Origin of the sequence: Desulfobulbus sp., from assembly GCF_030824455.1 — a bacterium.
Lineage (GTDB): Bacteria > Desulfobacterota > Desulfobulbia > Desulfobulbales > Desulfobulbaceae > Desulfobulbus.
The window spans coordinates 1-57,671 of the sequence record NZ_JAVBXR010000118.1 but is presented as its reverse complement, the minus strand read 5'-3'; the positions used below and the strand labels follow the sequence as shown (position 1 = coordinate 57,671).

Here is a 57,671-nt window from a genome sequence, read left to right as displayed (position 1 = left end):
GATTTCATTTCGGTGCACATGCCGCTGAACAAGAACACCAGGGGCTACGTGACCGAGAAGGATTTCCTTGAGTTTGTCAAGGACGGCGCCGTGTTAATCAATTACGCCCGCGGTCCGATCATCGACGAGGATGCGGTGTTGGCCGCCCTGGTCAGCGGTAAGCTCAAAGGGCACATTTCGGATTTTCCTTCGGTGAAATTTCTCGGCCACGAAAAAATTCTGGTGACGCCGCATCTTGGCGCTTCAACCGCCGAATCCGAAGAGAACTGCGCCACCATGGCGGTGCGCGAGCTGAAAAATTATCTTGAATTCGGCAACATCGTTCACAGCGTCAATTTTCCCAACATTGAGACCATCCCCACCGTTGACGTTCACACCCGCCTGACCGTGATCAACAAGGATCAGCCCGGCATGATCGGCATGATCAGCAACATGCTGGGCGGCGAGAAGATCAACATCATCAACTACACCAACAAGAGCAACGGCGCCTTGGGATACAACATCATCGACTGCGCCGGCCCGGTGTCGGAAGAGGTGCAGAGCAAGATCGCGCAACAGGAAGGCGTCCTCCGTGTGCGGGTGATTCCCCTGGAGATTCGCGGCCGGTAATCCCGGCTTGTATAAGAATTACCCAGTTGAGGGCTCTGGGCGCCATGAAGCGTATAAAAATATATATGCGCCAACGTGCTGTTTTTAAATGTTGTTTTTCTGTAGTGTTTTTGTGGCGGTAGTTAAGGGTAAAAAATATTTTACTGTTGTCGTGGCGGCGAATCGGCCTTGGCGTCAGCTGTCAGGCCGCTATTGCTTGAAATAAGGTTGAAAAACATCTCCTGGCGCCCGTCCGCAGGAGATGGCACGGATGATGCTATACTCAAAACATCTTCATCTCTTCTCTCCTTTTCCGGCTTGGTTCCCTGTGAACCAAGCCGGTTTTTTTTGAACCATGCAACTGACCTGCACCAGCGTCGCCTTGACGGCGCAACCAACCTATGACCAGCCGTCTTTGGATGTCGCCGTTGATCGATTGCTCGGCCCCATGCTGGCCGGGAGCAATTTGCGGACCGCGCGGGTGCTGCTCAAACCCAATCTCATCACCGCCACAAACGGCCGCCTCGCCTGCACCGACAGCCGATGCATTGTTGCTGCGGCGCGATGGTTGATCGATCAAGGGGCTCGGCCGGCGGTCGGCGATTCGCCCTCCTTTGGCTCGGCGCGGTCTGTGCTTGCAGCGATTGGCGCCTTGCCCGCGCTGGAGCGGCTTGGGGTGCTGGTGGTTGAATTTGGGCGCACAACCGAGACGCTGCTGCCGTGCGGCGTCAAGGCCGCTTTGGCTGCAGAGGTCATGGAATGCGATGTGTTGCTCAATCTCCCCAGGGCCAAGGCCCACTCGCAGATGCGCCTGACCTTGGCGGTGAAGAATTATTTCGGCTGCCTTTCCGGATTTCACAAACCGTGGTGGCATATGGCCCACGGCGGCGCCAATGGCCGGTTTGCCGCGTTGCTGGTGGATCTGCTCGCAGTCCTGCCGCCTGGCGGTTCCCTGGTGGACGGGGTGGTTGCCATGCATGTTGACGGGCCGATCCATGGCGAACCTTATCCTCTGGGGCTTCTCGCCGCCGGCGTCAACCCGGTGGCCGTTGACGCTGCCCTCCTGCGCATATTGTGCGTTGATCCGCAGCTATGTCCGCTGTGGCGCGCGGCCCACGGGGCAGGCTTAGCCGGTGTGGATGCTGAAGCCTTGCAGTTTCCCCTGGCGACGCCCGCAGAGCTTGCGGTCGCTGATTTTCTCGTTCCGGAACAACTTGGGCCGGTGCGGTTCAACCCCTTTCGTTTTGTCAAAAACTCCATAAAACGGACCTGGCTCCGCGTTGTTGGAGCGTGAGCAGGGAGGCTTGGCGGCATCTCCTCCTGGACATTGTGCAACGGCTGCTTATTTTATGGAGCGGCAAAAACTCAAAGGAGCATACATGATTGATTTGCAAGGAAAGGTGGCCCTGGTCACCGGCGGTTCGCGCGGCATCGGCAAGGCCGTGTCCCAGCGACTGGCGGCGCAGGGCGCTGAGGTGATTATCAACTACGTCCGCCATCGAACCAACGCCAGCGAGGTGGTGACGGAAATTGAGACCAGGGGCGGGCGATGCGTGGCAATTCGCGCCAATCTGGCCGACGAGGCAAGCCTTGACGCCATGTTTGCCGAGATCCGCAGCCGCTATTCCCGACTGGATGTGATTGTGTCCAACGCCGCTTCCGGCGTGCTCAAGCCGGTGACCGAACTGAAGAGCCGCCATTGGGATTGGGCGGTTAACATCAACGCCCGGGCCTTGATGCTCATTACCCAGCAGGCCCTGCCCCTGATGTCCAGCGGCGGCCGCATCGTCGCCGTTTCATCGATTGGCGCGGTTCGGGCAGTGTCGAATTATACCGTGGTGGGCGCGTCCAAAGGGGCGCTGGAGTCGCTGGTCCGGCATCTGGCGGTGGAACTCGGCCCTTTGGGCATCACTGTCAATACGGTCAGCGCCGGGGTGGTGGACACCGACGCCCTGAAAAAATTTCCCAATCGTGAGGAAATCATCGCTACAGCCATGGCCCGCACCCCCCTGGGACGCCTGACCACGCCCGACGATGTGGCTGATCTCATTTTGTTTTTGTGCAGCGACCTGGCTGCCATGGTCCATGGTCAGACGCTGGTGGTCGACGGCGGCTACGCTGTCCACGGCTGAGCGTGCTTTGTCGTCTGTTGTCTCGCTGGTTCACAAACGACGTTGCGGCTTGGCGGGCAGGCAATTTACATTGAAGCGTTGCGTGAAGTTTAGTATTTATAATTTTTTTGTGCCTCCTTCGGAGCGTTTGTTCGCGCATTGCGTCAACTGCTTGAAAACAGGCGGCAACCTTCGCATGTTCCTAACCGCCCCGTTGTCGTGAGGGCGGCTTTTTTTTTTTTTGCTGTTTTGTCTATTTTAACTCCATAGGGAGACGCTTATGTCAACGCATCTTTTCACCTCTGAATCGGTGTCCGAGGGACACCCGGACAAGGTCGCCGATCAGATCTCCGACGCCATTCTGGACGCCATCCTCACCCAGGACAAACATGCGCGGGTGGCCTGCGAGAGTCTGGTCACCACCGGCATGGCCATGATCGCCGGCGAAATCACCACCACGGCCTGGGTCGATATGCCCAACATCGTCCGCGAAACCATCCGGGAGATCGGCTACAATTCTTCTGACATGGGGTTTGACTGGCAATCCTGCGCAGTCATCACCTCAATCGACAAGCAGTCGCCGGACATCGCCCAGGGCGTCAACGAAGGCAGCGGACTTGATCTTGATCAGGGCGCCGGCGACCAGGGGCTGATGTTTGGCTACGCCTGCGACGAGACCGACGTGCTCATGCCCATGCCCATCACCTACGCCCATTACCTGACCAAGCGTCAGGCCGAGGTGCGCAAGGCCGGTATTTTGCCCTGGCTGCGTCCCGACGCCAAGAGTCAGGTGACCATCGAGTATGTCGACAACGTGGCCAAACGAATCGAGGCTGTGGTGCTTTCCACCCAGCACAGCCCGGACGTCAGCTACGAGGATCTCAAGGAAGCGGTGATGGAGGAGATCATCAAACCGGTGCTGCCGGCCCACATGATCGACGCCAACACCAAATTCTTCATCAATCCCACCGGTAGGTTCGTGATAGGCGGCCCGGTGGGCGACTGCGGCGTCACCGGCCGCAAGATCATTGTCGATTCCTACGGCGGCCGCGGTTCGCACGGCGGCGGCGCCTTTTCCGGCAAGGATCCGTCCAAGGTGGATCGATCCTCTTCGTACATGGGCCGCTATGTGGCCAAGAACATTGTCGCCGCCAAACTGGCCACCGAAGTCGAGGTCCAGGTGGCCTACGCCATCGGCATCTCTAAGCCGGTGTCGATCAACGTCAAAACCTTTGGCACCGGCACGGTTTCTGAGGAACGGCTGGTTGAGATTGTCGGCCAGGTCTTTGATCTTCGGCCCAAGGCGATCATTCAGCAACTGGACCTGCTGCGGCCGATCTACCACAAGACCGCAGCCTACGGCCATTTTGGGCGCGAACTGCCGGAGTTCACCTGGGAGCGGATCGACAAGGTCGAGGCCCTGCGCGCCGCCGCCGGCCTGTAATTTTTTTCAGCATCAGCAGCTTCCTCACGCAGGAAGCAGGAGCATTACATGAGTGATTATAAAGTAGCGGATATGAGCCTGGCCGATTGGGGCCGCAAAGAGATCGCCATTGCCGAAACCGAAATGCCCGGCCTGATGGCTCTGCGCGAGGAGTTCGGCGCGAGCAAACCCCTTGCCGGGGCGCGGATTGGCGGGTGTCTGCACATGACCATCCAGACGGCGGTGCTGATGGAGACCCTGGTACATTTGGGCGCCGAGTTGCGTTGGTCTTCCTGCAACATCTTTTCCACCCAGGATCACGCCGCCGCCGCAGTCGCCGCCGCCGGCATCCCCACCTTTGCCTGGAAGGGCGAGACCGAGGAAGAATTCTGGTGGTGCATTGAGCAGACCATCTTTGGACCGAACGATTGGCGGCCCAACATGATCCTGGACGACGGCGGCGACCTGACCCTGGTGATGCACGAGAAGTACCCGGAGTTGATGCGGTCGATCCGCGGCATCTCCGAGGAAACCACCACCGGCGTGCATCGGCTTTATGAGATGACCAAGCAGGGCAAACTGATGTGCCCGGCTTTCAACGTCAACGATTCGGTGACCAAGTCAAAATTCGACAACCTCTACGGTTGCCGCGAGTCCTTGATCGACGGCATCAAACGCGCCACCGACGTGATGATCGCCGGCAAGATCGCGGTGGTGGTTGGCTACGGCGACGTCGGCAAGGGTTGCGCCCAAGCCTTGCGCGGCATGGGGGCCACGGTCCTGGTGACCGAGATCGACCCGATCTGCGCCCTGCAGGCGGCCATGGAAGGCTACCGGGTGGTGACCATGGACGAGGCTGCGGCCAAGGGCAACATCTTCGTCACCTGCACCGGCAATTTGCGGGTGATCACCCGGGCGCACATGGAAGCGATGCCGGATCAGGCTATTGTTTGCAATATCGGTCACTTCGACTCTGAGATCGACATCGCCGGCATCCGCAGCCTGCCCTGGGAGAACATCAAACCCCAGGTTGATCACGTCATCTTCCCCGACGGCAAGCGCTTGATCGTGCTGGCAGAGGGACGGTTGGTGAACCTCGGTTGCGCCACCGGCCATCCGAGCTTTGTGATGAGCAACTCCTTCACCAACCAGGTGTTGGCCCAGATCGAGTTGTGGAAAAATTCCGAAGCCTATGAGAACAAGGTCTATTTCTTGCCGAAGAAGCTCGACGAGAAGGTGGCCCGGCTGCATCTGGCCAAGATCGGCGTACACTTGACGGCGCTCACCCAGGAGCAGGCCGACTATATCGGCGTAGACGTCGCGGGTCCGTTCAAACCTGAGCATTACCGGTATTGATCGGGTTGTTCGGTAGTTTTTAATTTTCAGCTTTCAGGGCAGGGTGCTTGTTCACTCTGCCTTTTTTTTGCGCGGGGAAAACAATGGCAACAACAGGACAGGCAACCGTGATTGGCGGCGGTTTGGCAGGCTGCGAAGCGGCTTGGCAGGCTGCGCAACAGGGCGTGCGGGTAACCTTGTACGAGATGAAGCCCCAGCGTTTCAGCCCGGCCCATGAATCGGCGCAGTTGGGAGAACTGGTCTGTTCCAACTCGCTCCGTTCGAATGCCGTGGATTCGGCGGCGGGATTGCTCAAGGAGGAGATGCGCCAGTTGGGCTCGCTGCTGATGCGGATCGCCGACCAAACCGCTGTGCCGGCCGGCACGGCGCTGGCCGTTGATCGGGCGCAGTTTGCCGCCGCGCTCACCGAGGCGATTGAAGCACACCCCCTGATCACGGTGCGCCGCGAGGAGGTCCTCCAGATTCCCGAGACCACGGACGGCCCGGTGGTGCTTGCCGCCGGCCCGCTGCTTTCCGGCCCCCTGGCCGAACACCTCCAGGCCCTGGCTGGCGGCGAACATCTGGCCTTTTACGACGCCATCGCCCCGATTGTCGACGTCGACAGCCTGGACATGAACATCATTTATCGAAAATCGCGCTGGGACGACGACGGCCCGGGCGATTACCTCAACTGCCCCATGGACCGCGAACAGTACGAGCAATTCATGACTGTGCTTGGTTCAGCCCAGACCGTGCCCCTGCACGCCTTTGAGGAGGCAAAATATTTTGAAGGCTGTCTGCCCATTGAAGTGATGTGCGAACGGGGCGCGGACACCCTGCGTTTTGGTCCGATGAAGCCCATTGGCCTGGCGCATCCGGTCACCGGTCAGGTCTACCATGCGGTGGTGCAGCTGCGGGCGGAAAATCGCGAGGGCACGGCCTACAACCTGGTGGGATTCCAAACGAAACTCACCTATGGAGAGCAGCAGCGGGTGTTTCGCACCATCCCCGGGCTGGAGCGGGCGGTATTTCTGCGGCTGGGTTCCATCCACCGCAACACCTTTGTCTGCGCCCCCCGGGTGATTGAGTCGACTCTGCAGATGCGCCAGCGACCGGGCCTTTTCCTCGCCGGACAGCTTTCTGGGGTCGAGGGCTACATCGAGTCCACGGCCATGGGGTTGCTGGCCGGAATCAACGCGGCTCGGATGGTCCAGGGCAAGGAGTTGCTGACGCAGCCGCCGGCCACCGCCCACGGCGCCTTGATCCAGCACCTGATCGCCTCTGATCCGGCCCATTTCCAGCCGTCCAACGTCAATTTCGGCCTGTTTCCGCCCCTGGTTGGCCGGAAAATCCCCAAAAAAGAACGGGGCCGCCTCCGCTCCGTCCAGGCCCTCGCCCTGATCGACGAATGGCGCCGGCTGATTTCGGCCTGAGTGCGGCTTGAATTTGCCTACTCTTCTCTAAAGCCCCAGTAGGGGAAATCCAGCCGGTACGAGGCCACCAGCCCCGGACTCTGCTCCCGACTGGCGACCAGCCACAGTTCGTTGGCGCGCTGTTCCGGCGGGCTGTTGTCAAATGGGTCCCACTTGGGCAGGAGCACCATGGCGTTGTCGGCGGAATAGCCGATGTCGCCGGAGCCCTTGAACGAACCGAGATGGGGCTGGCGGTCGAACTGGCCGTCATCGCTTCGTTCCAACTCCGAGATCACCAAAAAACTGACCGCCATCTCGTCGCGGATGGCCTCCAACTGACGCAACCAGCCGTCAATGCCGCTGCGTTGCTGGCTGATGTCCTTGAACGGCAGCTTGTGCAGGCTGTCGACCACCACGACTGTATAGTCCGAGTTGGTCTCGTGGCGGATGAAATCGATGTGGCGGCGCATGGTCTCGGGCGAGAGTTTGCGGTCGTTGACCACCCGCAGCCAGGAGAGTGCCTGGTGCAACCGTTGTTGCGCCTGTTGCAGCCGTCGCCGTTTTTCCGGAGACAGGCTTGCAGCCTTGATTTGGTCAATGGTCAGGCGGCAGAGGCGGCAGAGGATGCGCAAATAAATTTTTTGCCGGCCGTTTTCAAAGTCATAGTACAGCGTCGGGATTTTGCGCATCGCCATCTCCGAGGCGATCTGAATAAAAAAAGCCGATTTGCCCGCCTTGGGCGCGCCGCCCATGATGTTGATGCCGTGGATGCCCCCCAGCGCCCGATCCAGGAGAGGGAAACCGCTGGTCAGGCTGGCGTAGGATTCGCCCGATTCCTGGAACAACCGCTCGCTGAAGGTCTGAAACTCGCTTGCAGGGGTAGGGAAGGGCGAAAAGGCGCGCGCTTCCCGGATCATCGCAAACACGGTTTTCTGCAACGGGGTTGTGGTCTCGGCGGCAAGCTGAAACAGCGAGGCGTTGCGGGCGGCGTCCTCGGGCCAGCGAACGATCCGCACCTTGAAGCCGACCCGGGTGGCAAAGGCCTTGGCCATGGCTTCGGATTCGGCGGTGTGGTTGACCCAGAGAAAGATGGTCCGGATCCAGGCCAACTGCAGCGGATCGACATGGGCGAGGTCTGCGGCGGTGGGCACGGCAATGCCCGGCAATCCCAGTTGCTTCAGGGGCAGCAGGTTTTTTTCGCCTTCGACCAGAAAGAGCGCGCCGTTCTCGCAACGCTCGATTTCCTGGGCGTTGAAGATGTGGAACTGATCGCCAAAAAAGCGTTCGTCGCCGTACCAGAAAAAATCCTCCGGCCGCTCCGGATGCACGCAACGGGCGGCGTAGCAGTTGCCGTCGGCCTGGATGTAGGGAAACACCAGGTATCTGCCGTTGTAGCCGATGCGCAGTTCCGCCAGGGTCTCGGGGGCAATCCCGCCCGCCGCCAGGGTGGCCTGCTGGTCGCCGGTGAGTTTGTCGGCAAAACCGATGAGTTCGTTGTGGAGATTCTTGACCGGATACTCGACCTCGCGGCCGAAATACTCGCGATCCGGGTCAAAACCTGGCGCAAGCGACGGGCTGACGCCGCGCAGCCGGGCGAAATGGAGGGGAAAACCACCACTGACGCAATGGTTCACACAGCGAAAGTAGCCGTGGAAAAAACTCTCCTGATTGAGAAAAACCGTCAACAGGGGGCTCTTTCCCGCCTCTTTGCCGGCGCAAAAGGGGCACGGCGCCTGGAGCTGGGCGTTGGACAGCTTGGCCTCGGGCAGTTGTTGCAGGTAAAATCGGGTGACAACGTCGGGCATGGCGCTCCCTGAGGACGTTAGAAGAAATGGGGAGGAGCGGTCTTTTTAGCCAAGAATGGATTGAAGCTCGTGCTTGTCGAGCGGTTGATCGAATTTAAAATGGGCCGAGTAGTCGTTTTCCAGCAGGTGAAACGGCTGAATGCCGATCACCAGTCCCTTGAGGGTGAGGTGGCCACTTTTGCCGCCCACCGGCAGCACCACCTGCACCCGTCTGCCCAGTAGGAGACGGGCGTTTTCCTGGCGGGCAATGCGGATAAGGAAGGCGAGCCCGCCCTGGGAGATGTCGGCGGTTTCAGAACGAAAGCCGCGACCGATGGGCTGGTCGAGGCTGCTGATCGGTTGCACCTGAATTTTGCGCGACAGGCTGAATCGCTGATCCTTGCGACGTTCCAATCCTTTTTTCTCAATCATGGACCGGATGTTGTTGCAGGCGGCGAAATATTCGTGCAGCTTGGCGCGCAACCCTGGAAACTGATCCTGCCACACATTCAGCGCCGTTTGCGGCAGGATGTAGAGGCGCGAGGGGGTGAGCGAGGTCAGGGTGACCGTCCAGAACGAGGGGGTGAAAAAATTTTCGCCGGCTATCTGGCCCCGGTTAAGGCTGGTGATGAACAACTCCCGCGATCCGACCAGATGCGACACCTTGACGCTGCCCTGGTTGATGAAGAACAGGGCGTCGTTTTTGTCGCCCTGGGCAACAATGGTTTCTTCCGGCTTGTAGCGTCGTTCAATAAATTCATGGTAGATAGACTCAAATTCATTGGAGCTGAGGCGATCAGTCAGATCGGACCAGATCTCTAAATCCTCGCCTTTGACCGCGCCTCGTTTTTCCTCGTCAATGATCTCGCCGGAGCGGATAATCTCACCCAAGGGCATGGCGTCTATTTCGTAGATGCGCTCTCGCAACCGTTCCGCCGTCGGAAAATCACCGGAACGGGCGGTGGCGGCAATCAGGTCGAGCAGTTGTTTCTTGGCGTGCTCCGACTGGCCCTGTTCAACTAAGGCAAAGATTTCCGCTTCCGCCGCTTGGACGCCCGGCGCCGGCATCAAAGCAGGCGTTGGCGACGGTTGCTCTTCCTGCCGCCCGCTGGTCTCCTCGCCCCGCTCTTTGCTGAGGGGGGCCGCCTGTCGTATCTGCTCCAAGGCTTGGCCTGCGGCTTGGCGGACTTCGTCGCTGTAGCCGGCAAGCCCCAACACGTTTTTACTTTGCACCACCCGGTTCAGCGGCGCCGTGGCCCGTTTGGAGCCGATGGCCCCCAATGTTTTGCAAATGCTGATCTGCAGGTCGTTTTTATTCTTGCCGAGAAAGGGTTTGGCGCTCTCCAGAAGATCGGTCAGCGGCCGCACAAACCGTTCGTCGTGGGCCTGGGCGACATGCGCAATAACCTTGATTTTGAGGGAATCGTCGACGTTTTGCAGGGCGTGGAGCAAGAAATCCTTGAGGTTGTTGCCGCCAATTTTAACCGCCGTGCTGATGACCTCCTGCTGGACGCGAAGATCGCTGTGATTGATGAACGGCCGGACCGTGGCAAAAAGGGCGGGGTTGCCGATCTCGCCGAGGAGACGGATGACGTTGCGCACCACAAACCAAGGCGAATCCTTGTGCAATTGTTCCAACAGGATAGAGATCGCCGGGTTGCCGGTCTGCTTGATCAGCGCCAGGAGGCGATTTCGTTCATAGCGACTTTCGTTGGTAATCAATTGCTGCAGTTGGAATCGCGCCGAATCCATACCCAGCTCGACCAACAGTTTGCCGGCAATCTCCTGGTGGGGCTCTGCATGGAGGTAACGGTCGAGCAACTGTTCCAGCACGGGCGGCGAACACAGGCTCTTGAGGGTTTCCAAGGCCTGCTCGCGGATCGGAGCGCTGCCGGACGCTCCGGTCGTCGACGACGTTGTTTGCAGAAAATGGGCGGTTTCGTAGGCGAGGGCGTAGTTTTCCTCGGTCAGACGGTGGCCGGTAATACGGCCAATGGCGGCCAGCGCCTGCTTGCTGCTCTCGGCCGTGATTTCCGGTAGCTGCAGCCCCTGTTGCAAGGCCGGCAAAAGCTTGGCGAGGCGCTCCCACTCACCAAGCTGCGCCAATTGGCCGGCGATCTCGGCCAAGGCCTGGAAGGCGTTGGCGCAAATTTCGGGTTGGGTGTGCTGTAGGGCCGCCGCCAGCTGCATCAGCAGATTGTCGGCCTTGGCGCCGTCGTTTTCGAGCAGCAGATTTTTGACGGTGTCCGGCAGGGCCTGGCAGATCTCAGGGCTCGCCAGGTCTTTAAGGTCGCCGCTGAGCAGTTTGTCCAGCCCGCCCCGGATGGAGAGACTCCGTTCCTGCTCCTGTAATTTTTTCTGTTCGCGGTGCATTTGGATGATGGCCCGCATTTTTTCGCCGCGAACCGTCTGCAGCAAGCGATTGTAGGCCGCTTCGATCTCTTTGTTGGCCAGGGCAAAATCAGGTTCGGCGCGGCCTTCGGCAAGGGCCTGGAGCTGAGCGGTCAGTCGTTCCAGTTTGTCTTCGGACAGTTGGGCGATGACCTGCTGATAGAGTTGTTCTCCAAACAGGTTCTTGTATTTTTGCACCAGGATAAGGCCCAGTTCCTTTTCGTCGAACGCGGCGATCCGTGCGCCGGCCTGGGTGGCGACCTGGAGTTGCTTTTCCTTGTTGAGCAGGGTGTCGTACCGTTCAAGCATCTGTTCAAACGACGAAAAATCCGCCGTGCCGGTGGTATCATCAACAGCTTCAAGGGATTGTTGGGCGGCGGCGACCAGCACCGGGGCCGACCATGCCGGCTGTTGCAGGCGCATGGCCAAGCGGTCGGGGAGGGCGGAGGTCGGGTCTGGAGATGAACGCAGGACCTGGGCGTCGATGTTCAGGGCAATGGCCTTGGTGATCTCCGGGCCTTTGTGCGTCTGGGCCAAACGCTTGAGGATGGAATCGTCGTCGGGCTTGAAGTCGAGGTCCTTGTTCTTGTCGACCTGCAGGGGGAGGTCGCTGGTCAGGGCGACGATCATCCGGTTGAGTTGCTTGGGCGTGAGGTGGTCGACGGTCTTGTCGAGCAACTCGTCGGAGATCTGGTTGACGACCTGGGTATAGAGTTGTTGCCCAAAGATGCCCTTGAATTTTTGCGCCAGGATGTTGCCCAGGGCCACGCCTTCCATGGAGGCCAGTTGCGCCCCGGCCTGACGGGCGACCTGCCCCTGTTGTTCTCGGCTGAGGAGTTGCTCGTAGCGACCCAGCAAGGTGTTGAACGTAGCAAAATCCACTTGGCCGTCGCCCTGAACCTGGATGTCCGGGTCGACCACCTGCTGGGCGGCAGTGGCCAGCACCGGGGCTGACCATTCCGGCTGCTTAATCCGCTGCAGCAGATGTTCAGGCAACTCGGCCGCCGTTGTGCCAGGGTTGATCAACAGTTGGCGGGCGTCTATGTTCTGGGCGATAGTCCGAGTGATCTCCGGACCCTTTTTTGTCTGGATCAGCCGTTTGAGCACGGAGTCGTCGGCGGGCTTGAAATCTGGATCCATGTCCTTGCCGATCTGCAATGGGATGTCGCTGGTGAGGGTGGCAACCATCCGATTGAGTTGCTTGGGCGACAGATGCTCAACGGTTTCGTCCAAGAGTTGGTCGGAAACCTGGGTGACGACTTGGCTGTAGAGCTGTTTGCCAAAGAGGCCCTTGAATTTTTGGGACAGGATGTGGCCCAAAGCCAGGCCTTCCATGGAAGCGAGCTGTGCTCCGGCCTGGCGGGCGACCTGGCCCTGTTGTTCGCGGCTGAGCAGCTGCTCGTAGCGGGCAAGCAGGTTGTTAAAGGCCGCAAAATTGACCTGGCCGTTCTGCGCTTCGACCACTTGTTGGGCGGCAGTGGCGAGCACTGGAGCCGACCACTCAGGTTGCTGGAGCCGTTGTCGCAGATGTTCTGGCAACTCGGCCACAGTGGTGTTTGGGCTGACCAGCAATTGGCGGGCGTCGAGATTCTGGGCCACGGCCTTAGTGATCTCGGGGCCTTTTCGGGTCTGGGCCAGTCGTTTGAGCACGGAGTCGTCGGCGGGCTTGAAGTCGGGATCCCTCTCCTTGCCAATCTGCAAGGGGATGTCGCTGGTGAGGGTGGCGACCATCCGATTGAGTTGCTTGGGCGTCAGATGCTCAACGGTTTCGTCTAGGAGTTGGTCGGAAACCTGGTTGATGACTTGGCTGTAGAGCTGCTCGCCAAAGAGGCCCTTGAATTTTTGGGCCAGGATGTTGCCCAATGCCAGCCCTTCCATCGAGGCCAGTTGCGCCCCAGCCTGACGGGCGACCTGGCCTTGCTGCTCGCGGCTGAGCAATTGTTCGTACTGGCCGAGCATGCGGTTAAAGGCGTTGAAGTCGATTTGAGCGCCGCTCTGCCCCTGCGCATCGGCGACCTGCTGGGCGGCGGTGGCCAGCACCGGGGCTGACCATTCGGGCTGTTGGAGTCGCTGCAGCAGGTGCTCGGGCAAATCGGCCGCCGAAGTGGCTGGATTGGCGAGCATTTGCCGGGCGTCGAGGTGGCGGGCGATCGCCTGGTTGATTGCAGGATTCGGTTCGTTTTCCAGATGGGCCAGTCGCGTCAGGGCGGACAGGTCGTGCGACGGCGATCCATTGGGCGCCGCCGCACTGGACGGCTCGGGCTGTTGCGCGGCAAGGTTGGCAATCAGGCTGTTGAGCCGTTGCGGCGTGAGCTGGTGCAGGGCGGAACCGAGCATGGCGTCGGCCGCAGGGGAGGCCGGCAAGCTGGCCACCAGCTTGGCGAGCATGGTGGGGTCAAGACCGGAAAGGGCGGCGGCGGAGTGCTCCAGTTGCAGGGCGCGTTTCTGCAGGTCGGTTTCCTGGCTCAGATCGCGGAGGAAATCGACCACGGCCTTGGTCACCTCCTCGGGACGCTGGCTGCGGCCGTCTGCAGCGGGCAGGCGGTTGATCAGTTCCTGCACCAACTCCGGAGAGACGCCGCGCAATGGGTCCACTCCTGTTTTTCCTAGCACAAAATTGGCCAGTTCTTCATCGCTGATATTGAGACCGGAGCCAATCAGTTCGTCGCGGACCACTTGCTCGCCGTCGTGGATGGCGACGTAGCGTTTGGCGTCAACCAAAACCGAGGCGATCCCGGCTTTGTCGAGGAGCGCGGCAACAGGCTCGGTCAGTTCCTTCTCGCCCAGCAAGGCCGAGAGCGTTTGGGTGAAATTGAGACATTCCTCAAAGGAGAAGGAGGGCTGAAAGGTAAACGAGTGAATCTTTAAACGGTTGAGCAGAGTGAGCAGGCCTTGGATTTGTGGCCGCGCGTGATCCTTGTCCGCCAGGCGTTCGCCGCACACCAGGATTTTTCCTTCTGAAATGGCAAGGTTGACTGCATGGTCGCCGCTGCTTTCCAACAAAGCCGCAAAGGCCTTCAAGACAAAATCGTTGCTGCGCTGGACTTGCGGATTGGAGGCCGGGTAGATGCGTATTGTGCGCAGCGCTGTATAGAGGCGAACCGGAAAATCAAGCAGCAGGCTGTTTCTGTCCGGCGATGAGGTGCGCGGGGGAGTACCCATGTTTTTTCCGTCGTAAACGTGAAGGTGCTGGAAAAGCAGCGATAACCGAGGGGCGGAAGACGCTGGGAACAACAGAAGAGCGTTGGCGGCGCCGCGTATTTGCCCTTGTGTAGCATTCCACATCCAGGGCGTTTGATCAATGCGAACTTTGTGTTTTTTCTCCGCAAGGAAGCGGTAACCGCTTGGTTTTTGTCTGAATAACTGTGGAACCTGGCACCCTATGGCCTATGACGCTGGGGTGGTCAGGCCGGCGCCGCCAGCCCGCAGCGAAGCAGCGTCTGGACAACGGCGTTGAGCGGCAAGCCTACCACATTGCTGTAGGAACCGGTGATGGAGCGGACGAGAAAGGCCCCACGGTCCTGGATGCCATACGCGCCGGCCTTGTCCATGGGTTCGCCGGAATCGACGTAGGCGCGGAGGACCACGTCGTCGAAGCGGTCAAACGCCACCTGGGTGGTCTGCGCATCAATTACTTCAATGGCCTGCTGTCTGGAGACCACGGCAAAGCCGGTCATGACCTGATGGGTCCGGCCTTGGAGCCGTTTGAGGATCGTGAACGCTTCCTCGCGGTCCTGCGGCTTGCCGAAGATGGTTCCGGCAAGAACGACCACGGTGTCGGCGCCAAGGACAACGGCCTCGGGATGCTGGCGAGCAATGTGTTGGGCCTTGGTCAGGGCCATGCGGCGGACAAAGGTCTCGGGCGCTTCGCCCGTCTCTGGGGTTTCGTCAATATGGGCCGGCGCAACCTGGAAATCCAGGCCGAGCCGCTGCAGGAACTCTTGCCGGCGCGGCGAGGCTGAGGCGAGGATGAGAGGGCGGCAGGCGGTGAACATGGGCGGCAAAAGCTAGGATTGGAAGAGGGGGGCGGGGTAATAAATTTTTTCGAGAAACAGTCCGCAAGCCGGCGCGGTGGGCCCGGCTTGGGACCGGTCCCTGGCACGCAGGATCTCTGCCAACTGACCCGCCGGCCGCTTGCCCTGGCCTATTTCGATCAGGGTTCCGGCCAGGATGCGCACCATCTGGCGGAGGAAGCCGTCGCCGGTCAGCCGCAGCGACCAGCCGTCGGCGCAGCCCAACTGGGGCGTGCAACTGACCGTGAACAGGGTGCGAACCGCGCCGCGTCCGTTGACGGCGTTCCGGTCGCGGGAGCCGACCCGCTCAAAACTGGAAAAATCATGGCCGCCGATGAGCACGTCCAGGCAGTCGCGCAGCCGGTTGAGATCAAATCGGCCGGGGATATGGGCCCGGTGGAGGCGGTCGCAGGGCAGTTGCAGCGGCCCGGTAAAAAAGTCATAGCGGTAGGTCTTGCCCAGGGCGTGGTAGCGGCTGTGGAAATCGGCCGGGGCCTCTTCGGCGGCGAGAATGCGGACGTCCTTGGGCAGCATCGAATTCAGGCCTTTGAAAAAAGCAACCGCCGGGATGGCCGCCGAGGTGCGGAAATGGGCCACCATGCCGAGGGCGTGGACCCCGGAATCGGTGCGCCCGGCTCCGTGGAGGATGATCGGTTCACCACATAAAAGGGCGAGTTGCTGTTCCAACTCGCCCTGAACGGTGCGTTCGCCCTGCCGCTGCCGTTGCCATCCACAGTAGCCGCCGCCGTCGTAGGCGAGCAGCAGCCGGATTGTGCGGGACATCAGGGGAAAAACGGCGCTCCCATCAACCCGGTGGATTCAGGGAAGCCGTTCATGAGGTTCATATTCTGCACCGCCTGTCCAGAGGCGCCCTTGACGATGTTGTCGATGGCGGACATGACGATCAGGCGGCCGGTCCGTTCGTCTTTTTGCAGGGCCAGGTCGCAGCAGTTGGAGCCGCGAACATGCTGGGTCGACGGCGGCGTGCCGGCAGGCAGCACCCGGACGAACGGCTCGTCGGCGTACAATGTTTCGTACATTTCCTGCAGGTCGACGCTGTTGCCCTGCGCGGTCAGCGAGGCGTACATGGTGCTGAGAATGCCCCGGGAAATCGGCAGCAGGTGCGGGGTAAAGGAAATCGTGACCGGCGCGCCGGCCGCGAGGGAGAGTTCCTGCTCGATTTCAGGGATGTGGCGATGGCTGCCGCCTACCTTGTACGGTTTGAAGCCGTCGGCGACCTCGCAAAACAGGGTTCCCACATTGGCGGCTCTGCCGGCCCCGGAGGTTCCGGATTTGGAGTCGATGATCAGGGTGGCCGGATCGATCAGGCCGCGCCGGAGCAAGGGCGTCAGGGCCAGGATCACCGAGGTCGGATAGCAGCCTGGGTTGGCGGTCAGCCGGGCGTTTCGGATCTGATCCCGGTAGAGTTCCGGCAGACCGTAGACCGCTTCGCCGAGCAACTGGGGACTGGTGTGCTCCTGGTACCATGCTTCGTACACCGCCGGGTCATGGATACGGTAATCGGCGCTCAGGTCAACCACCTTTTTTCCGGCGTCGAGCAGCCTGGGAACGATGTCCATGGCGGTCTTGTGGGGCACGGCGGTGAAAAAGAAGTCAGCCCGGCCGATCAGTTCGTCAACCGTCAAATTTTCGCAGCAGAGGTCGACCCGTTTACGCAGATTAGGAAACACCTCGGCCAGCGGTTTGCCTGCATACTGCCGCGAGGTGGCGACGGTGAGACGGATTTCCGGATGCCCGGCCAGGATTCGAGCCAATTCAACTCCAGTATACCCGGAGGCGCCAACAATACCGACATGCAACATGATGAGGTTCCTCGTTTCGCACCGGTCGTGCAGGATCTGAGGTTAAAAAAAAAGGGAATAACGAAGTGTTCGTTATTCCCTGAGCATTCGCTAATGCGAGTAAGAAATCGCGGCGACCAGCTCCGCCCAATAAAAATCAGCGTTTGGAGAACTGGAAGCGGGCGCGGGCACCGCGCTGGCCGTACTTTTTACGCTCTTTGGCGCGCGGATCACGGGTCAGCAGGCCTGCTCTTTTCAACGGCAGGCGCATCTCAGGATTCAACTCCTGCAGTGCGCGAGCAATGCCGTGGACCAAGGCGTCGATCTGGGCTGATTTTCCGCCGCCCTTGACCGTGGCCATCACATCGTACTGATCCATTGTTTCGGTAACGGCAAAAGGCTTGGCAACCTTGGGCTCAAAGAAAATATTGCCGAAATAGTCGTTCAACTCCATCTTGTTGATGGCCAGCTTTCCACTGCCGGGGGTGATCCAGACTCTGGCGATTGCTGTTTTCCGTCTGCCGGTAGCGTATGTCTTCTCTTGGGCCATGTTCTATGCTCCGTTATCAAATCTCAAGATTTTCAGGTTGTTGTGCCTGATGGGGATGAGCCGTGCCGGCATAGACCTTCAGCTTTTTAAGCTGCGCCCGGCCGATTTTATTTTTCGGCAGCATGCCCTTTACCGCCGTGCGGATCAACTCCTCCGGCTTTTTGGCAAGAACTTCGCGGGCGGTCTGGGTCTTGATGCCGCCGGGATATCCCGTGTGATGATGATAGACTTTGTCGTCCCACTTGTTGCCGGTGAGATGAATCTTGTCGGCATTGACAACAATCACGAAATCGCCATTGTCTTGAAAGTTGCAAAAAGTGGCCTTGTGCTTACCGCGCAGACGGCGGGCGATTTCCGTGGCGATACGCCCAAGAACCTTGCCGTCGGCATCGGCTACAAACCACTTGCGTTCAATTTCATTTACCGGCGTGTAATAGGTTTTCATTCTGCGCCTCACTACTGAAAAAAAAAGGTCCGAACAGAGGTCCGAACCTTGGAGTCTCTTGTGGAGCGGGAAACGAGATTCGAACTCGCGACTTCAACCTTGGCAAGGTTGCACTCTACCACTGAGTTATTCCCGCTCATTGTTTTTTGTAACGCGGCCGACTTTACCAAGATTTGACGGCTGGTGTCAATATTAAATTTCCATCTTGAATAAAAATCTGCCGGCCTCGGTCGCAAAAACAATCGTAGCCGGTTTGGGAACAGTTGCCAGGATATGGAAACAGGAGTAATATGAGTCTTATTTTATTGATAATTTTGATAGGGTGTCCCTTTCTTGCCGTCACAGGGGCGACAATCCTGCGGCCGCCCGGCGTTTTCGGGGCAACTGTTTGGAATCAAATGTTGAGGCCGGCTGAAAAATTGACTACAGTCGTTTTTGCTTTTTCACTTACAAACTTAGGCATCTGCTGTCTTTATCCGCGGCGCGTTTGGCTTCGGCCGGCCGCCTGATTGTTGCGGGAGTGTACTATGGCTGAATCCGCCATTCGAAAGGCGTTTATTGAGCGCGCCACCAAGGAAACCCAGATCAAGCTCGCGCTTGATCTCGACGGCGCCGGTCGCGCCGGCGTTCGCACCGGCGTTGGCTTTATGGACCATATGTTGACCCTGTTCGCGGTGCATGGCTTCTTTGATCTGGACATCGCTGCAACCGGGGATGTGGAGGTTGACGATCATCACACGGTAGAGGATGTGGGTATCTGCCTGGGCATGGCTTTTGCCCAGGCCCTTGGCGACAAGTCCGGGATCTGCCGCTACGGCCACGCCTACGTGCCCATGGACGAAACCCTGGCCAGGGTCTGTGTCGATTGTTCCAACCGTCCCTATCTTCATTATCAGGTTCCGGTGAGCGAAGCGAAAATCGGCGCGTTCGATCCGCCGCTGGCCAAGGAATTTCTCCGCGCCTTTGCGCTTCATGCTGGTTTGACTCTGCATGTCGACCTGCTCCATGGCGAAAACGGGCATCATATCTTGGAGGCGGTCTTCAAGGCCCTGGCCAGGGCCTTGGCGATTGCCGTGAGCCCCCATCCCAAGGTTGTGGGCCAGCTTTCGTCCAAGGGCGTGCTGTAGCCGCCGGGCGCCGGCGGGCCTGCCCTTCGGGGCCGTGAGCCGCTGTGGGACGGTTGTGAACATTCATATAATCAAAAAACTTAAGGAGGATCAGGTGACCGCAATTTCAAAATTACGACTCGGCTTGGCCGCATGTTGTCTTCTCGCCGCTTCAGGCTGCGCCAACAAGGAAGAGCCGGCAGCCGCCGCCAAAGCCGCTGATGTTCCGCTGTCCTGCATTGCCGTGTTGCCGGTGCTGCCGGCGGCCGATCTTGAAGACGCCGCCTCGCCGGCCGATCACAAGGCGCTCGCCGAGGGCAGTCAGGTAATGAACGGGTTGCTCAAAGAGGTGTTGGCTGGCCAGACCAAGGTGCGGTTTGTCGCCGAAGATCAGACCGCGGTCAGTGGAGCCGGATTGAGCCAGGCCCGTCAGCGGGTCGGAAAATCGGGCTGCAACGCGGCGCTTGAGATCTCCCTCAGTCGGTACGCCGAGCGGGTGGGCGGCGACTACGGCGTAAAACGGCCCGCAGCGGTCACCTTTGCCTACAAGCTGTACGAGACCGGTGAGGGCAGGGTGCTCTGTCACGGTCGATTTGACGAGCAGCAGCAAACGGTCATGGAGAATCTGCTCACCCTGCCCAAGGCGAAAAATCGTGGCCTGACCTGGCTAACCGCCGAGGAATTGGCGCGTGAAGGGTTGCAGGAGCGACTGGGGCAGTGCTCCTATCTCGGAGGCAAGTAAGCGCCGGTCGCTTGTCGGACGCTTCGGTCGTGCTGCCGCGGGGAATCAACCGGCGCGTCGGTCGGGCCATGCACGACTATGGCATGCTGGCCGACGGCGACCGGGTGCTGGTTGCGGTTTCCGGGGGGATGGACTCTCTGGTGCTGGCATGGTTGTTGTTGGCCTGGCGGAAAAAAGCGCCCATTGCGTATGCGCTTGAGGCCGTGCATGTCGACATGGAGTCGTCTCCAGACGCTTTGGGCCCGGCGGCGGCGCAGGTTGCGGCCAAGGCTGCGGCGCTGGGCCTGCCGTTGCGGGTGCTGCCGGCGCTTTGGCGGCCTGACCCGCACCAGACGAGGTCGAAGCAGGGCGGTCGCGACGTCTGCTTCCAATGCGCCCGCTCCCGCCGCACCCAACTGTTTGAGCACGCCCGGCAAAGCGGCTGCAACAAAATCGCCCTGGGCCATCATCGCGACGACATCATTGAAACTTTTTTGCTCAACCTCACCTGCGCGGGCAACATCAGCACCATGTCGCCCCGTCAGGAGCTTTTTTCCGGCCGTCTGGCCCTGATCCGGCCCTTGGCCTATCTGGACAAGGACGAGATCGCCACCGTCGGCCGCAGCCTTGGCTTGGAAGCGGTCCGCACCGCCTGCCCCCTGTCGGAGAAGACCCGACGCCTGGAAATTCACCAGTTGGCCGAACAGATCTATCGCCAGATCCCCGGCGCCAAAGAGCACATTTTTGCCGCCCTGGGCAATGTCCGCCCCCAGTATCTGCTCCGCCAGACCGGCGGTCGGAGGGGCTGATGCAGACCGGCAACGATTGCCTGGTTTGCTTTCTGCGTCAGGCCCTGGCCACGGTGCGCCGGTGCGCCGACGACCCGGCGGTCCACTGGCGGATTGCCGCCGAAGTCGGGGCGATGCTGTCTGGTTTTGATCCCCGCCTGCCGCCGCCGGAAAACGCGGTCCACTATTATCGTCTCATTGCCCGCCGCACCGGCGTGGCCGATCCCTATCTGGCGGAAAAACGGGAGAGCAACGCCTTTGCCCTGGCGCTTGAGGCCCGCACGCGGGAATGCATCCAGCGGGACAGCGATCCCCTGCTGGCGGCGATCCAGTTTGCCGTCAGCGCCAACGTCCTTGACTATGGGTCTCAGCGTCTGCTTGATCGGGACGAGGCCCTCGCTTCCTGCCGCCAACCGTTCGCCGTCAACCATTACGAGGCCCTGCGTCAACAGGTCGGACAACAGGCCAATATTCTCTATTTAGCCGACAACTGCGGGGAAATTGTCTTTGACAAGCTGCTGATCGAGCAGCTGCTCGCCCGGGGCTGCCAAGTGACCCTGGCGGTGCGGCAATCGCCGATCATCAACGACGCCACCCTCGAAGACGCGCGCCTTTGCGGGATTGACCGCCTCTGCCCGGTGATCGACAACGGCGCCGACGTGCCCGGCACGCCGCTGGGCAACTGCAGCGAGGACTTCCGTCGCCGCTTTGCCGAGGCCGACTGCATCATCAGCAAAGGCATGGGCAATTTCGAATGTTTGTCCGAGGTGCAGGCCCCGATTTTTTTCCTGTTTGTGGTCAAGTGCACCACTGTTCTTGCGCATCTTCGCCAACGCTATGCCGACGCCGGTTTGCGCATCGGCTCGCCGGTGCTGGCACAGGGCGGGCCGGGCAGGCAGAACGACACGATGCGGACAAGGTAATGCTGCTGGCGGTGATGGCCGACATCCACGGCAATTATCGGGCGCTGGAAGCGGTCCTGGCCGACATTGCCCCACGGGGCGTTGATCGGATTTTTTCGCTGGGCGACAACGTCGGCTACGGTCCCGAGCCCGAGGAAGTGGTGCGGACCCTGCAAGGATACCGGGTTGTCTCGGTCATGGGCAATCATGAGTTGGGATTGATCAGCCGCAGCTACTTCAACCGGTTGCACGCTGTTGCCCGCGATTCCCTGGCCGTCAGCCGCACCTTGCTCAGCCCCGAGTCCCTGGCCTGGCTGCAGGATCTGCCGGCCTGGCGCAGCGAGTTCGGGGCCCGGTTCGTCCACGGCTGCCCGCCGCAATCGGTCACGGTCTATCTGCATGCGCCCTCCGACAACCGGCTGCAGCGACTGTTTGCAAGCTACCCGGAGCGCCTTTGTTTTGCCGGCCACACCCATGCCTTCGGGTTTTACGGACAGCAGGGGGGCGAGATTTGCCGATGCGACTTGCAATTGGGGCAAACATCGCTTGCGGCTGACGGCCGGTGGCTTATTTTGCCCGGCAGCGTCGGCCAGCCGCGCGACGCCCTGGGCTGGCAGGCCAAGTATCTGCTCTGGGACACCGAACGCGAAACCATCGAGGTGCGGGCCCTGGAATACGACGTCCGGACCACCATCCACCTGCTCGGGGAGCGCGGGTTTCCCGCAGTCAACGCCAAACGGCTTCTCTGGTGAGACCATGAAACAGATCGGCAGATACGAGATCATCCGCCGCCTCGGCAAGGGCGGCATGGGCTCGGTCTACAAGGGGATTGTCCCGGTGGTCGACAAGGTGGTGGCGATCAAGTTGCTTGATCCGAGCGAGCTGCTGGAAGCGGTGGTCGGCACGGACCGGTTGCGCGAGATATTCACCTTCGAGGCCCGGACCATGGCGGCCTTCAACCAACCCTTCCTGGTCACGGTTCACGATTTCGACTACGATCAGCAGGGACGGCCGTTTTTCGTGATGGAGTACATCTGCAACAACCTGGGCGAGATGATCGGCGAGACCTATCAGATCGAGCAGCCGTCGCGGATCATCCGGGCGGAAAAGGTGCTGCACTACGGCCGTCAGCTCCTCCAGGCGCTTGATTTTTTGCACCACAACGACATTATTCACCGCGACGTCAAACCGCAGAACATCCTGGTCACTGACCAGGACGCCATCAAAATCTGCGATTTCGGCATGGCACTGGTCGGCGGGGTCGCCTTTTCCGGCCCGGACAACATGCAGATCGGCTCGCCCTGCTACACCCCGCCGGAACAGCGCAAAAACCCCAATGGGGTCGACGGCCGCGCCGACCTCTATTCCGCCGCAGTCCTGTTGTACCGCATGCTCACCGGCCAATTGCCCGGGATGCAGAGCTTTTCCCTGTCGCTGGTTAATCCCCGCTATGATCGGTCCTGGGACGAATTTTTCGCCAGGGGACTGCGCTGGCGGGCCGATGAACGGTTCCAGTCCGCCGCCGCGATGCTCGCGGCCTTCACGGAGCTCCGGCTGGGGGCGCCGCAAGCAACCGGCGCCTGCGACTTGGCGGAGGCCAAGGCCGAAATCCGCGCCCTGCGCAGCGAGCCGGCCAATGTCTGTCGCTCCCGCGCCCAGTCGGTTTTCGGCGTCAACGCGCTGTTTCGCCCGATCGCGCCAACCTGCAACCGGCTGGAAACAGGCGAGTCGACCATTCTTGATCGGGCCACCGGGCTTGTCTGGCTGCGGCGCGCCAGCCGCTATCCGCTGAGTTTTGCGGGGGCGCACGGGTACGTCGAGCAGCTCAACCGGGAAAATTGCTGCGAATGTGACGGGTGGCGGCTGCCGACCGTGGATGAATTGCTCAGCCTGCTGGCCGACGGCGACCTCAGCCTGTTTGCGCAATCCCTGGAACAGCCGGTGAAATGGCTGTGGTCCTGCGACCGCCATGGACATCACGAAAGCTGGTATGTTAACATGGACATGGGCTTTGCCGGGGTGCAGGACGTCAACTGCCTCAACCACGTTCTGGCCGTTGCCGGGGCCGCGCCTGGCTCCGAGTGACGGCGCAGACGGAAGTTATCTTCTCTACCGAGAAACGACGCATGGAATATCCCATTTCGCACTATTTTTTGGTCCGTTCCCAGTCGGGTCAGACTGCCGGACAGCATGTGGAGCGCTACCTTGCCGGCAATCAGCTGATCAGCTATGCGGAGTTTTTTGTGCGCAAAGGCGAGGTGTTGCGAGGTGTGGATGAGAAATTTTGGGACACCCTGGGCTACGGGTTGGCCGCCAACAACATCTTTGCCCGGCGAATGCTTGATCATCTCAAAGAGGAAGGGGTAACCACTTTGGATCAGTTGCTTGATCTGCGCCAAGGCTATGCGACCAAGATCTTGCACACCCTGACCCACCTGCTCGACGGCTTCATCGGCATCGACTCGGTGTTCTATAATCTGGTGGAGGATTCCCACCGGGTGAGCGCCGGCCTGACCGAAGCCATTCGTCTGACCCCGGCCGAATACTGGCTGGTTCCGGTGCGCACCGGCAAGCTCGAGGCCTCGGTGCTCCATCCGGTGGATTGAGCCGCGCTTTCCTCCTTCCTTTTCCTCCTTGCCGCTGTTTCTCCTCTTCTGTTTGGCTGTCGCAACATTGTGCAATTGGGGCGGAAATCTGGTAGAATACCTGCTTGTGCAAATGACAGACTCAACCGCGCGCATCGAAACCGCGCTGTCCGGGTTGCTCACAGGCTGTTGTTGCGGCCTGTTGCTTGCCTCTCGATAAGGGAATGTTCAGGGGTGCGATGCGATTCTTGTTCTTTGGTTCGATCCGCAAAAGTCTGATTGTTCTGGTGCTGTTGGCCATGTTGCCGGCCCTGGCGATTCTGCTTTATACCGGTCGCGAACTGCGCGGCCGGGTGGTGCACGACGCGGAAACCTATGCCCTGCGGCAGGTGCAGGCCATGGCCGCGCATCACGAGCGGGTGGTGGACAACGCCCGCCTCTTGCTGATGACCCTGGCCAAATCCTCGGAAGTGCGGAGCCTTGACGCCGCCGCCTGCCAAACCTTGCTGGCCGACATTCTGGGACGCAACGCCGCCTATGTGTCCCTGTCGCTGGCCGACGTCAACGGCCGCGTCCTGGTTGCCGCGCCCGCCGTTTCCGTTGCGCACATCGGCGAAGCCAATTTTTTCCGCCGCGCAATGCATGCCGGAGCGTTTACCGTCGGCGAATACACCCTCCTCAAAACCGAACGCCGCGTCGTGGTCCAATTCGGCCAGCCGGTGCTCGACGCCGGCAATCAGCCCATCGGCCTCCTGATCGCCGATTTTGACCTTAACTATTTTGGCCGCATTTTCTACGACACCCATCTGCCGGAGCACTCGGTGTTCACCCTGACCGACGCCAACGGCATGCGTCTGACCCGCTTCCCGGAAACCGAAAAATACACCTGGGTCGCCGATCTGCCGCAGATGGTGGCGCGGATGTCCGGGCGGGACGAAGAAGGCGTTTTTCTCGAAACCGGGGTTGACGGGGTCAGTCGCTTGTACAGCTTCAAACGTCTCCATTTCCAGGGCGCTTCCTTCCCCTATCTGATGATTCGCCTCGGCATCCCCGTGGATCAGGCCTTGAGCGAGGCTCGGTTTGTGATCATCCGCAATGTGACGCTGTTGGTGCTGGCCACGATCCTGGCCCTGGTGACGGCCTGGTTTGTGGCGGAATTCACCATGCTGCGCCGTTTGACCATGTTGATTAGCGCTGCCGACAAATTGAAGACGGGCGATCTGAGCGCCCGCACCGGCATGAGCCTCGGAGACGGCGAGTTGGGGCAGCTGGCGGTTGCGTTTGACGGCATGGCGGAGGGATTGGAACAAAAGGAGAAAGAACGCTCCCTGGCTTCGGAGCAGTTGCTGCGTCTCAACGAGGAACTGGAAGATCGGGTGGCGCAGCGCACCGAACAGCTGGCCGGGGCCAATCGGAATCTTGAACAGACCCTGGATGATCTGCAACGGACCCAGAAACAGCTGGTCCTCTCTGAAAAACTGGCGGCCTTGGGCGAATTGGTGGCTGGGGTCGCGCATGAGATCAACACCCCGGTCGGGGTGGCGCTGTCGGCCAGTTCAACCCTGGCCGAGAAAAATCGCGCCCTTGCGGAATTGTTTGCCCTGGGCGAAATGAAACGCTCCAATCTCGCCCAGTATCTTGAGGACGCGCGGGAAGGGACCGAGATGATTCTGATGAATCTGGGCCGGGCTTCGGAACTGATCCGCAGCTTCAAGATGGTGGCTGCGGATCAGGTTTCGGAACATCGCAGGACGTTCAATGTAAAGGATTATATCGACGAGGTTCTGCTCAGCCTGCGCCCTAAGCTCAAGAAAACCGGCCATCGGATCACGGTGCGCTGCGCGCCGGATCTGGTGATTGAAAGCTATCCCGGCGCCTTTTCCCAGATTCTGACCAATTTCATCGTCAATTCCCTGGTTCATGGCTTTGAGCCGGAACAGGCGGGAGAAATTCGCATCGAAGCGACCCAGACGGGCGGCGTCTTGGAGCTTTGCTATGCCGACAACGGCAAGGGCATGGCGCCGGAAATTCGCGACCGGATTTTTGAACCGTTTTTTACCACTGCCCGCAGTCAGGGGTCCACCGGCCTGGGGCTCCATATTGTCTTTAATATTGTCACCCGAACCCTGGGAGGGACCATCGCTTGCGAGAGTCTGCCGGGGCAGGGGACGTCTTTTCGCGTAACCATGCCGCTCTGATGTGGGGAGCCTATGCCTGATCCCGATGAAATGCTGTTCAAAGACGAACTGCCGGAACCGACCCGGAGCCCTGCGCCACGGCCGGAGGCCGGCGGAGCTCCGTGGAAGATCCTGATCGTGGACGACGAGGCGGATGTCCACAGCGTCACCACTTACATGATCAAGGGCATGGATTATCTGGGGCGCTCGTTTCAGTTTCTGCACGCCTACAGCGGCCGCGAGGCGCGAGAGATTGTGGCTTCGCATCAGGATCTGGCGGTGATCCTCCTTGACGTGGTCATGGAAACCGAAGACAGCGGCCTGCAGCTGGTGCACTTTATTCGCGAAGAATTGTGCAACCGCAGCGTGCGGATTGTGCTCCGTACCGGCCAGCCCGGCAAGGCCCCGGCGGCCAAGGTGATTCTCGAGTACGACATCAACGACTACAAGGAAAAAACCGAACTCACCCTGGACAAGATGCTGGTCACCGTTGTCTCGGCCCTGCGCAGCTACAACTTCATTACCACCATCGAGAACAACCGCAAGGGGTTGAAGCGGATCATCGACGCCTCCACCGACATCTTTGAACGCCAGTCGCTGCAAAAACTGGGCAGCGGCGTGCTCGGTCAGCTGGCGTCCATCCTGCAACTCCGGGAAGACGCCGTCACCAGTCTCGCATCCGGCCTAACCGCCTCAGGCGTCAAAGGACAGTCGGTGGTTCTGGCCGCCATTGGTCAGTTCTGCCAATATGTCGACCGGCCGATCAGCGAGGTCGACGCCGCGTTGATGCATGCCACCCTGCAACGCGTGCAATCGCAGCCCCACGGCTTTTTTTGTGAAGCCGGCAAGTGCGCCTGGTATTTCAAAAGCCAGACCGGCTCAGAGAATTTTCTCTATTTTGAGATTGCCAAGGAGCTGGACGAAAACGATCACGATCTCCTGGAGTTGTTCTTCACCAATGTGTCTCTGGCGTTTGACAACCTGTTTCTCAACAAGGGGATTGAGGACACCCAGAAGGAGATCATTTTCCAGATTGCTGAAACCATGGAATGCCGATCCGCTGAAACCGGCAGCCATGTGCGCCGGGTGGCTGAATACGCCCGGCTTTTGGCGCTGAAATACGGACTGGGCGAGGAGGAGGCGGAGATGCTCAAGCTTGCCTCCACGCCCCACGATCTGGGCAAGATCGGCATACCGGATTCCATCCTCAACAAGCCCGGGCCATTGACCCCGGACGAATACCTGATCATCAAAACCCATGTCTATCGCGGCCATGATCTGTTGATCAACTCGTCGAGCCCGGTGATCCGGTCGGCGGCCCGGATTGTTCTGCAGCACCATGAACGGTGGGACGGGCAGGGGTATCCGCAAGGGTTGCAAGGCGAGGCGATCCACATCCATGGCCGAATCATCGGCGTGGCCGACGTCTTCGACGCCCTGTCCAACCGGCGGGTGTACCACGAAGCCTGGTCCTGGGAGGCGGTGTTTGCCCATTTTCGCGAACAGCGGGGCAAACATTTTGATCCGAAACTGGTGGATATCCTCCTGGACAACCAGGAGGAATTCAAGGCCATCTGGGCGCGCTACAACGCCGTCGGGCTGCAGTTCACTTAAGCGGCGAACGCGGAGGAGGCAAGAAGAGGTTGTGCAGGGGATGCAAGACCTCTTGCCGTGGCGGAGAGACGTCCCCTGCGGCCGAAAGGACCGCCGGGGACGTCAGGCGGAACGCAAAGCGGGATGAGGCTTATTGGTTCTGCTGCAGTTGCAGCAGTTGGCTGTTCAAGGACATCAACTCGGTCTGTTTGGCCTCAAGCTGGGCCTGGGCGGCCTTGTTGTCGGCGGCCTTGGCGGAAAGAGCGGCGATTTCCTGTTCCAGGGCGCTGATCTCCTCTTCCAGATCCTCCTCAGTGGTTTCCCCGCTGGCGGCACTGCTCGACGACGTGGATGCGGCGCCTCCCGAGCCCTCGGCTGCTGCGGCCTCGCTGTCGCCGCTTTCCGCTTCCGATGACTCGCTCTCCGAGGTTGCCGTAGCGGCCTCGGCGGAGAGTGCGTAGGCCTCGTCGGAAATCTCTACGGTGTCGCCGGAGGCCAGCGCTGTTGCCGAGCCCTCGGTGTCCTCGGCGGTCTTTTTGGTGCTGGTGATGTTCATTACAGCCTGGGCTGCGGCGCTGTTGCTGGTCGGGGCGATGTTCATGGCGTTTCTCCGGCGGCGTGCGGTGTGGTTGATGGACGCAAGGTGGCTTCCTGTCTTGACTGTATAGTTGCGCGCCGCCTGATTCAAGCAGACTTGCACCATTGCGGCAAACCTTTACCTTTCTTTACTTTTCTTACCGACCGTGGAGACGGAAGGCGGGCAACGGGCGGTAGCCCCGGCAGCCACGCTGCGCAAGAACGCGTGCTTTTTCTTGAATTTTTTTGGTAATCCAGGGTATGAAAGGGGCTTGAATCGCAGCAGCGGCTCGAGAATTCCACAACAAGCAACAGAGGAACGGACGGAATGGGAAAAATTGGCAGAAATCAATCCTGCCCCTGCGGTTCGGGGAAAAAATACAAACATTGCTGTTTGCCCGCCCAGCAGGCCGGGACAACGGCCAGTCCCGCCAATCAGATGAAGGTCTCGTTGATGGCGGCGATTGAAAAGGTTCAGGGGCTGGCGGCGGAAAAGAAAGTCGCTTTTCAGGAGCTCGGGGTCTTTCTTTTCTTCAGTGATCAGGAAGGCGACGCCTGGCTCCTGGAGATCACCGAGTCCGACGCGGTTCAGCTCGCCAAGGGCGGCGAACGCCTCGATGTGCCCATTGACGAGAATCCCGAGACCATCGAGATCAACTTCAGTCACACCTTTGCCCTCCGCGAGCGGCAGGTTTTCCTCACCGCCTATGCCGACAAGGCTGAAACCCGGCTTGACCGTGCGCCTGCTTCGCAGATCCACGCCGCCATCCGCCGATTGCACAAGCGTTATCCCAAGGAAATGCTCGAGCAGATGCATGTGGAGCGGGGCGAGGACGCAGAAGCGTAGGTCTGTCCATGCCCTGCCGAACAACCTGGAGTCGATTGCTCCCCCTGACCCTGGTCATGGGGAGCATTTTTTTTCTGTCGCATCAACCCGGCGACAGTCTCAGCCTGCCGGATATTGTCAATATTGACAAATTGTTGCACGCGCTTGTCTATGCGGCGCTCGGGCTTGCTTTTCTCTTTGCCCTGTCGCCTGCCTGGCGGCGTCAGCGGCCCGTGGCCGCCGGTTGCGCCACGGTGTGTTTCTGCCTGATGTACGGAATCAGCGACGAGTTTCACCAGTCGTTTATATCGGGCCGGTTTTCCAGCGGAGCCGACCTGGTTGCCGATGCGGCAGGGGGAGTGGTTGCCGCGGTCAGCCATTGGCAATGGCGCCGACGGCAGGTGCAAGGGGGGAGGCAAGAGGCGCGATGAGCCTGCTGACGCTTGATGCAGACCAGCGTCTTTTTTACGCGGCGCATCCGGGCGACGAGGGGCGACCGGTTCTGGTCTTTCTCCATGAAGGGCTCGGTTCCGTGGCCCAATGGCGGGATTTTCCCGAACAACTTTGCCGTCGCACCGGGTGTCCGGGTTTGGTCTACGACCGGCTTGGGCATGGCGGTTCGTCGCCGTTGCAGCGCCCCCGCACCATTGATTATCTGCATGACTGCGCCCTTGTGGAGCTGCCGGAGGTGATCGAAGCCTTGCTTCCCGGCCAACCATTCATCCTCGTCGGTCATTCCGACGGCGGCAGCATCAGCTTGATTTTCGCAGCAACAAAGCCGCCTTTGCTGCTGGGCGTTGTCGCCGTCGCCGCCCATGTGTTCGTCGAACAATGCAGCCTTGACGGCATCAAAAAAGCCATGGCCGCCTTTGCTCAAGGCAAGCTGCAACGAGGGCTTGCCCGGCTCCACGGCGAAAAATCCGAGGCCCTGTTCAAGGCCTGGGCCGACACCTGGACCAGTCCCTGGTTTGCCGCCTGGAACATTGAAGACCTCTTGCCGTCCATTGACGTCCCGGTGCTGGCGTTGCAGGGCCGGGACGACCAATACGGCACCACAGCCCAGGTCGCCGCGATTGTCGGCAAATCCGGAGGTTCGGCCACGCCGCTGCTCCTGGAGGATTGCGGCCACGCCCCGCACCTCGATTTTCTCGAGTTGACCCTGGATCTTGTTTCCTGCTTCGTCAACCGGATCTCCCGCTAGGGCGATCCGGTTGCTTTTTGGCCCGCAGCGCTTTTCGGCGGTCCAACGATTCCTGTCGCTTACTTGCCCCCAATCAACAGCTTGGCCATATCCTTGGCAAAATAGGTGAGAATCATGTCGGCGCCGGCGCGGCGGATGGCAATCAGGCTCTCGGCCATCACCCGCTCGCCGTCGATCCAGCCCTTTTCAGCCGCCGCCTTGATCATGGCGTATTCGCCGCTGACCTGATAGGCGGCGATCGGCAGGTCGAATTCGTCGTGCAAACGGCTGATGACGTCCAGGTAGGCCAGGGCCGGCTTGACCATGAGGATGTCCGCGCCTTCCTCCACGTCCAGAGTTGCCTCGCGCAGGGCCTCTTTGCTGTTGGCCGGGTCCATCTGGTAGCTGCGGCGGTCGCCAAACTGGGGCGCGCACTCGGCGGCATCGCGGAACGGGCCGTAAAACGCCGAGGCGTACTTGACCGCGTAGGACATGATCGGGATCATGTGGTAGGAGCTTTCATCAAGCGTGGTGCGGATTTCGCTCACCCGACCGTCCATCATGTCGGACGGCGCCACCATGTCGGCCCCGGCCTCGGCGTGGGACAGCGCGGTCTTGGCCAGCAGTTCGAGAGTGGCGTCGTTGTCGACCTCGTGGCCGGCCAGACAGCCGCAGTGGCCGTGATCGGTGTATTCGCACAGACAGACGTCGGTGACCACGGTCATTTCCGGGACCTTGTTTTTGAGCTCGCGGATCGCCTGCTGGATGATGCCGTTCTTGGCGTAGGCGCCGGAACCGAGGCCGTCTTTTTTCTCCGGCAGGCCGAACAGGATCACCGAGCGGACGCCCAGGGCGAGACATTCCCTGGCCTCCTTGGCCAGTTGGTCCACCGACAGGCGGAACACCCCGGGCATGGAGCTTACCTCCTGGCGCACGCCCTTGCCGGGCAGCACAAACAGGGGATAGATCATCTGCTCCGGGACCAGCCGGGTTTCACGGATCATGGCGCGGAAGGTTTCGGTCTGGCGCATTCTGCGCGGGCGGTATTCGGGGAAAACCATGGGACACCTCTGGGTTGAGAGAAAGAGTATGTGGAGAAAGGGTGTAAATATTGTGGGATAAGCGAGGCCCACGACCGCTGGGGTCGGGTGGACGGGTTCAGCGGCGACTTATTTGGCCGCGATGCCCAGGGCCTTCACCTTTTTATGCAGGTGACTGCGCTCCATGCCGATCTGTTCGGCGGTTTTTGAAATGTTGCCCTCATTTTCTTCAAGCTTGGCGAGAAGATAATCGGTTTCAAACCGCCGCCGGGCATCCTTGAAAGAGAGGTGACGGTACACCGGATCAACCGGTTGGGACAACGGCGGCTGCAAGGGCGCATTGCCCAGGAACAGGGCCACGTCCTCGGCGTGCACCTCGTCGCCGGGGGTCATGATCACCAACCGTTCGACCAGATTGCGCAGTTCGCGCACATTGCCCGGCCAGTGGTGGCGCTGGAGCAATTCTAGGGCCTCGATGGAAAACTGCTTCCAGCCAATCCCCTTGCGGCTGAATTGATTGACAAAGTCGGCCACCAGGAGCGGGATGTCTTCGTGTCGGTCGGCCAGATCGGGCACCTCAATGGGCACCACGTTGAGGCGATAGAACAGATCGGCGCGGAACGTGCCTTGTTCGATTTCCTCTTCGAGATTCTTGTTGGTGGCCGCCAGCACCCGGACGTCGACCTCAATGGTCTTGGAGCCGCCGACCCGCTCAAAAGTCTGCTCCTGAAGAATGCGCAGCACCTTGGCCTGGCTCTTGAGGCTCATGTCGCCGATTTCGTCGAGAAAGAGGGTCGAGCCGTTGGCCTGATCAAACTTGCCCTTTTTGTTGTCCGTGGCCCCGGTGAAGGCCCCTTTGACGTGGCCAAACAACTCGGATTCGATCAACTCGTCGGGAATGGCGGCGCAATTGACCGCCACCATCGGGTGCTTGGCCCGCAGCGAGTGGCGATGAATGGTCTGGGCCACCAGTTCCTTGCCGGTGCCGTGGCCGCCCCGAATTAGCACCCAGGCGTCGGTGGGCGCCACCCGTTCGATCTGCTGCCGCAGTCGGGCAATCAGGGGACTGGCGCCGGTGATGTTGACCGCGGCTGGGCCGTTTTCCCGCAACAGCTGGTTGTCCCGCTCCAGTTGCGCCAACTGCAGTCCTTTGCGAATCGAGAGGATGGTTCGGTCGTAGGAGAGCGGTTTTTCGATGAAATCGTAGGCGCCGCTGCGGGTGGCCTGCACTGCGGTCTCGATGGTGCCGTGCCCGGAAATCATGATCACCGGCAGGGTGAAACGCTGTTTGATTAATTTAAGGGCCTCCAGTCCGTCCATGCCCGGCATCCAGATGTCAAGCAGGATCAGGCGAATGTCCTTTTCATCCAGCAACTGCAGGCCGTCCTCGGCGGAAGCGGCAGTCAGCGGCGTGAAACCCTCGTCGAGGAGGATGCCGGCAAGGCTTTCACGGATGGCGGCTTCGTCGTCAATGATGAGAATGGTGTCGGACATCGGGAATTTCCGGTTTGAGGAGGGCTTTTGCAAAAAAGGCGTCGCGGGGGGAATCTGCCGTGCAGCCTGAGCATCATATCAGGTATCCAGCGGCAGCTCAACCGCAAACACGGCTCCAACGGGCTCGTTGTCGTAGGCGCGGATAAAGCCTCCGTGCTCGCTGACAATGGTGTGGGCGATGGCCAGGCCCAGGCCGGTGCCCGACTTGCGGGTGGAAAAATAGGGTTCGAAGATGCGCAGCTTGACCTCGTCGGGGATGCCGGGCCCATTGTCGGCGACTTCCAGGCGAACCTGATCGGCTTTTTCGCTCAGGCCCAGGCTGACGGCAACCGCGCCGCCGTCGCCAAGCACCGAGACCGCATTGTCGAGCAGATTGATCAGCACCCGTTTGATCTGCACCGCGTCAAAGAGGAACTCGGGCAGGTCCGGGGCGATCCGGCAGGTGATGGTCAGCTGTTTATGCGCCTCCTGGTACAACACCACCATCTCCTGCACCAGTTTACTCAGGTTTTTCCGCTCTTTATGAAGCTTGGGCATGCGCGCGAAATCGGAAAATTCACTGACCAGTTTTTTAATTTCATCGACCTGATTGACGATGGTGGCGGTGCACTGATCAAAGATGTCGCGGTCTTCAGTAATCAGGTGGAGGTAGCGTTTGCGCAGCCGCTGGGCCGAAAGCTGGATTGGGGTGAGCGGGTTTTTGATCTCATGGGCGATGCGGCGGGCGACCTCCTGCCAGGCGGCGAGTCGCTGCGCCTTTTCCAGGTGGGTCAGGTTGTCGAACACGATGACAAAGCCGATGGGCTGCTGCCAGTCGTCGATCATCCGGGTCACGTTGACCTGAAGCGACAGGGTTTCCCCGCGGCGGATGGTCACTCGCAGGTGGCGCTCGATGGTGGCCTTGCCGGTGCGGAGCAATTCGTTGAGAAAACTTTCGACAATCAGCGCGTGCTGCTTGGGCAGGGCGGCATGGAAGTCCTTGCCCAGAAAGGCCGCCGGGCGGATGGCGAGCAGTTCCTCGGCAAAGCGGTTGATGGTGGTGATGCGGTTGTTCTCGTCCAGGGCAATCACCCCGGCGGCCACGTTTTCCAGGATGGTTTCCAGGTAGCGACGGCGTTGCTCGGAAACCTCAGTGCTGTCTTGCAGGGCCCGATGGGTGCGCGCCAGTTGCTGGTTGGAGGCGAGGATTTCTGAGGTCATGGAGTTGAACGAATCGATCAGCATCCCCATCTCGTCATCCGCCTCCTTTTCGACGATGAAATCCATGTCGCCGTCCGCCACCCGCTTGGTGGCCTCGGCCAGTTTGTTGATCGGCCCGGTGAGACTGCGGGCGATGTAAAAGCCAAACCAGATCGCGCCGAAGATGATCAACAGGGTGATGATCAGCAGCATGATGATCAAGCTGAACTTGATCGGCGCCTTGAGCATGATCATCTGTTGATAGCCGGTGATGCCGTCGGAAATGGACTGCATGGTTTCGAGTCGGCTGGAAGGGATCAGCAGGGTGGTGATCAGAAACCAGGTTTGCCGGGTTTCCAGGTTGACCTGCACCGGCGTGATCGCCTGGATCAGTTCGCCGATGGTGGTGCGGCGGGTGACCACCTCGGTGCGGTCGGTGTCGGCGGTGAGGCGCAGGGCCTCGGAGGGCATGGCGGGCGGGGCAATGGTCTCCAGGCGCGGGCCGCGGGCGGCGGCGATGGGGGCGCGTTCGCCGTTGAGCAGCAGGATGCTGTCCGGCGCGCCGGGGAGGTCGATTTTCAGGGTTTGGGTAAAAAAACGTTCCACGTTTGCTGCGTCGCGGAGGTCCAGGGCGCCGCTTTCCAGGATCGAGGCCAGTTGCCGGCCGGCGTACTCGGCCTGTTCGCTGGCGTCGTGGAGGATCGATTGGGCCAGTTTCAGCGACGACTGCAGGGACTCCTCCACCCGGGCGTTGAACCAGTAGTCCATGGAGGTGGAGACAAAGCGTAGAGCCACGACGAACAGAATCGCGGTGGGCACCAGGGAGAGCGAAACAAAGCAAATGACCAGCCGGGTCCGCAGCTTGGAGCCAAGGAGTTTCTGCTTGCGCTCAAAGATCAACTCCACCAGGTTGCGCAGCACCAGGTAGAGCATGAGCAGCAACAGTAGCCCGTTGACGTTGATCAGGGCAAAGATGAGGATGGTGCTGGGGATCGGCAGATTGAAATCGCCGCTGAGCAGGCCGCGCTGGACATAGCCCAGCACCGGGATGAGGAGCAGACAGCAAACAATAACGATGCGGACCAGCCGCTGTTTCTTTTTTCTCTGTTCCGCAGTGAGCATTCAGTGTTCGGGAGGCGCGGTCAGTACCTGAACTCGATGGTCCGCCAGTCGGTTTCAAAGTCCCACAGCGACGAGAAGGGCAGGATGCGATGCATGCCGAGCGGCAGCGCGCCTTTTTTCAGGGTTACCTTGAAGTGGATGGCATAGGGGGCGTCGGGGATCAGCTGGGCCAGGGGGATCACTCTGACGCCGTTGAGTTCGGCCATCAACTGTTTGGCCTGCTCGACGTCCTTGGTGGTTATCACTTTGTTGTCCTGGTCGGAAAAGGCGATTCGGTATTCCTGCTGGTTGGGATCAAAGGTCAGGGTATGGGTCACGGCGGATTCGATCAGGGAGCTGTCCAGCCAATTGCCTCCGGTCTTGACCAGTTCCAGCTGATAGGTGAACACCACCGGGACGCCGGTTTTTACGCCGTCGAGCATTTCCTGGGTGAAACCGTTGTTAACCGTGGCAAAGAGCAGGAGGTCGACATCCGAGGTGGTGACGATGATGTCTTTGATTTCAGGCGTCGCGGCGTTGGCGGCAAACGGCGCGCAGGGCTGAATCAGCAGCAAAAAGCCGCAAAGAAAAGCGAGTTGAAGGTGTAATCGTTTCATTGTATGTCAAAAGAGGCGGCAAAGGCGCACTCTGTAAGTTGGAACGCTGGAAAAATATACCCTGAGCATATACCTGATCAATGCTCTTTTGTCCATGACTTGCGAGCGGCCGATCAGGGGAAGCGGTTGGCTGGCGGGCGCACGGGCCGTTGCACTCTTGGTGAAACTGGTTTATTTTGCACGCCTTGAACGAACATCATGACCCTGGAACTGAAGGAGAAACCGCGTGGGCAGAGGCAACAGAAGCAGGGAGGCCAAGAGATCGGCAAGGCGTTGGCGACTGGCCGTTGCGGGCGGCGGATCGCTTGATGAAGCAACCGTTCGGGGGGAGCCGCGAACAGGAGCGCGCCATGTCGCCGCGTCCTAAAAAGAAACGCCTCTGTTGCGGGCAATTCTGCGGCCGGGCGTACAAGCCTTCGGGCACGCCGCTGCAGGAGTTGCGTCACATCGCGATCCAGGAGGACGAACTCGAGGTGCTGCGGCTGTGCGATTTCGAGGGCTTGTTTCAGGTCCAAGCCGGCGAGCGGATGGGGGTTTCACGCGGCACGGTCCAGCGGATGCTGACCTCGGCCCGTCGCAAGGTGGCCGAAGCCCTGTCCACGGGTGCGGCGCTGGTCTTTGCGGTGGAAGAGCCCCCGGAGGAGTGAGGGCGGTCACCATTCGACGCGGAGGATGTTGTCAAGCGGCCGCACTCGACCCAGCCGGATGCGCACGGTGTCGCCGGGATCGACCGGAAAGGCGGGATTGGGCGGCAGGTCGACGTCAAAGAGGCAGTCGCAGAGCAGCATGTTGACCCGCTTCGGCCCGACGCCGACCACCAGGGCGTTGACCCGTTGTCCTTCTTTGGCTTCGAGATAGCGAAGAATCCAGTAGCGGTGACGCTGTTGGCGGATGGCGTTGGCTCGGCCGAGTTTTTGCTGGATAATGCCGGCAAAGGTTTTGCATTCCTCGCCCGAAAAGAGAATGCCCCGGCCGTGGATCATATGGCTGAGCTGATGCTGCATCGCCAAGTCGAGAAACCGGCGGATCGGCGAGGTGATGGTGGTGTAGCTGTTGAGGCCGAGCCCGCTGTGCGGCTTGGGGTGCGCGGTCAGTTCGCCGCGGGAGAGAAAGCGGCGCTGGTGGGCGATGTCGGTCAGGCTGTTGTGCGCTCCGGAAATGATCCGTTTGCGCGGCGGCGGCTGCGAACGGAACAGGCCCGGGGCCTCCCGCTCCGCCAAGTACGAGGCGGCAAGGCCGTTGGCCAGGATCATCAGCTCGGAGATCAGGTTGCGGGACGGCGTGTCCACCGGCGAGAGATAGACCTGGATGTGCTGCCGGTCGCGGATGTCGATGTTGACGTCGGGCAAGGAAAGCAGGAGCGCGCCCTGATCGACCCGCTGTTGGCGCAACTGCTGGCGCACCACGTTCAGCGCCGCCAGATCGGGATCGCGTTCGATCAGGCCGTCGGCCTCGCGGTAGCTCAGCTGCCGTTTGACCTCGATGATCGCCGGCACAATGGAGCTGTGGACAATCGTGCCCTGTGCGGTCAAGGTCACCAGAAAACTAATGGTTGGCCGGATCTTGCCCTTGATCAGGCTGCACAGGTCCAGCGACAGGTTCTTGGGCAACATTGGGATGTGGCCCTCGGGGAAATAGATCGAGGTTGCGCGTTCCCTGGCCTCGGCAAAGAGCGGACTCTTGAGCGGCACATAGTGACTGACGTCGGTGATGTGAATGCCGACCTCGACTTGGCCGTTTTCTTTGCGGGCGATGTGGACCGCGTCGTCGAAGTCGCGGGTGAAGGCCCCATCGATGGTCAGGGTGTTGAGGTCCCGCAGGTCCCGGCGCTTGGGATCGGCGAGCAACTCGGCAAGCTCCGCTTCCTGGAGCGTTTCGGCAAGCTGTTGGCAGGGTTCGGAGAATTCGACCGGCTGGTCGGAGCGGAGCAGGGCCAGGTTTTCGTCCGCGTCCCAGAAACCGGCCTTCACCAGCAGCTCAAATCCGGCGTTGGGCGAGGTGAGGCCCGCTTTTTTCAGTACCTGGCGGATGAACTCGTCCTCGGCGCATTCGCTGCCGAAGAGCACCGACTGGCTCAGCCAGTGCAGGCAACACTCCCGATCCGGCCATTGCTCGGAGGAAACCGGGAGATTGCGCATGATGCTGTGCAGCCCGGCCGCCGCCTGATCGAGCAGCTGCGCCTTTTCCGCTTCCCGTTGCCGCTGCAGGCGTAACTGTTCCACCTGCTCGGGGCTGTGGGTTGCAATCAGGCCGTTTTTAAATTTGAAGAAGAGCGGATCGGCAAAGATCGCCCGCAGAAAGGCGGCTCGCTGGTCGTCGTTGACCGCGCCGCCGAAGTGGAGTTCCGTCAGGAAATCGGGCTGGAATTCGTTGTCGGCTTCCTCGCAGACAATCTGCCACAGTTCGTCGAGATTGACGCGTTCCGCCAGCGCGGTCCGCTCAGCGCTGCGCTGTTGCAGCTGCGCGGTCAGGGCCTCGCGGCTGGGCGGTTGCGGATAGGTCTGGCGCGAAACGATCAGGACCCGCGATTCCGGCAGATGGATTTCCCGGCCGTTCTGGCTGTGCAGGAGAATCTTTTTGTCGGCAAGGCCGGTGACGAAACCGCAGTAGAACCTGCCGCCGTCGATAAATTCAATAAGGCTGCCGGGGGAGATCATCTGTTTAACACGTTGCGAAGTTCAGGGGTCATGGTAAGCTACAGTGGATAGCAAGATTCGACCTCTTTGTCATTATTTTCTTCAGGAATTATCCCCTATTGCCGCCAGAAAGGATCCTACCATTGAATAGCGCTCCCCATCGTTCCGGCGTCGCGGCCATCATTGGCCCGCCCAACGCCGGCAAATCGACCCTCCTCAATCACCTGCTCCAACAGAAAATTGCCATTGTCACCCCCAAGCCGCAGACCACGCGCAACCGGATCATGGGCATTGTCACCGGCGAGTCCTACCAGATGATCCTGCTGGACACCCCGGGCTTGCACGACGCCCAGGAGGAGATGAACCGACAAATGGTGCGGGTGGCCATGGAAAGTTTGGCCGAGGCCGATGTGGTCCTTTTTCTGGTCGACAGCGCCGACATGCCGAAATCTTTAAAAAAGCTGGAAAAACGGGCTGCAGAATACAGCGGCTACCTGGCCCAGGTCCGCTGTCCGGTGGTGCTGGCCCTGAACAAGATGGATCTGTTGCCGCCCGAACAGTTGCTGCCGGTGATGGACTGGTGTCAGTCCCTGCATTCGTTTGCCGCCATTGTTCCCATCTCCGCCCTCAACGGCGCGGGGGTGGACGTGCTGACCGGCGAGCTGGTCAACCATCTTCCCGAAGGTCCACAGTATTATCCGGACGACGTGCCCACCGACGCCACCGAGCGTTTTATTGCCGCCGAGATTATCCGCGAAAAGATCTTTTTGCTCACCCGCGACGAGGTTCCCTATTCAACCGCAGTGATGATCGACGCCTTTGAAGAGGGCGACCCGGTGGTCATTCAGGCGACTATCCTGGTGGAGCGGAATTCGCAGAAGGGTATCCTGGTGGGGCAGAAAGGGAGCATGCTGGCGGCCATCCGCAAGAGCGCCGTCGCCGACATCGAGCATCTGCTCGGTTGCCGGGCGCGGCTGCATCTCTGGATCAAGGTCAGGAAAAACTGGACCGGCAATCCCCATTTTCTCAAAGAGCTGGGATTGGCCTGAAGGGATTGGATTGGAGCAACCGCCTGTCGTCTGTAGGGCGGCACATGTTGCGCGGCGGTTATTTCTTGGATTTGCGCTGATCGGCGGCGAGGTGCAAGCTTTTGAGGATGATCAGGGCGGTGCGCAGCTGGTTGTCCTGCTCCAGTCGTTTGGCGATCTGCTGGATGTCTTCGATCTTCTCGAAATTCGCCTCCTGATCCCCGCGTTCCTCTTCCTTCTCTTTTCCCTTGGCGGCCACAGGCGTTGGCTGTTCAGCCTCGTTTTTCAGATGACCGGGCAGGTCTTTTTCGCGAATGGTCTGTGAGGGAGAGGCGGGATCGGCCTTGGCGTCGATGGTGGCATTGAGCGGCACGATCATGTCGGGCTTGATGCCGGTGGCCTGGATTGAGGCGCCACTGGGGGTGTAGTATTTGGCGGTGGTCAGGCGGAGGCCGGCGCCTTCGGGCAGGGGCAGGATGGTCTGCACCGAGCCTTTGCCAAAGGTGGTGGCGCCGAGAATGATCGCCCGTTTATGGTCCTGGAGGGCGCCGGCGACAATTTCCGAACCGCTGGCGGAACCGCCGTTGACCACGACAACCATGGGGAAATCGTTCTGGCCGCCGTCCTGATGGGCCTCAAACACCATCTGTTCTTCTTTTTGCCGGCCTCGGGTGGAAACGATGACGCCCTTGTCCAGGAAGATGTCCGCGACCTTGACCGCCTGGTCGAGCAGACCGCCGGGATTGTTGCGCAGGTCCAGGATCAGGCCGCGCAGGCTCTGCTTCTTTCTGAGATTTTTTAAGGCCCCTTGCAGGTCCTTGGTGGTGGACGCCTGAAAATTGGACACCCGGACAACCGCAAAGCCGGGCTCCAGTTCCATGGTTTTCACCGAAAGCAGGGGGATGGCCTCGCGAATTATACTGAAATCCCTCGGTTCCTTCCATTCTTGGCGATGCACGGTGATGGTCACTGCGGTGCCCTTTGCTCCACGCAGTTTTTTGACCGCCTCCATCAGGGTCATGGTTTTGGTCAGCTCGCCGTTGATGCGGACAATCTGGTCGCCGGATTTGATTCCCTGTTTGTCCGCCGGAGCCCCCTCTATCGGGGCGACTGCGGTGAGCACGCCGTCGCGGACCGAGATTTCAACGCCGATGCCGGTGAAGCTGCCCGAGGTTTCCTCTTCAAGATCCTTGAAATCCTCGGGCGTCATGTAGGCCGAATGGGGATCGAGCGAGCTCAGCATGCCGTTGATCGCGCCGTTGATCACCTTGCCGGAATCGACTTCGTCTACGTAATATTCCTGGATTAGGGTCAGGACATTGGCGAAGGTTTCGAGATCTTTGTAGAGGTCGAGCTCCTGCTTGCCCTCTTCGGCGGATGCGGAACGGCAGAAGAGACACAGCAAGGTGAGCAACAAGAGAATTGGGCGTTTCATGTGGCTGTCGCAAAACCGGGAAGATGAGATGAAGAGGGTCCCTGGGAGAAGGAAAACACGGCAAGCGGCAGCCGGGTCACGACGGGCGGGGGGCTCGAACTCCACTTGTTTCCACAACTTAACGGGATTTTATGGGGGCGGCAACGGTTATTCGCGCTGGGCCGGAAAAACAGCGGGATCGGGCGGGACCGATCAGGGCAGGACGAGCGACCCCGACTGCAACCAGCGGAGGGGATCTTCGGCCTGGGCGCCGCTGCGGATTTCAAAATAGAGGCCGCGTCCGAACAGCGCGGCTGTTTCTCCGGTCCCGCCGATCACCTGCCCCTGTTTGACCACGTCGCCCTCGCGCACCGCGATTTCGCCCAACCGGGCGGTGACTGTGTGGTATTGGCGGTCGTGTTCAATGATGACCAGCTTGCCGTAACCGCGCATGGAACCGGCAAAGAGGACCGTCCCACCGTACACGGCGTACACGTCGGCCCGTTCTTGGGTTTTGATCGAGAGGCCGTTGGTCAGGGCCGGGTCGTCGTCGCCTGCGGGATCGTGGAACCGGCTGGTCACCTCGCCCCAGACCGGCGGCGGCAGCTTGCCCTTGGCCAGCGCAAATCCTCGTTCCTGGGTCGACTGAGCGCCGCTGGCCGAGCTCAGGGCCGCCGTCAGTTTGTCTTCTGCTTTGCGCATTTCTTTCAGGGCCTGCGTGTACAGCCCTTTCTGCGTCTGCACCTGTTTCAGGAGGCTGTTTTTTTCGTCGGCCGCCTGTTTGAGCGCCTCGCTCTCTCTGGCGGCGTCGGCCAGGAAATTTTCCAGCACCGATTTCTCCAGTTGATCGGCCTGCCTGATCCGTTCGATTGCCTCGACGCTTTCCCGGTAGGCTTTGAAGAGCGCTTGATCGTAGGAAACCAGCGAGTGAAAGGCCTCCTGAGTCAGGACGAGATCGGGCAGGGTTTTGCCGGAAAAGGTGACGTTGAGAAAACCGGTCTTGCCCATGACGTAAAAGGCCTTGAGTCGTTTGACCAAGTGCTGGCGCAGCGCCTCGTTTTTTTTGGCAATGTTCGCCAGTTCCTGGTCTTTGGCCGCAATGATCTGCTCCTGGGCCTGAATTTTTCCCTTGAGCACGTCAATTTTTCCTTGGTGCGCGGCAATGTTGTCGTCCAACTGTTGCAGTTGGTCCAGCAGGGAATGTTCCTCCTGGGTGCTTTGATCCACCAACCGTTCCTGATTTTTGATGCCAAATTGGAGCTTGCCGATGGTGACGGAACTCATCTGTGAGCTCTCCGCCGGTTCCGCGGGGCAGGAATAGGGCGTCAGCAGAGGGAGCAGGAGGATTAAGGCGACGGCAGGCAGGTTCATGGCAGGGTTTAGAGTTGAAGAAACCTTCTGATGGCCGAAAAACTGCCGATCACGCAGAGCAGGGTGGCCAAACCGACGATCAGGAGCACCACCGGCCAGGAGAAGAAGGTAAACGGCAGCAGGCTGCTGGTTGCCGGGCCGGCGAACTGCAGCTTGATCCAGTTGAACAGCAGCAGCAGGGCGGCCATGCCGCTGCCCGCGCCCAGCAATCCCTGGAGCGCGCCCTCAAGCAGAAAAGGAGTGCGGATGTAGTTGTTGGTGGCGCCCACCAGGCGCAACAGTTCCAATTCCTGCTGCCGCGACAGCAGGGTCAGGCGGATGGTGTGGGCGACCATGAAGGTGGTGGTCATGATCAGCAGCGAGCCGGAGAGGATGATCACCACCCGCATCAGCTGGATGAAGGAATAAAAACGTTCGATCCACTCCTTGCCGTATTGCACCTTGAGCACGCCCGGCAGTGTTTGCAGGTAGTCGGAAAACCGTTTGATTCGCGACAGGCTGTCCATGGATCGGATCGGATAGACTTCGATCGAGGGCGGCAGGAAATCGGCGGGCACGCCGCCCAGCACGTCGCGGTTGTCGCCCAGTTGCTGTTCAAAGCGTTTGAAGGCCTGGGCGCTGTCGACAAATTCGATCCGTTCAACCTGGTCGAACTTGAGGATCTTGCGCCGGTACTCCTCCTGCATCGGCGGCGGCGGTTCCTCGTCGAGGTACACAATCAGGCGCAGGTCGTCGTCCAGCGCCGCGCCGAGGTGGAGGGCGTTGGCGTAGATCAGGTAGAAAAAGGAGAAGATCAGCACCGACAGGGAAACGGTGAACAGGGTCATGCCCTGCGATTTCCAGGTCAGCAGCATGTTGCGGCAGGTGTGGCGGAGCATCACGGTGAAAAAACGCATCGGTCAGACCTCGGAAACAGGGGGGATGAATTCGCCGTATGCGTCGTCGGCGTCCGGCATTTCGGCCTGCGGCGCGCGCATGCGACCGAAGCTCAGTTCAATCACCCGGTGGGTGTCCTGCTGATACAGGGTCTTGTCGTGGGTGGCGATAAGGATGGTGGCGCCTTTGCGGTTGTGCCGGTGCAGGAGGTCCATGACCCTGGCGGTGGTGTCGGCGTCGAGGTTGCCGGTCGGCTCGTCGGCGAGGATGATCTCCGGCCAGTTGGCCACGGCCCGGGCAATGGCGACCCGCTGCTGTTCGCCCCGGGACAGTTCGCCGGCGCGGGCGGTGTATTTTTGGGTCAGATTGAGTTGCTCCAGCAGGTCGCGGGTCCGTTTTTCAATCGAGGATTTGGGCCGATAGACAACCTCCATGGCAATGGCGATGTTGTCGGCCACGGTCCGCTCGGGCAGGAGCTTGAAATCCTGGTAGGCCATGCCGATCTTGCGTCGGAGCAGATGGATCTTGCACTGCGGCAACTTGGCCACGTCCATGCCTGCCACGTCGATCATCCCCTTGCTCGGTTTTTCCATCCGGCTGATCAGACGGAGCAGGGTGGTCTTGCCGGCGCCGCTCATGCCGGTGAGAAAAAGGAGCTCACCCCGGTTGACCGTCAGGGAGATGTCAGTGATCGCCTGCACTTCGGGGGGATAGATCTTGCTGACCTTGATCAGGTCGATCATCGCTTCGGGTGGAGAGGTGTCCATGCTCATGGGCTCGTTGTTGCAGTGGAGAAAGAAAGAGTTGGGCGGTTGGACCGCACGCGGCGCCGGGGCTTGGCGTCGGAGCAGCTGCCAGCATAGGTATATATTTTAAAAGATTCATTTTTTCAAGTCTATAGCGTTCTTGCCTGCTTGTATATGAGAAAAGCCGGCTCTGGCTGGAGCAGCGCGTTTTTTCAGGGCCGGCGCGACCATAAAAGGGTTTGCTCCTCACGGCGCGCCTGGGTATAGTTGGCCGGCCGCATCAGGGTGGGGCGGCGGAGGCGTCGGAGGCATTCGGCAAGATTATGAAGGAAAGGAGAGGTGCTGTGGGTTACAAGGCTGTGCTGTTTGATCTGGACGGAACCCTGCTCGACACCCTGGACGACCTGGCCGCGGCGGCCAACCGGGTTCTCGACGCTCAGGGGCTGCCGGTGCATCCGGTGGACGCCTATCGCTATTTTGTCGGCGACGGCATCACTGTCCTGGCGGAACGGATACTGCCCGCCTCGCTGCGTTCTCCCGAGACCATTGCGGCCACGGTCGCGGCCTTTCAAACCGAGTACGCCAACAACTGGAATGACCGCAGCGCGCCCTATGCGGGCGTCCCGGCGATGCTCGACCAGTTGATCGCAGCAAACCTACGGCTCTCCATCCTGTCCAACAAACCCGACGCCTTTACCCGGCTCTGCGTGGAGCAGTTGCTGCCGCAATGGCGCTTTGATCCGCTTTTGGGGCAACGGCCCGGCGTGGCGAAAAAGCCGGATCCGGCCGGGGCGTTTGAAGTTGCCGCCCGGCTCGGCCTGGGGCCCGCCGAAATTCTCTACGTCGGCGACACCGCTGTTGACATGCGCACCGCGGTGGCTGCCGGCATGGACGCAGTCGGCGTGCTGTGGGGCTTTCGCGGCGCCGACGAACTCCGCCAAGCCGGCGCCTGGCGACTGATCAGCCGTCCCGAAGAACTTGTGTCCCTGCTTTCCTCCCCATAATATTCATCCTTCAGGTCAACCACTGTGCTTGCCTTTGATTCTTCCCTGTTCAGCGCCCTGGCTCATCCGTGCATCGGCGCCTTTATCGGTTATCTGACCAACAAGATCGCCATCCGCATGCTGTTTCGCCCCCTGGAGCCCTGGCATCTGTTTGGCGTCCAGGTGCCCATGACTCCCGGCGTCATCCCGGCCAAGCGCCACGCCCTGGCCGAGAACATTGGCGAAATGGTGGGGCGTCATCTCCTGACCAGCAAGGACATCGGCGCCGCCATCTCCGAAGAGCCGTTTCAGGAACACATGGCCGCCCTGGTCGACCGCAAGGTTCAGGAGTTCCTTAAACAGGATCTCGGCTCCCTGCCAACGGTCGTTCCCCGGCGCTTCAAGGCCTATTTCAAGGTCGGGGTCAACACTTTGAAATACCAGTTGGGCGACGGCGTCAACCGCTACCTGGCCAGCGACGCCTTTGAGGCGAAGCTGACCGCCTCGATCGACAGCCGCCTTGAGGCCCTGGCGGATCGGGAGCTCAACACCCTGCTGGCCCCGGAAAACCGCCGGGAAGTCTACCTCTTTGTCGATGAAGTGCTGCGGGACCTACTGCAGAGCAGTCAAACCGAGGCTTGGCTGGGCGACTATCTCGCCGCCAGCCTGCGACAATCCGCAGCCAAGGGGCGCACGCTCGGCGATCTGGCGCCGGTGCAGTTGGCGGACCTGGTCAGGGGGCTGATTCGCGATCATGGCGCTTCGCTGTTGCAAGGGTTGGGGGCGCAGTTGGCCGAACCGACCTTGCGCGCCCAGGTGGTCAAAGGCATTTTAGGCGGGGTCGATCACTTCCTTGATTCGATGGGCCCAGTGGGGGCCATGGCCCGCGGCTTTCTCGAGCGCGACACCTTAGAGCAGAAGGTGGTTGCCTATCTGGAGGAAAAGGAAGAGGATCTGGCGGCCTGGCTGAGCAATCCCGAGGTGCAGAGCCGAATGACGGCGGTGCTGGTGGAGAGCGTCGACGGTCTGCTCCACAAGCCGCTCTCGGAGCTGTTGGCCGGGGTCGACGAGGCGCGGCTGGATTCGATTTGCCGCGATTGCGCGGTTCAGTTGCTGGCGGTCTTCAGGAGCGAGGGGACCCGCATCGGCATGAGCGCCCTGCTCCATGTCGGCATGGAGGATCTGCTGGACGGCGGTCGCCGGTCGCTGGGCGATCTGGGTCGGCAGTTTTTCCCAGGCGACAACGGCGCCAAGATTCGGGAGACCCTGGTGGGCGAGTGCATCGCCCTGTTCCGGTCGGGCAAGACTGAACGGCTGGTCAACGACTTGCTCAAGTCCATGGTCGACGCCCTGCTGGCCCGTCCCATTGGTATGTTGTACAACCTCGTGCCCCACGGCATTCGGCGCGCCGTCAACGACTCCATCGTTCTCGCCGCCAACCGGATGTTGCTGCAGGAGGTGCCGGGGGTGGTCGATTCCCTCAACCTCAAACGGATGGTGACCGATAAAGTCAATTCCCTTGATTTGCTGCAACTGGAGCGGCTGTTGCTGTCGATCATGGAGGAACAGTTTAAATATATCAACCTGTTCGGCGCGATCCTGGGTTTTTTCCTGGGCTTGATCAACCTGGTGCTGGTCGAATTTATGTAACCGACAAAGCGCGGTTGGGACGGCGCCGCTGTACTGAGCGGTTGCCGTCAATGTTTTCCATCGAAGGGCTCGACCATAAAAAAAAACCCGCACTTCTGCAAGTGCGGGGCTTTTTGTTTGTTTGGTGTGTCGGCCGTAATTGCCGTAATTGCGACAATGGGCGCGCGGCTTACGGCGCCAGCGGGTGCAACTCCACCCTGCGGTTCTTTTGTTTGCCGGCTGCGGTGGCGTTGTCGGCAATGGGATTTTCTTTGCCATAGCCTTTGGCGGTAAGCGTGCTGGTCACCCCTTTGCCGCTCAGGTATTTGACCACGGCCTGGGAACGCTGGGCGCTCAGTTCCAGATTGCGTTGAGGGTCGCCGGCGGCATCGGTGTAGCCGGCCACTTCAATATTCAGCAGCGGCGCCTGGGCCAGGGCAGCGGCGACGGCGTCGAGTTTTTTCTGCGATTCCGGCGCGAGCACGGCCGTGCCGGATTTGAAATTGACCCCCTCAAGGATGATCCCTTTGCCCGCCGGGCATCCCAAGCCGTTGACCGAGCTGCCGGCTGCGGAGTTGGCGCAGAGATCCATCGCGTCGGCAACGCCGTCCTTGTCGTGATCAGCAGGCGCCGGGGCAGCAGCGGTTGGGGCTGCGGCCGTCGGCTGGGTCGGCGCTGCGGGCTGCTGCGGCTTAGCCTGCTCCAGTTGTTTCTGCAGGTCGCTGGCGGTGGTTTGGCTGGCGTTGAGCGCCTGCTGCAGCGCCTCTTTTTCCGCCTGCAGGGTTTTGGCCGCTGCGGCTGCCTCGGCCGCGCTCTTTTCCGTCAGACTTGAGGCGGTCTCCATCTGAGCGACCTGATCGCGCAGGGTGGCGATCTGCTGGTTAAGGTTAGGGATGAGGTCCTGTTGCTGCTGCAGATGGTTTTTGTCCATCAGCTCCTTAACCTGATTTTTGGCGGCGGCGAGTTCGCTCTCCAGGCCCTTGAGCTTGCCGTTGGCTGCGGCCAGCGACTCGGCCTGGCTTTTCAAGGAGGCCTCGGTGGTTGTCGCCCGTTGCTCAAGCGCCTGCTTGGCGGTCTGGGTTTCGGTCAGTTTCGCTTCCAAAGCGGCCATCTGCGCGCCAACGCCGGCCAGCTCCTTGATCTTGGACTCGGTCAGCGCCAGGGCGTTGCTCTTTTCATCCAGGGCTTTCTTCAACCCGTCGATCTCTTGCACCTGGGCCTGGGCTGCAGCCAACTGGCCGGCCAGATCAGATTTCTCGGTTTCCAGCTGTTTGCCTGCGGCGGCGCCGGCGTCGGCCTGCGCGGACACTTCGTTGAATTTGGTCTGCAGCGCGGTCAATGCTTCGGCTTGCTTGGCGGCCTCGGCCAGGGCGGCGGTCTTTTCTCCCAAAAATTTGGTCAGCTCTTCGTTTTTGGCCTGGAGGGCGGCCATGGCCTGCAACTTGCCCTCGGCTGCGGCGAGGGCCGCCGCCTGCTCGTCAAAGGAGGCCTTGACGGCCAGCAGGCTTTTCTGATCCGTCTGCATGGCTTCCAACTGGCTCGCAAGTCCGAGCTTTTCATCGTTGAGCGCGGCAACCTTGGCGCTGAGTTCGTTCAACTGGGCCTGCGAACCGCTGACCGCAGCCTCCTTGTCGTTGAGCTGATTCTGCAGCGTGTTCTTGCTTTCCAAGGCGGCCGCCAGTTTGTTCTCGGCTTCAGCCAAGGCCGCCTGGAGCGGCGCCTGCGCAGCCTCAAGCTCCGCAACCTTTTGCTGGGCTGCGGCCGCCTCGCTCTTCGCGGCGTTCAGGGCCTGGGCGGATTGCTCGTCGGCCTTGCCCAGATCAGCGGCCTGCTTGGTCAACTCCTCAATGCGGGCGGTCGACTCATTTTTGAGTTGCTCGAACTCCTTGTTGCGTTCATCCAACAGATTTTGCACCGTGGCCACGGCCTGGGGCAGCGCCGCCACCTCCTGTTTGAGCGCCTGAATGGTGTGGATGGCGTCGTTGAGGGCGGCAGATTTTTCCTGCAGGGCTGTTTCCTGGGCTTTTTTCTGCGCTTCCAGGGCAGCGACCTGCTGTTCTTTTTCCAGCGCCGCCTGAGTCAGAGCGTCGGCCTTGCTCTGCGCGCCAGCCAGTTCAGCCTTGGCGGTTTGCAGTTGGTTGTTGTTTTCAAGCAACTGCGCCTTGAGTTTGTCGGTTGCGTTGCCTTGCTCCTGAATCTGTTGCTGCAGGCTCTGCACCAGGGCCTCTTTTTCCTTGATGAATTGCTGGGCCTTGTCTTGCTCGGCCTTGGCGATTTGCAGTTGGTTATCGTTTTCAAGCAACTGCGCTTTGAGTTTGTCGGTTGCGCCGCCTTGCTCCTGAACCTGTTGCTGCAGGCTCTGCACCAGGGCCTCTTTTTGCTCGATGAATTGCTGGGCCTTGTCCTGCTCGGCCTTGGCGGCCTGCAGCCGTCCTGCGGCTTCATCCAACTGCGTTTTCAGCGTCTCGGTCTCGGCAAGTCGTTCCCGGACCTGCTGTTGCGCGGTTGCCAGCAGGGCCTCCTTTTCCTTGAGGAGCTGTTGGTTTTCGCTCTCGCCAGCCTTCAATTGGGCTAGGGCCTGGTTGAGTTGGGCCATGGCGGTGCGCGCGGCGGCCAGTTCGTCGGCCAGACGCGCTTTGTCGGCGTTCAGCGCCTCCAGTTGTTCGCCGCTCTCCTGCAAGGCCTGAGCTTTGGCGGCGGCGTCTGTCGAACCCGACTCGCTCTGGGCCAGCATCTGCTGGTACTTGCCGGCAAGGGATTCCTGGGCCTCGAGCAACTGGCGAATCTGTTGATCCCGGCGCGCTATTTCCGCCTGTAGCGCCAGCAATTCATCCGTATTGGCAGCCTGCGGCTGCACCGTCAACTGCACCGGGGCCGGTTCCGGAGTCGATTCCTTGGCGGCTTCAGGCTGTTTGCCTGCCGGCGGCTCCTGAGCGGGTTTGGCCGGAGCGGCAACCGGTTTCGGCTGTGGGGCTGGGGCAACGTGCGCCGGCTCCGGTTTGGCGACGGCGGTGGGGGCGGCCGGATGCGGTTGCGAGGCCGCCGCCTGGCGGTGTTCCTCGGGCGCCGAGGCCTCCTTGATCATCTTGCTGTTAAAGTTGGCGAGCACGATGTATGCCGCAACACCGACAATGGAGAGTAGGATCAGACGGATTTTCATAATGTGTGTGATGTGGTTGAGGTCATCTATGGGAAACGGAACGCAGCGTTATGGACAAGGTTGCAGAATCAGCGCGGCCAGCGGCGGCAGCGTCAGGGACAGGGCGGCGCCAAAGGCGTGACAGGGCTGGTTGAGGGCAACGACAGAACCGTTGCCAACGCCGCTGCCGCCGTAAATCTCCAGATCGGAATTGATCAACTCTCGGTACGGCCCGGCCTTGGGCACGCCGATGCAATACCCCTGGCGAACAACCGGGGTCAGGTTGCAGACCACGACCACAAAGTCCGCAGGATCCTTGGCGTAGCGGACGAAGCTCAGCACCGAGTTGTCGGAGTCGTTGGCGTCGATCCACTGGAAGCCGCTCCAGTCAAAATCAACCTCATGCAGAGCCGGTTCGTGCCGATAGACCTGGTTGAGATCGCGCACCAACCGTTGCAGCCCCTGGTGGCGGGGAGCGTCCAAGGCCTGCCATTCCAGGCCGGTGTCGTGGTTCCATTCCTGCCATTGGCCGAATTCGCAGCCCATGAACAGCAGTTTCTTGCCGGAGTAACCCCACATGAAGCTCAGGTAGGCGCGCAGGTTGGCGAATTTTTGCCATTCGTCGCCGCTCATCTTGCCCAGCAGCGAGCCTTTGCCGTGCACCACCTCGTCGTGGCTGATCGGCAGGACAAAATTTTCGTGAAAGGCATAGAGCATGCCAAAGGTCATCTGGTGGTGGTGAAACCGGCGGAACAAGGGATCCTTGCCCATGTAGCTCAGGGTGTCGTGCATCCAGCCCATGTTCCATTTGAGACTGAAGCCCAGGCCGCCGAGGTAGGTGGGGCGACTGACCATCGGCCAGGAGGTAGATTCCTCGGCAATGGTGAGCACGCCGGGGAAGATGCCGTGCAGCACCTCGTTGACCTTGCGCAGAAAACTGATGGCGGCCAGATTTTCTCGGCCGCCGTGTTCGTTGGGTACCCATTGTCCTGCCTCCCGCGAGTAATCGAGGTAGAGCATGGAGGCGACCGCATCGACCCGGAGGCCGTCGATATGGTATTTATCGATCCAGAACAGGGCGTTGGAGATGAGAAAGGCGCGGACTTCGTTGCGGCTGTAATTGAAAATCAGGGTGCCCCAATCCTGGTGCTCGCCCTGAAGGGGATTGGCGTGGGCGTACAGCTGGGTGCCGTCGAACAGGTTGAGGCCGGCGCCGTCCTTGGGGAAATGGGCCGGCACCCAGTCGAGAATCACCCCCAGGCCGGCGGCGTGGCACTCGTCGACAAAGAACATGAAATCTTCGGGGGAGCCAAAGCGGGAGGTCGGGGCAAAAAAGCCCAGCACCTGATAGCCCCAGGAGCCGTCAAAGGGATATTCGGCAATGGGCAGCAATTCGATGTGGGTGTAGCCCATCTCCTTGACGTAGGGGATGAGGGTGGCGGCCAGTTCCCGATAGGAGAGGTAGCGCTGGCCCCAGTCGGGGTCTGTTTCCCGGCGCCAGGAGCCGAGATGCACCTCGTAGATGGAGATGGGGGCGTCCAGGCTCTGCCGGCGGGGCCGGTCGGCGATCCAGGCCTCGTCCCGCCATTGGTGGCGGGCAAGGTCGGCCACCACCGAACCAGTGCGCGGCCGTTCCTCCATGGCAAAACCAAAGGGGTCGGCCTTGTCGAACTGTTCGTGATTTTGAGCGGTGATGCGGTATTTGTAGACGCAGAACTCGCTCAGGTCGGGAATGAACAGGGTCCAGATGCCGGCATTCGAGGAATGCATGGGATGGAGGCCGGAATTCCAGTCGTTGAAATCGCCGACCACCGCAACCTGGCGGGCGTTGGGCGCCCAGACGGCAAAGACCACGCCGTCGACGCCGTCGAAACGCGCCAGATGGGCCCCCATTTTTTCATAGGCCCGTTCGTGCGTTCCTTCGCTGATCAGGTATCGGTCGAAATTGCTCAGCCAATCCGCCGGAACAGCCCGCCCGGCAGGGATTTCGCGCTTCATCGTGTGATTTGAGCCTCTTGAGGGATCAATGGTTGCAAAACTGCATCAATTTACAGCATCAACCGTTGAATGTCATGGAGAAAGAACGATTTTTCACCTGACCCTGGCAGGGGCGCCGCCGCCCAGGGCCGGTCAACGGCAGAGCTGGAGGACGGCGGCAATCCGTTCCGGGGTGTATTCCTGCAACCGCCAGATGCGCGCCAATCCTTTGGCGTTGGCGGCGATGGTCGGAATGTCGTCGACCGGAATCCCCAGTTGCTCCAGGGTGATCGGGGCCTTGACGCTCTGCAGCCATGCCTGCAGACAGGCGATGGTCTGGTCGGCCGCAGCCACCGAATCTTGGGCGGCGATCCGAAAAATCCGTCGTCCCAACCCGGCGATCCGCTCGGCCAAGCTTTGGCGGTGGGCGCGCAACCAACCGAGCATGACCACGGCCAGTCCGGCGCCGTGGGGCACGTTGTAGAGGGCGCTGAGCGAGTGCTCGATCAGGTGCATGGGAAAACCGACCCGGCCCAGTCCGGCTGCGGTCAGACCGTTGAGAGCCAGGGTGGCGGTCCACATCAGGTTGGCGCGGCCGTTGTAGTCGCGGGGATCAATCAGGCAGCGTTCGCAGGCGGCCATGGCGTTTTCGATCAAGCCTTCCATCAGCCGGTCCTGCACCGGGGAATCCGGGTCGCTTGCGGTCAGGTAGAACTCAAGGACATGGCTGATGGCGTCGACCGCGCCGTAGGTCGTGTGCTCCGGCGGCACGGTGAAGGTGGTTTCCGGGTCCAGGATCGAAACCTTGGGGAAAAGGAGGCGATGACCAAACCCGAATTTCTCGCGGGTTTCGTCGTTGGTGAGCACCATTCCCGAATTCATCTCCGAGCCCGAGGCGGCCAGAGTAAGCACGGTGGTCACCGGCAGGGTGGCCTTGACCCCCTTTTTGCCGGTGAAGAATTTCCACACATCGTGCTCCACAACGGCCCCGGCGGCAACGGCCTTGGCCGCGTCGACCACCGAGCCGCCGCCCACGGCAACAATCGCCTCAACGCGGTTGGCCTTGGCCAGTCGGACGCCCTCGCGCACATGGGAGAGCAGGGGGTTGGAACACACCCCGCCGTGTTCGATCCATTCGACCCCGGCTTCCCGCAGGCTGGCGATCACCTGCTCGTAAACCCCGTTGCGCTTGACGCTGCCCTGACCGTAGACCAGCAGCGCCTTGCCGCCCCAGGCCTTGGTTTCCGGACCGATGGCGGGAATGGTATCGCGGCCGAACAGCACCTTGGTCGGGTTGTGGAAAACGAAATTGTGCATGCTGGACGTTCAGGCGCTTTTGTGGTTGAGCAGGTGTTTTTGCCGCCGTTTTTCCCGAACCCTGGCAAAAAAACGAAAGACCAGCACATAGGTGAGCACGCCGGTGGGCACGGCCAGCGTCAGGCCGCCGGTCAGCATCACCAGCAGCGCGTCCCAGCCCATGGCGCGGAGGACATGGAGGCTGTCCATGATGCCCTCGGTCTTGATCAGGTTGAGCGTGCTCAGGATTTTTTCCCAGCTGAGCCGGCCCGGCAGGAAAAAGTCGCCGATTTTCCAGGCCAGGTAGTATTGGGGCACAAAGGTGAGCGGATTGCTGACCACGTTGGCGGCGAGGATGCCGGCAATGGGATTGACGCGCAGGGGCAGGGTAATCGCTAGGATGATGACGTTGTGCAGGGGCAGGGTGGGCGTGACGCCGACAGCGGCGCCGATGGCCGAGCCCATGGCCAGCGAGCGGCTTGAACCCTGCAATCGTTTAAAGCGGATAAAGTAAAAGCGAGCGGTGCGTTTCAGACTCATAGGGCCGCAGAAATTCTCCGAAGTGGGTGGTTGTCGTTGGGGGCTGGGCCGCATCCTTGATGCGGCGGCAAAGCGAGCCGCCTTGGACGGTGTTTTACCAATACTGCCAGAAACCGGTGGCGTAGACAAAGCAGGCCAGGGCGATGTTGGTGACCGCATGGGCGGTGATGCAGGCGATCAGATCCTTCCGGTTGATCCACAACCCGGCCATGAGCAGCCCATAAGCCAGGGCGGCGGGCCATTCGTGCATGGCGTGACCGGAGGTGAAGGCCAGGATGGAGATGCCCACCGCCGCCCAGGACCAGGCCCCGGGGGAGACCTCGCTCACCGAGCGTTGGTCGAGCGCGGTGTGCAACGGATCGGGCTCGCCGCCTTTCCGGGCCTTGTCCCATTGCAGGGCCAGGCGGAAGATGAACCCCCGCATCATCAGTTCCTCAAAGATGGGCACGACCAGCCCGGCGCTGAGCAACCGGAGGAGAAAGGCCTGGGAGGTCCAATGCTGAGCTTCGGCGGGCGCGGCAAAGGGCGTCAGCAGGGCAATCCAGACCACCAGCCCAACCAGACCGGCGACCGCGCCAACGCCGACCGAGCCGCGCACGGATCGCGGCCCCCGCAGCGGGCAGTACCAACGCCAGGCCCAGGCCAGCAGCAAGGGAACGGCGATCAGTCGGAGCAGGTAGCCGAGTTCCGTGGACAGATACGTCGAGGGAATGGAGGCGATCCCTACATAGGCCAGGTAGGGGGCGGCATAGGGCAGAATCAGTTGGCGGTTGGCGACCATGGCGCTGCTCTTAAGCCAAGCTCAGGCTTCAGGCTGCTGCGGAGTCTGCTCCGCCGCATCGTGTTGCTCGGCGGCGTAGGCCTTTTCCCGCTTGTGGGTGCGAATAAAGTCGATCACCGCCCAGAGCAGCAAAACGCCACTGGCAATGCGATTGAACAGCTGATGTTTCATCATTTCCGGATCCGCCGAGATCCAGCCGTCGTAGAAACACCAGAGGCCAAAACCAGCGAGGAGGACGGGGAAAACATAGGGACTGATCTGGGGCGGGGCGGCTTTCTGTTCGCTCATGGTCATGGTTCCTGATGTATCTCGGCTTTTTGGGGGAGTGAAGAGAGGACCTTGTCGATTACACGGGTCAAATGGACAAACTGTTCCAATTCAAGGGTTTCCGCCCGGGTTGACGGGGCGATGCCGGCCGACGCGATGACCTCGGCCAGCATTTTTTTATCGGGAATCCGGGTTGCGCCGTCCAGCCCGTTGAGCAGGGTCTTGCGGCGCTGGCCAAAGGCGGCGTGCACGATCCGGGAGAACAGCTTGCGGTCAAAATCACCCAGGGCGCGCACCCGCTCGGGTTGCGGATAAAAGCCAATGCGCACCACCAGGGAGTCGACCTTGGGACGGGGGTGGAATTCCGCCGGATTGACCGCAAGCAGCGACCTGATCTCCGCGCAGCTGGCGAGCAGCACCGTGGGCGCGCCGTATTCCTTGCTGTTGGGGCCGGCCATCAGCCGACGGGCCACCTCTTTTTGCAGCATGACCACCGCAAAATCCATCAGATGGGCATGGTCGATCAGACGGAAAAGAAAGGGGGTCGAGATCGAGTAGGGCAGGTTGGCAACGATTTTCAGCCGCTCGCCCGGTTCGATCAGGGAGGCGAAATCAACCTTGAGCACGTCTGCGTGGACCAGCTCGACATTGGCGGGCAGATCCCCCTGCTTCTCGTGAAGGCGGATGATGCCCGAATCCGCTTCCAGGCCGATGACCTTGGCGGCTGCTGCGGCCAGCGGTCGGGTGAGGGCGCCCAGTCCCACGCCCACCTCGATCACCCGATCCTCGGGCTGCAGCCCGGCGAGATCAACAATCCGCTTGGGCGTGCGTTCGTGCACCAGAAAATTCTGGCCCAATTTTTTATGGGGAGCCAGGCCCTGGCGCTTGAGGAACTTTTTGGTTTTTTCGTGGGTCATAGGGGGGTTAATTGAGCGGTGAACGGGAATAGGCGTCGGCGTCGGCGGCAAGCAGCCGGCCGCCAAGAAATTGGTAATAGCCGGCCGCCGCGATCATGGCGGCGTTGTCGGTGCAGAACCCTGGCGAGGGCATGAACAGCTGCAAACCCGTTGCCGCGCAGCGCTCGCCAAGCACGGCGCGCAGCCGGGGATTGGCCGCCACGCCGCCGCCAATGACCACGCGTTGGTGGCCGGTCTGCTTGGCTGCGGCCAGGGTTTTGTCGACCAGGACCTCGACCACCGCTTCCTGAAACGAGGCGCAGACGTCGGCCACGGCGATGGTCTGGCCTGCCCGGCGTTGGCTGGCCACGTAGCTGGCCACCGAGGTCTTGAGGCCGCTGAAGCTGAAATCAAGGCTGTGTTCGCCCAAACGGGCGCGGGGAAAGGCGATAGCCTTGGGGTTGCCGTCGGCGGCCAGTCGGCTGATCACCGGGCCGCCGGGATAGCCCAGACCCAGCAGCTTGGCCACCTTGTCAAAGGCCTCGCCGGCCGCGTCGTCGCGGGTGCGGCCAAGCCGGGTGAAGGTGACCGGATCGTTGACCGCAAACAGCGAGGTGTTGCCGCCGGAGACGATCAGGGCGGTGTAGGGGAAATCGGGCGGCTCGGGTTCGAGTAGACAGGAAAGGAGATGCCCGACCATGTGGTCGACCCCGACGCAGGGCAGGCCGCGCACCAGAGCCAGAGATTTGGCAAAGGTAAAGCCAACCAGCAGCGAGCCGACCAGCCCTGGCCCCTGGGTGGCGGCGATGAGATCAATCTCGTCGAGACTGACCCCGGCTTCGCTCAGGGCCTGGTCAACCACCGGGCGGATCATTTCGATGTGGCGACGCGAGGCCAGCTCCGGAACAATGCCGCCGAACCGGGCGTGAATTTCGTTTTGGCTGCTGATGATCGAGGAAAGGACCCGGTTCTCGGGTTCCAGGACGGCCGCCGCCGTATCGTCGCAGGAGCTTTCAATAGCAAGGATGAGCATGGGCCGCCGGTTGCAATCAGTCCTCTTCGGTGGTATCTGTAGGCGTCAGTCGCTGGTTGCTTTTCGCCCGAATTCCGAAGGCAACCTCATCTCTGTCGCGAGCAACATACACAATGATACAAGAAAATTCCAGTTTTCCGCCTGTTGGAAATGGCCTCACCGATTTATTTTCTCGATCCATTTCCTATTTGCGTCTCAGCCTGACTGATCGCTGCAACCTGAAGTGCATGTACTGCGTCACCGAGGACGAGTCCGCCGGCTGTTTGTCCAAGCTGCAGCACAACGAATTGCTGACCTACGAGGAGCTGTTGCGGGTGGTGCGGGTGGCGGTGGCCATGGGCATCACCAAGGTGCGGCTCACCGGCGGCGAACCCCTGGTGCGGCGCAATGTGATGGACTTTATTCGAGAACTGACCCGGATTGAGGGTTTGGGCGACGTCCGCATCACCACCAACGGCGTGTTGCTGGCCCAGCATGCCCAGGAACTGCTCGACGCCGGGGTAACCAAGGTCAACATCAGCCTTGATTCGCTCTTGCCGAAGCGGGTGGCTGAGATCACCGGGGCGGACTGTTTTGACGCGGTCTGGCGGGGAATTGAAACCGTGCTGGACCTGGGATTTTCGCCGGTGAAGCTCAACATGGTGGCCATGCGTCACATCAATGACGACGAAATCCTTGATTTTGCCCGGATGTCGCAACGGTTGCCGCTGCAGGTGCGGTTCATCGAATTTATGCCCATCGGCGCCTCTAGCCGCTGGAACGCCGATACCTACATCAGCAGCGACGAAATCATGGCCCGCATCGCCACCCTGGGTGAACTCATTCCCCTGGAAAAGGGGCGCAACGACGGCCCGGCCAAGGTGTTCCGGCTGGGCGCGGACGCGGCCGGCTCGCTGGGTTTCATCAGCCCGCTCAGTCATCATTTCTGTAACCGTTGCAACCGGTTGCGCCTGACCTCGGCGGGCGCGCTGCGTTCCTGTCTGCTCCACGACGAGGAAGTCGACCTCCGCTCGGTGCTGCGCAACCAGCCGACCTACGAATCCATCCGCGAAGCCATGCTCACCGCCATTCGCAATAAACCGCGCGGCCACCAACTGGAGGAGCGGATGCAGCGTACCGGCTCCGACTGCCACGGCCGGATGTCGCGCATCGGCGGCTGAGCTTGCCTAACGATTTTTCTCCGCCCGCAACCACCTGTGGTTAATCAGGGGCTGTTCACGATTATTGTCCTCGCTTATTGAGGAGAAAGCTGACCAAATTGAACGAATGCCTGTCCCGGCAAGAGATTGGCATGAAGCAAGAGGTGTGTTCGGGGACGGT

Annotated in this window: 48 protein-coding genes and 1 tRNA gene (1 of these 49 running past the window's edge); 23 read left to right on the top strand and 26 right to left on the bottom strand. The window is 60.7% G+C overall.

The window, feature by feature from the left end; genetic code table 11:
• The 6 genes from RCH93_RS15930 to trmFO all read left to right on the top strand — a co-directional run.
• Positions 1-609, top strand: the 3' portion of a protein-coding gene (locus RCH93_RS15930; RefSeq protein ID WP_306549413.1) for a 3-phosphoglycerate dehydrogenase family protein. 588 nt of this gene lie to the left of the window's left edge; the window shows 609 of its 1,197 coding nt (coding positions 589-1,197); the start codon falls outside the window, past its left edge; the stop codon is at positions 607-609.
• A 334-nt stretch (positions 610-943) separates the two neighbouring features.
• A complete protein-coding gene (locus tag RCH93_RS15925; RefSeq protein WP_306549412.1) occupies positions 944-1,882 on the top strand; it encodes a DUF362 domain-containing protein in 939 nt (312 codons plus the stop codon).
• An 85-nt stretch (positions 1,883-1,967) separates the two neighbouring features.
• A complete protein-coding gene (gene fabL, locus RCH93_RS15920; RefSeq protein ID WP_306549411.1) occupies positions 1,968-2,720 on the top strand; it encodes an enoyl-[acyl-carrier-protein] reductase FabL in 753 nt (250 codons plus the stop codon).
• A 259-nt stretch (positions 2,721-2,979) separates the two neighbouring features.
• Positions 2,980-4,143, top strand: coding sequence for a methionine adenosyltransferase (metK, locus tag RCH93_RS15915; RefSeq protein WP_306549410.1), 1,164 nt, complete (start codon positions 2,980-2,982; stop codon positions 4,141-4,143).
• A 48-nt stretch (positions 4,144-4,191) separates the two neighbouring features.
• Positions 4,192-5,478, top strand: a complete 1,287-nt coding sequence (gene ahcY, locus RCH93_RS15910; protein WP_306549409.1) for an adenosylhomocysteinase — start codon at positions 4,192-4,194, stop codon at positions 5,476-5,478.
• Positions 5,479-5,561: 83 nt separating this feature from the next.
• The gene (trmFO, locus tag RCH93_RS15905) at positions 5,562-6,890 is read left to right on the top strand and encodes a methylenetetrahydrofolate--tRNA-(uracil(54)-C(5))-methyltransferase (FADH(2)-oxidizing) TrmFO (RefSeq protein WP_306549408.1); all 1,329 of its coding nucleotides are present in this window, start codon (positions 5,562-5,564) and stop codon (positions 6,888-6,890) included.
• A gap of 17 nt (positions 6,891-6,907) precedes the next feature.
• On the opposite strand, the gene RCH93_RS15900 is transcribed toward trmFO, so the two are convergent.
• From RCH93_RS15900 to RCH93_RS15865, 8 genes are all read right to left on the bottom strand, one after another.
• On the bottom strand, positions 6,908-8,674 hold the full coding sequence (locus RCH93_RS15900) for a DnaB-like helicase C-terminal domain-containing protein (RefSeq protein ID WP_306549407.1): 1,767 nt from the start codon (positions 8,672-8,674) through the stop codon (positions 6,908-6,910).
• 45 nt (positions 8,675-8,719) lie between these two features.
• Positions 8,720-14,206, bottom strand: a complete 5,487-nt coding sequence (locus RCH93_RS15895) for a HEAT repeat domain-containing protein (protein WP_306549406.1) — start codon at positions 14,204-14,206, stop codon at positions 8,720-8,722.
• Between the two features lie 242 nt (positions 14,207-14,448).
• On the bottom strand, positions 14,449-15,039 hold the full coding sequence (locus RCH93_RS15890) for a nucleoside triphosphate pyrophosphatase (protein ID WP_306549405.1): 591 nt from the start codon (positions 15,037-15,039) through the stop codon (positions 14,449-14,451).
• Between the two features lie 12 nt (positions 15,040-15,051).
• The gene (truA, locus tag RCH93_RS15885; RefSeq protein ID WP_306549404.1) at positions 15,052-15,840 is read right to left on the bottom strand and encodes a tRNA pseudouridine(38-40) synthase TruA; all 789 of its coding nucleotides are present in this window, start codon (positions 15,838-15,840) and stop codon (positions 15,052-15,054) included.
• Positions 15,840-16,880 (bottom strand): N-acetyl-gamma-glutamyl-phosphate reductase, encoded by a 1,041-nt coding sequence (argC, locus tag RCH93_RS15880; RefSeq protein ID WP_306549403.1) that lies wholly within the window; start codon positions 16,878-16,880, stop codon positions 15,840-15,842. The genes truA and argC overlap by 1 nt, the downstream gene beginning before the upstream one ends.
• A gap of 136 nt (positions 16,881-17,016) precedes the next feature.
• On the bottom strand, positions 17,017-17,409 hold the full coding sequence (rpsI, locus tag RCH93_RS15875) for a 30S ribosomal protein S9 (RefSeq protein WP_306549402.1): 393 nt from the start codon (positions 17,407-17,409) through the stop codon (positions 17,017-17,019).
• Between the two features lie 16 nt (positions 17,410-17,425).
• The gene (gene rplM / locus RCH93_RS15870) at positions 17,426-17,854 is read right to left on the bottom strand and encodes a 50S ribosomal protein L13 (protein WP_306549401.1); all 429 of its coding nucleotides are present in this window, start codon (positions 17,852-17,854) and stop codon (positions 17,426-17,428) included.
• Between the two features lie 61 nt (positions 17,855-17,915).
• A tRNA-Gly gene (locus RCH93_RS15865) sits at positions 17,916-17,990 on the bottom strand.
• A gap of 391 nt (positions 17,991-18,381) precedes the next feature.
• Between RCH93_RS15865 and hisB the strand changes: the two genes are divergently transcribed.
• The 9 genes from hisB (at position 18,382) to RCH93_RS15820 (ending at position 27,747) form a co-directional block, all read left to right on the top strand.
• Positions 18,382-18,981: an imidazoleglycerol-phosphate dehydratase HisB gene (gene hisB / locus RCH93_RS15860; protein ID WP_306549400.1), complete on the top strand. Its 600-nt coding sequence runs from the start codon at positions 18,382-18,384 to the stop codon at positions 18,979-18,981.
• Between the two features lie 94 nt (positions 18,982-19,075).
• Positions 19,076-19,702, top strand: coding sequence for a hypothetical protein (locus tag RCH93_RS15855; protein WP_306549399.1), 627 nt, complete (start codon positions 19,076-19,078; stop codon positions 19,700-19,702).
• 29 nt (positions 19,703-19,731) lie between these two features.
• Positions 19,732-20,490: an ATP-binding protein gene (locus RCH93_RS15850; RefSeq protein ID WP_306549398.1), complete on the top strand. Its 759-nt coding sequence runs from the start codon at positions 19,732-19,734 to the stop codon at positions 20,488-20,490.
• Complete coding sequence (locus RCH93_RS15845; RefSeq protein WP_306549397.1) at positions 20,490-21,392, top strand: DUF89 domain-containing protein; 903 nt, start codon at positions 20,490-20,492, stop codon at positions 21,390-21,392. Before RCH93_RS15850 ends, RCH93_RS15845 begins: the two co-directional genes overlap by 1 nt.
• Positions 21,392-22,123 carry a metallophosphoesterase gene (locus tag RCH93_RS15840; RefSeq protein ID WP_306549396.1) on the top strand — a complete coding sequence of 244 codons (732 nt, stop codon included), beginning with the start codon at positions 21,392-21,394 and terminating at the stop codon, positions 22,121-22,123. The genes RCH93_RS15845 and RCH93_RS15840 overlap by 1 nt, the downstream gene beginning before the upstream one ends.
• A gap of 4 nt (positions 22,124-22,127) precedes the next feature.
• Positions 22,128-23,456, top strand: a complete 1,329-nt coding sequence (locus RCH93_RS15835; protein ID WP_306549395.1) for a protein kinase — start codon at positions 22,128-22,130, stop codon at positions 23,454-23,456.
• A 41-nt stretch (positions 23,457-23,497) separates the two neighbouring features.
• The gene (locus RCH93_RS15830) at positions 23,498-23,977 is read left to right on the top strand and encodes a hypothetical protein (protein ID WP_306549394.1); all 480 of its coding nucleotides are present in this window, start codon (positions 23,498-23,500) and stop codon (positions 23,975-23,977) included.
• 218 nt (positions 23,978-24,195) lie between these two features.
• Complete coding sequence (locus tag RCH93_RS15825) at positions 24,196-26,154, top strand: ATP-binding protein (RefSeq protein WP_306549393.1); 1,959 nt, start codon at positions 24,196-24,198, stop codon at positions 26,152-26,154.
• A 12-nt stretch (positions 26,155-26,166) separates the two neighbouring features.
• Positions 26,167-27,747, top strand: coding sequence for a DUF3369 domain-containing protein (locus RCH93_RS15820; RefSeq protein ID WP_306549392.1), 1,581 nt, complete (start codon positions 26,167-26,169; stop codon positions 27,745-27,747).
• A 130-nt stretch (positions 27,748-27,877) separates the two neighbouring features.
• On the opposite strand, the gene RCH93_RS15815 is transcribed toward RCH93_RS15820, so the two are convergent.
• Positions 27,878-28,327 (bottom strand): hypothetical protein, encoded by a 450-nt coding sequence (locus RCH93_RS15815; RefSeq protein ID WP_306549391.1) that lies wholly within the window; start codon positions 28,325-28,327, stop codon positions 27,878-27,880.
• Positions 28,328-28,630: 303 nt separating this feature from the next.
• On the opposite strand from RCH93_RS15815, the gene RCH93_RS15810 reads away from it, so the two are divergent.
• Genes RCH93_RS15810 through RCH93_RS15800 form a run of 3 tightly spaced genes read left to right on the top strand, consistent with a single transcriptional unit; the run spans position 28,631 to position 30,329 of the window.
• A complete protein-coding gene (locus RCH93_RS15810) occupies positions 28,631-29,149 on the top strand; it encodes an SEC-C metal-binding domain-containing protein (RefSeq protein WP_306549390.1) in 519 nt (172 codons plus the stop codon).
• Between the two features lie 8 nt (positions 29,150-29,157).
• Complete coding sequence (locus RCH93_RS15805) at positions 29,158-29,559, top strand: VanZ family protein (RefSeq protein WP_306549389.1); 402 nt, start codon at positions 29,158-29,160, stop codon at positions 29,557-29,559.
• Entirely contained in the window at positions 29,556-30,329 is a 774-nt protein-coding gene (locus RCH93_RS15800; RefSeq protein ID WP_306549388.1) for an alpha/beta fold hydrolase, read from the top strand. The genes RCH93_RS15805 and RCH93_RS15800 overlap by 4 nt, the downstream gene beginning before the upstream one ends.
• Positions 30,330-30,388: 59 nt before the next feature.
• On the opposite strand, the gene hemB is transcribed toward RCH93_RS15800, so the two are convergent.
• From hemB to RCH93_RS15780, 4 genes are all read right to left on the bottom strand, one after another.
• The gene (gene hemB, locus RCH93_RS15795) at positions 30,389-31,369 is read right to left on the bottom strand and encodes a porphobilinogen synthase (protein ID WP_306549387.1); all 981 of its coding nucleotides are present in this window, start codon (positions 31,367-31,369) and stop codon (positions 30,389-30,391) included.
• A 108-nt stretch (positions 31,370-31,477) separates the two neighbouring features.
• Positions 31,478-32,842 (bottom strand): sigma-54 dependent transcriptional regulator, encoded by a 1,365-nt coding sequence (locus RCH93_RS15790; protein WP_306549386.1) that lies wholly within the window; start codon positions 32,840-32,842, stop codon positions 31,478-31,480.
• Positions 32,843-32,920: 78 nt separating this feature from the next.
• Complete coding sequence (locus RCH93_RS15785) at positions 32,921-35,143, bottom strand: ATP-binding protein (protein WP_306549385.1); 2,223 nt, start codon at positions 35,141-35,143, stop codon at positions 32,921-32,923.
• 20 nt (positions 35,144-35,163) lie between these two features.
• The gene (locus RCH93_RS15780) at positions 35,164-35,739 is read right to left on the bottom strand and encodes a DUF4390 domain-containing protein (protein ID WP_306549384.1); all 576 of its coding nucleotides are present in this window, start codon (positions 35,737-35,739) and stop codon (positions 35,164-35,166) included.
• A 308-nt stretch (positions 35,740-36,047) separates the two neighbouring features.
• Here RCH93_RS15780 and RCH93_RS15775 point away from each other — a divergent pair, with 308 nt between their 5' ends.
• A complete protein-coding gene (locus RCH93_RS15775) occupies positions 36,048-36,386 on the top strand; it encodes a DUF134 domain-containing protein (protein ID WP_306549383.1) in 339 nt (112 codons plus the stop codon).
• Between the two features lie 6 nt (positions 36,387-36,392).
• Here RCH93_RS15775 and RCH93_RS15770 read toward each other — a convergent pair whose 3' ends face one another.
• Positions 36,393-38,396 (bottom strand): ribonuclease catalytic domain-containing protein, encoded by a 2,004-nt coding sequence (locus tag RCH93_RS15770; protein ID WP_306549382.1) that lies wholly within the window; start codon positions 38,394-38,396, stop codon positions 36,393-36,395.
• 122 nt (positions 38,397-38,518) lie between these two features.
• On the opposite strand from RCH93_RS15770, the gene era reads away from it, so the two are divergent.
• Complete coding sequence (gene era / locus RCH93_RS15765) at positions 38,519-39,424, top strand: GTPase Era (RefSeq protein ID WP_306549381.1); 906 nt, start codon at positions 38,519-38,521, stop codon at positions 39,422-39,424.
• A gap of 58 nt (positions 39,425-39,482) precedes the next feature.
• Here era and RCH93_RS15760 read toward each other — a convergent pair whose 3' ends face one another.
• The 4 genes from RCH93_RS15760 to ftsE all read right to left on the bottom strand — a co-directional run bounded on the left by RCH93_RS15760 (position 39,483) and on the right by ftsE (position 43,831).
• Positions 39,483-40,838 carry a S41 family peptidase gene (locus RCH93_RS15760; RefSeq protein WP_306549380.1) on the bottom strand — a complete coding sequence of 452 codons (1,356 nt, stop codon included), beginning with the start codon at positions 40,836-40,838 and terminating at the stop codon, positions 39,483-39,485.
• A 192-nt stretch (positions 40,839-41,030) separates the two neighbouring features.
• Positions 41,031-42,101 (bottom strand): murein hydrolase activator EnvC, encoded by a 1,071-nt coding sequence (locus tag RCH93_RS15755; protein WP_306549379.1) that lies wholly within the window; start codon positions 42,099-42,101, stop codon positions 41,031-41,033.
• Between the two features lie 95 nt (positions 42,102-42,196).
• Positions 42,197-43,084: an ABC transporter permease gene (locus RCH93_RS15750; protein ID WP_306549378.1), complete on the bottom strand. Its 888-nt coding sequence runs from the start codon at positions 43,082-43,084 to the stop codon at positions 42,197-42,199.
• Positions 43,085-43,087: 3 nt separating this feature from the next.
• Positions 43,088-43,831 (bottom strand): cell division ATP-binding protein FtsE, encoded by a 744-nt coding sequence (gene ftsE, locus RCH93_RS15745; protein WP_306549377.1) that lies wholly within the window; start codon positions 43,829-43,831, stop codon positions 43,088-43,090.
• A gap of 323 nt (positions 43,832-44,154) precedes the next feature.
• On the opposite strand from ftsE, the gene RCH93_RS15740 reads away from it, so the two are divergent.
• The gene (locus RCH93_RS15740) at positions 44,155-44,814 is read left to right on the top strand and encodes an HAD family hydrolase (RefSeq protein WP_306549376.1); all 660 of its coding nucleotides are present in this window, start codon (positions 44,155-44,157) and stop codon (positions 44,812-44,814) included.
• A gap of 24 nt (positions 44,815-44,838) precedes the next feature.
• Positions 44,839-46,443: a DUF445 family protein gene (locus RCH93_RS15735; RefSeq protein ID WP_306549375.1), complete on the top strand. Its 1,605-nt coding sequence runs from the start codon at positions 44,839-44,841 to the stop codon at positions 46,441-46,443.
• A 169-nt stretch (positions 46,444-46,612) separates the two neighbouring features.
• Here the strand turns inward: RCH93_RS15735 and RCH93_RS15730 are convergent, their stop codons facing one another.
• The 8 genes from RCH93_RS15730 to tsaD form a co-directional block, all read right to left on the bottom strand.
• On the bottom strand, positions 46,613-49,582 hold the full coding sequence (locus tag RCH93_RS15730) for an OmpA family protein (RefSeq protein WP_306549374.1): 2,970 nt from the start codon (positions 49,580-49,582) through the stop codon (positions 46,613-46,615).
• A 48-nt stretch (positions 49,583-49,630) separates the two neighbouring features.
• The gene (gene glgB, locus RCH93_RS15725) at positions 49,631-51,559 is read right to left on the bottom strand and encodes a 1,4-alpha-glucan branching protein GlgB (protein ID WP_306549373.1); all 1,929 of its coding nucleotides are present in this window, start codon (positions 51,557-51,559) and stop codon (positions 49,631-49,633) included.
• Positions 51,560-51,691: 132 nt separating this feature from the next.
• Positions 51,692-52,855, bottom strand: coding sequence for an iron-containing alcohol dehydrogenase (locus RCH93_RS15720; RefSeq protein WP_306549372.1), 1,164 nt, complete (start codon positions 52,853-52,855; stop codon positions 51,692-51,694).
• Positions 52,856-52,864: 9 nt separating this feature from the next.
• On the bottom strand, positions 52,865-53,374 hold the full coding sequence (locus tag RCH93_RS15715; RefSeq protein WP_306549371.1) for a DUF2062 domain-containing protein: 510 nt from the start codon (positions 53,372-53,374) through the stop codon (positions 52,865-52,867).
• A 94-nt stretch (positions 53,375-53,468) separates the two neighbouring features.
• Complete coding sequence (locus RCH93_RS15710) at positions 53,469-54,155, bottom strand: type II CAAX prenyl endopeptidase Rce1 family protein (RefSeq protein WP_306549370.1); 687 nt, start codon at positions 54,153-54,155, stop codon at positions 53,469-53,471.
• Positions 54,156-54,176: 21 nt separating this feature from the next.
• On the bottom strand, positions 54,177-54,443 hold the full coding sequence (locus RCH93_RS15705) for a hypothetical protein (protein WP_306549369.1): 267 nt from the start codon (positions 54,441-54,443) through the stop codon (positions 54,177-54,179).
• A gap of 2 nt (positions 54,444-54,445) precedes the next feature.
• A complete protein-coding gene (gene rsmA, locus RCH93_RS15700) occupies positions 54,446-55,339 on the bottom strand; it encodes a 16S rRNA (adenine(1518)-N(6)/adenine(1519)-N(6))-dimethyltransferase RsmA (RefSeq protein WP_306549368.1) in 894 nt (297 codons plus the stop codon).
• A 7-nt stretch (positions 55,340-55,346) separates the two neighbouring features.
• Complete coding sequence (tsaD, locus tag RCH93_RS15695; RefSeq protein WP_306549367.1) at positions 55,347-56,351, bottom strand: tRNA (adenosine(37)-N6)-threonylcarbamoyltransferase complex transferase subunit TsaD; 1,005 nt, start codon at positions 56,349-56,351, stop codon at positions 55,347-55,349.
• A 113-nt stretch (positions 56,352-56,464) separates the two neighbouring features.
• Here tsaD and moaA point away from each other — a divergent pair, with 113 nt between their 5' ends.
• Positions 56,465-57,511: a GTP 3',8-cyclase MoaA gene (gene moaA / locus RCH93_RS15690; RefSeq protein WP_306549366.1), complete on the top strand. Its 1,047-nt coding sequence runs from the start codon at positions 56,465-56,467 to the stop codon at positions 57,509-57,511.
• Positions 57,512-57,671 lie beyond the last annotated feature (160 nt).

Coding starts and splice junctions, on each gene's coding strand:
- RCH93_RS15925 (WP_306549412.1), top strand. CDS start 944: ATGCAACTGACCTGCACCAGCGTCGCCTTGACGGCGCAACCAACCTAT.
- fabL (WP_306549411.1), top strand. CDS start 1,968: ATGATTGATTTGCAAGGAAAGGTGGCCCTGGTCACCGGCGGTTCGCGC.
- metK (WP_306549410.1), top strand. CDS start 2,980: ATGTCAACGCATCTTTTCACCTCTGAATCGGTGTCCGAGGGACACCCG.
- ahcY (WP_306549409.1), top strand. CDS start 4,192: ATGAGTGATTATAAAGTAGCGGATATGAGCCTGGCCGATTGGGGCCGC.
- trmFO (WP_306549408.1), top strand. CDS start 5,562: ATGGCAACAACAGGACAGGCAACCGTGATTGGCGGCGGTTTGGCAGGC.
- RCH93_RS15900 (WP_306549407.1), bottom strand. CDS start 8,674: ATGCCCGACGTTGTCACCCGATTTTACCTGCAACAACTGCCCGAGGCC.
- RCH93_RS15895 (WP_306549406.1), bottom strand. CDS start 14,206: ATGGGTACTCCCCCGCGCACCTCATCGCCGGACAGAAACAGCCTGCTG.
- RCH93_RS15890 (WP_306549405.1), bottom strand. CDS start 15,039: ATGTTCACCGCCTGCCGCCCTCTCATCCTCGCCTCAGCCTCGCCGCGC.
- truA (WP_306549404.1), bottom strand. CDS start 15,840: ATGTCCCGCACAATCCGGCTGCTGCTCGCCTACGACGGCGGCGGCTAC.
- argC (WP_306549403.1), bottom strand. CDS start 16,880: ATGTTGCATGTCGGTATTGTTGGCGCCTCCGGGTATACTGGAGTTGAA.
- rpsI (WP_306549402.1), bottom strand. CDS start 17,409: ATGGCCCAAGAGAAGACATACGCTACCGGCAGACGGAAAACAGCAATC.
- rplM (WP_306549401.1), bottom strand. CDS start 17,854: ATGAAAACCTATTACACGCCGGTAAATGAAATTGAACGCAAGTGGTTT.
- hisB (WP_306549400.1), top strand. CDS start 18,382: ATGGCTGAATCCGCCATTCGAAAGGCGTTTATTGAGCGCGCCACCAAG.
- RCH93_RS15845 (WP_306549397.1), top strand. CDS start 20,490: ATGCAGACCGGCAACGATTGCCTGGTTTGCTTTCTGCGTCAGGCCCTG.
- RCH93_RS15840 (WP_306549396.1), top strand. CDS start 21,392: ATGCTGCTGGCGGTGATGGCCGACATCCACGGCAATTATCGGGCGCTG.
- RCH93_RS15835 (WP_306549395.1), top strand. CDS start 22,128: ATGAAACAGATCGGCAGATACGAGATCATCCGCCGCCTCGGCAAGGGC.
- RCH93_RS15830 (WP_306549394.1), top strand. CDS start 23,498: ATGGAATATCCCATTTCGCACTATTTTTTGGTCCGTTCCCAGTCGGGT.
- RCH93_RS15825 (WP_306549393.1), top strand. CDS start 24,196: ATGCGATTCTTGTTCTTTGGTTCGATCCGCAAAAGTCTGATTGTTCTG.
- RCH93_RS15820 (WP_306549392.1), top strand. CDS start 26,167: ATGCCTGATCCCGATGAAATGCTGTTCAAAGACGAACTGCCGGAACCG.
- RCH93_RS15815 (WP_306549391.1), bottom strand. CDS start 28,327: ATGAACATCGCCCCGACCAGCAACAGCGCCGCAGCCCAGGCTGTAATG.
- RCH93_RS15810 (WP_306549390.1), top strand. CDS start 28,631: ATGGGAAAAATTGGCAGAAATCAATCCTGCCCCTGCGGTTCGGGGAAA.
- RCH93_RS15805 (WP_306549389.1), top strand. CDS start 29,158: ATGCCCTGCCGAACAACCTGGAGTCGATTGCTCCCCCTGACCCTGGTC.
- RCH93_RS15800 (WP_306549388.1), top strand. CDS start 29,556: ATGAGCCTGCTGACGCTTGATGCAGACCAGCGTCTTTTTTACGCGGCG.
- hemB (WP_306549387.1), bottom strand. CDS start 31,369: ATGGTTTTCCCCGAATACCGCCCGCGCAGAATGCGCCAGACCGAAACC.
- RCH93_RS15790 (WP_306549386.1), bottom strand. CDS start 32,842: ATGTCCGACACCATTCTCATCATTGACGACGAAGCCGCCATCCGTGAA.
- RCH93_RS15785 (WP_306549385.1), bottom strand. CDS start 35,143: ATGCTCACTGCGGAACAGAGAAAAAAGAAACAGCGGCTGGTCCGCATC.
- RCH93_RS15780 (WP_306549384.1), bottom strand. CDS start 35,739: ATGAAACGATTACACCTTCAACTCGCTTTTCTTTGCGGCTTTTTGCTG.
- RCH93_RS15775 (WP_306549383.1), top strand. CDS start 36,048: ATGAAGCAACCGTTCGGGGGGAGCCGCGAACAGGAGCGCGCCATGTCG.
- RCH93_RS15770 (WP_306549382.1), bottom strand. CDS start 38,396: ATGATCTCCCCCGGCAGCCTTATTGAATTTATCGACGGCGGCAGGTTC.
- RCH93_RS15760 (WP_306549380.1), bottom strand. CDS start 40,838: ATGAAACGCCCAATTCTCTTGTTGCTCACCTTGCTGTGTCTCTTCTGC.
- RCH93_RS15755 (WP_306549379.1), bottom strand. CDS start 42,101: ATGAGTTCCGTCACCATCGGCAAGCTCCAATTTGGCATCAAAAATCAG.
- RCH93_RS15750 (WP_306549378.1), bottom strand. CDS start 43,084: ATGCGTTTTTTCACCGTGATGCTCCGCCACACCTGCCGCAACATGCTG.
- ftsE (WP_306549377.1), bottom strand. CDS start 43,831: ATGGACACCTCTCCACCCGAAGCGATGATCGACCTGATCAAGGTCAGC.
- RCH93_RS15730 (WP_306549374.1), bottom strand. CDS start 49,582: ATGAAAATCCGTCTGATCCTACTCTCCATTGTCGGTGTTGCGGCATAC.
- glgB (WP_306549373.1), bottom strand. CDS start 51,559: ATGAAGCGCGAAATCCCTGCCGGGCGGGCTGTTCCGGCGGATTGGCTG.
- RCH93_RS15720 (WP_306549372.1), bottom strand. CDS start 52,855: ATGCACAATTTCGTTTTCCACAACCCGACCAAGGTGCTGTTCGGCCGC.
- RCH93_RS15715 (WP_306549371.1), bottom strand. CDS start 53,374: ATGAGTCTGAAACGCACCGCTCGCTTTTACTTTATCCGCTTTAAACGA.
- RCH93_RS15710 (WP_306549370.1), bottom strand. CDS start 54,155: ATGGTCGCCAACCGCCAACTGATTCTGCCCTATGCCGCCCCCTACCTG.
- RCH93_RS15705 (WP_306549369.1), bottom strand. CDS start 54,443: ATGAGCGAACAGAAAGCCGCCCCGCCCCAGATCAGTCCCTATGTTTTC.
- rsmA (WP_306549368.1), bottom strand. CDS start 55,339: ATGACCCACGAAAAAACCAAAAAGTTCCTCAAGCGCCAGGGCCTGGCT.
- tsaD (WP_306549367.1), bottom strand. CDS start 56,351: ATGCTCATCCTTGCTATTGAAAGCTCCTGCGACGATACGGCGGCGGCC.
- moaA (WP_306549366.1), top strand. CDS start 56,465: ATGATACAAGAAAATTCCAGTTTTCCGCCTGTTGGAAATGGCCTCACC.